Source organism: Bradyrhizobium sp. RT6a (assembly GCF_040547675.1).
In the GTDB taxonomy this organism is placed as follows: Bacteria; Pseudomonadota; Alphaproteobacteria; order Rhizobiales; family Xanthobacteraceae; genus Bradyrhizobium.
Map to the genome: position 1 here is coordinate 1 of NZ_JBEPQC010000001.1, position 57,671 is coordinate 57,671.

Sequence of the window (57,671 nt, forward strand, 5' to 3'; positions counted from 1 at the left end):
GGCTTGCGAGCGAAAACATGCAGCCTGTTGCCGGTCGTGTGCCCGGACACGTCGATCAGGATATCGACCTTGTCGGCCTGAATGCGATCGGCCAGTTCGTCATCTGAAAGCTGCCAGGCGTCGACCCAGACGTCCGCCATCGACTTGAACTCGTCCGTTATCTCATCTTGTAACGGCGAACACGAATAGCAGACGATCTCGAACCTGGCGTGATCATGATGGCGCAGCACCGGCAACAGAGCGAACGCTGCCGAGTGGTTCCTGAATTCGGAAGCGACATATCCGATCAAGATCCGCTTGTCCGGATCGAGCGTGCGGGGCGCCAACGCCCTTCGCGGCAATTTGGCGCCGACCGCGTCCCACCATTGTTTTCGCGCGGCCTGCTGGACCGCAAAATCGGCGTCGGGAAGATAGTCCAGAAAGAAGATCTTGCGCCCGATCAAGTCCGCATAATCCGGCGCAATTGCCAGCCCCGCATCGAGATGTTCGAGCGCCGTCACGATGTCACCCTGGCTCGCATAGCAGGAAGCCAGGAGCGCAATCCCGATGTCCGACCGTGGATTTTCCTCCAGCAAGGTCTTGACCGCAGCAATCGCCCCGGCCGTGTTGCCTTTGAGAATGTTGACTTGCGCCTTTCCTTGCAAGGCCACTTCGAGCCTCGGTGAAAGCGCCAGCGCCGCATCGAAATCCGCAAGCGCCTGCTCCAGCCGCGACAGATCGAGATTGAGCCGTCCGCGCTGCGCCAGAATCTTCGGCGAATCCGGCTTGATCGCGAGCCCCGCCGCGATAGCTGCGGCCGCCTCCTCATAATGCCGGAGCTCGATGCACACCATGCCCTTGCCCGCGATCGCTTCCGCGTGACGCGGCTGAAACGCGAGGGCGCGATCGAAACTCTCCTTGGCGCGCTGGAACTGGCCTTCGATCAGCTCCGCCATGCCACGATTGCAAAATGCATCGGCATAGTCCGGCTTTAGCCTGATAGCGCGATCGTGCAGCTCGATAGCCTGCCCGGCGAGGCCCATGTGCAGCAGCGTATTGCCAAGATTGGTCAAGGCAATTGGAGAATTCGGCTTCAGCGCAATGGCCTTCTCCTGGCATGCGCGAGCGTCCTGAAACTTCTGGAGATTGAAATACACGGCCCCGAGATTGCCATGGGCATCGGGCGAACGCGGATCGAGCACGGTCGCGCGCTCGAGCAGTTGTTGCGCCTCCTCGAGCCGCCCACAATCATACGCGCGCAAGCCGAGCAGGTGCGCGGCGTCGAAATGATCCGGAACCTCCGTCAGAATCCGACGGCAGAGTGTCTCGACCTCCGCATATCTGCCCTGCCCGAGTGCCTGAACCGCGGCGGACATGACCGCGTCCGCCTGCTTCTTCAACTTCTTTTGCAATCGCGCGTTCTGGAATGCGCGCGCGCCGGCGCTGCTCTGCAAAGTCTCTCTCCGGAGTATGGCCCGAAAAGAGGCTGGCCGATTCGCATGGTGCCAAGCTGGCGGGGCGGTTAGACCAGCGACGTCACCCGGATTGCAGGCGCTCAGCGCAGGATCTGGCTCAGGAACAGTTTTGTGCGGGCGTGCTGCGGGGCCGCGAAGAACTCTTTGGGCGTATTGGCTTCGATGATCTGGCCCGCGTCCATGAACACGACGCGGTTGGCGACCTCGCGGGCAAAGCCCATCTCGTGGGTGACCACCAGCATGGTCATGCCCTCCTCAGCGAGGTCGACCATCGTGTCCAGCACCTCCTTGACCATTTCGGGGTCAAGCGCCGAGGTCGGCTCGTCGAACAGCATCACCTTCGGGTTCATCGTCAGCGCGCGGGCGATCGCGACGCGCTGCTGCTGACCGCCGGACATCTGTCCCGGAAACTTGTTGGCCTGGTGCGGAATCTTGACCCGCTCCAGAAACTTCATTGCCGCGGCCTCGGCGTCCTTCTTGGGGATGTTGCGCACCCAGATCGGCGCCAGCGTGCAATTGTCCAGCACGGACAGGTGCGGAAACAGGTTGAAACTCTGGAACACCATGCCGACTTCGCGCCGCACCGCATCGACGTGCTTCAGGTTCGGCCCGAGCTCAATGCCGTCAACGACGATCTCGCCTTCCTGAAACTCCTCGAGCGCGTTGATACAGCGGATCAGCGTCGACTTGCCCGAGCCGGACGGGCCGCAGATCACGATGCGCTCGCCCTTCTCGACCGCAAGGTCGATGTCGCGCAGCACGTGAAACTCGCCGTACCATTTGTTCAGGCCGGAAATCTTGACGATGGGGTCGGACATGGTGACCTCGATCAGTTGCGCCGGTGAGCGTTGAGGCGATGCTCGACGAAGAGCGAGTAGCGCGACATTCCAAAGCAGAAGATGAAGTAGATGATCCCGGCGAAGGCGAACCCGGTGAACGCGGTCGACGGCGACGACCATTTCGGATCCGAGAACGACGCCCGCAGTGAGCCCAGGAGATCGAACAGCGCCACGATCGAGACCAGCGAAGTGTCCTTGAACAGCGAGATGAAGCTGTTGACGAGATTCGGAATGACGTGGCGCAGCGCCTGCGGCAGCACGATGAGCGAGGTCGTCTTCCACCAGGACAGCCCCAATGCCGCGGCCGCCTCGCCCTGCCCGCGCGGGATCGCAGCCAGCCCGCCGCGGACGTTCTCGGCCTGATAGGCGCCCGTAAACAGCGAAATTCCAATCAGCGCACGCACCAACCCGTCGACCGTGAAATTGCCCGGCAGAAACAGCGGCAGCATGTAGGTGGCGAAGAACAGCACGGTGATCAGCGGCACGCCGCGCCAGAACTCGATGAAGGCGATCGAGAAGATCCGGATCAGCGGAATGGTCGAGCGGCGGCCAAGCGCCAGCGCAATGCCGATCGGCAGCGAGGTGACGATGCCGGTGACGGAGACCACCAGCGTCACCAGAAGTCCGCCCCAAAGGTTCGTCTGCACGATCGGCAGTCCGCCGTGATCGAGCCCCATCAGCTTGATCACGGTTGCGATGGCGACAAAGGTGGCGATGCTGGATGTCAGGGCCCGCCCCCCGGTGCGGAGGCCACCGCCGAGAACGAAGGCGATCAGCGAGACGATCGCGGCGGTGATGGCGAAATCGGCCCAGACCGACTGGCCTGTCCCCTGCAGCTGATCTCGCAGCCAAGTCAGCGGAAAGATCAGCCAGTAGATCAGGTTGCCCACGAGCACGATGACATTGCCGACGACCCACAACAGCGGTGCGGCAGTGGACGTCTTGCCGAGACTGAGCAGAGCCTGCCCGGCGCCGATGATGCTGTCGTCGAACAATTGCAGCAGGTCAGCGGTCCAGCTCAGGCCAAATCCCTTGATGCCGCCGCCGTGGAGCAGAAAGAATGCGACCACCGGAAACGCAAAGAAGAACAGGCCTGCATTCAATCCTTTCGACGGCAGTCGCGGAATGAGCAACGGCACCAACAGGACCACTGACAGGACGAGCGTGAGGTTGACCCGCCAGCGTTCGGCTTCGGGGTAGAAGCCGTAGATCAGTTGCGGCAGCTTGGCCTGGATGTAGGGCCAGCAGGCGCCGACCGCAAAGCCGGCGTTCTCGGCGAGGCAGGCCGTGCGATCCTTGCCGGTCCAGACTGCATCGATCATCAGGAATCTGACGGAAGGGATGATGGTGAACCATAGCAGCAAGGCGCCGACGATCGTGAGCAGGATGTTGGTCGGCGAGTTGAACAGGCGCGTCCGCATCAGGCCGATGAAGCCCGTGGTCTTCACCGGCGCGGGACGCTCACCGAGAATATCCTGGCGAACGAAGCTGGACGAGGTGATATCGCTCATGCGCCGAGACTCCGGCTGACGCGCCAACCGTAGACGCTCATGACGGCGCTGGTGATCAGCGAGATCAGGAGATAGACGCCCATCGTCATGGCGATGATCTCGATGGCCTGCCCGGTCTGGCTCAGCGACGTGCCGGCGAACACGGAGACGAGGTCAGGATAGCCGATCGCGACGGCCAGCGACGAATTCTTGGTGAGATTGAGGTACTGGTTGGTCAGCGGCGGAACGATCACGCGCATCGCCTGTGGCACGACGACCAGGCGGAGCGTAGTGCCGCGGCTCAGTCCCAGCGACGATCCCGCCTCCATCTGTCCGCTGTGGACGGAGAGGATGCCCGCGCGCACGATCTCGGCGATAAAGGCAGCCGTATAGGTCGACAAGGCTAACGTGAGCGCCACAAACTCCGGGATGATCCGCGAGCCGCCGGCGAAATTGAAGCCCTTGAGCTGCGGCAGCTCGAAGCTGAAGGGCAGACCCGCTACCAGCATGGTGATGAGCGGCAGTCCGAACAACAGGCCCAGCACATAGGGCCAGATCCGGATCATCTGCCCCCGCTGGAACAGCGCCTGGCGCGCATGGATGCGCAGCGCCAGCGAAGCCACGATGCCGAGCGCCAGCACGGCAAGAAACGCCTCGAAGCCGCTCTCGCCGATCGGGCGGGGAATGACGAGACCGCGATTGCTGACGAAGGCGATGCCGAGCAGCGAAATGCTCTGTCGTGGATTGGGCAAGGCCGCGAGCACCGCCAGGTACCAGAACAGGATCTGGAACAGCAGCGGCAGGTTGCGGATGATCTCGACATAGATCTCGCCGACGCGCGCGAGCAGCCAGTTGGGAGACAGCCGGCACAGTGCGACGATAAAGCCGATCACGGTGGCAAACACGATGCCCACCACCGAGACCACGAGCGTATTGAGGAGCCCGACAAGGAACACGCGCAGGAACGTGTCCGAGCCGGTATACGAGATCAGCGTCTGATTGACGTCGAAACCGGCGTTGTTCGCGAGGAAACCGAAGCCGGCGGCAATGTGCTGGTTCTCGAGGTTGGCGCGGGCGTTGGAGACGATTTCATAGGCAATCCAGCCCAGGACCGCAGCGAAGGCAAACTGGACGGCGATGCCGTTCCAGCCTGTCTTGCCCCCCAGCACGCGCCTGATCTTCAGCGCGATCTGGGGCGGGGGTTTGCGAGCCTCGATGCTCATCGCCGCGAGCGCGGGTCAGGCGGGGTCAGCGGATCGGCGGCGCGTACTGGAGACCGCCCTTGTTCCAGAGATTGTTGAGACCCCGACTGATACCAAGCGGCGAGCCCGCGCCGACGTTGCGGTCGAACACTTCGCCGTAATTGCCGACGGCCTTCACGATGCGCACCACCCAGTCCTTGCTCAGGCCGAGCTGTTCACCAAAATTGCCGTCGGTGCCGAGGACGCGCTTCAGCTCCGGATTTTCCTGTTTCGTCTTCTCGTCGACGTTCTTCGCGGTCACCCCCAGCTCTTCGGTGGTGACCAGCGCAAACAGCGTCCATTTCACGATGTCAAACCACTGGTCGTCGCCGTGGCGCACCATTGGTCCGAGCGGCTCCTTCGAGATGATTTCCGGGAGCACCATGTGATCGCCGGGATTGGCAAGTTTGAGGCGGTTGGCGTACAGCCCCGACTGGTCGGTGGTGAAGACGTCGCAGCGTCCGGCCTCGTAGGCCTTGACCGTTTCGTCGTTGGTACCGAACGCGATCACCTCGTACTTCATGTTGTTGGCCTTGAAGTAGTCGGCGAGATTCTGCTCGGTCGTGGTGCCGGTCTGGACACAGACCGAGGCGCTGTTGAGCTCGAGCGCCGAGTTCACCTTGAGCGACTTCTTCACCATGAAGCCCTGCCCGTCATAATAGGTCACGCCGGTGAAGTTGGCGCCAAGCGACGTATCGCGCGAGATGGTCCAGGTGGTGTTGCGCGACAGCACGTCGACTTCGCCGGATTGCAGCGCCGTGAAGCGGTCCTTGGCGGACAGCGGCACGTATTTGACCTTGGTCGGATCGTTGAAGATCGCCCCGGCGATCGCGCGGCAGACGTCGACATCAAGCCCGGTCCAGTTGCCTTTGTCGTCCGGCGAGGAGAAGCCGGGCAGGCCCTGACTGACGCCGCAGGACAGCATGCCCCGGTCCTTGACGGTCTTGAGCGTTTGCGCATCGGCGGCTTGGGCAGTCAGGCCGGCGGCGAGTGCGAGAGTGAGAGCCAGGGTTACGCGTTTCATGGGCTTTGGGCCTTTCAAAGTCGTCTCAAGGTCAGGAACGTTGTCTTTGCGATCGTCTCTGCCGGGGCTAGCCGTATCAAGACTAGCCCTGCAAGAGTCATGCTGGAAAACCTTGCCGATCACCCGCCGATCCCGGGAGGCCCTACCTTAATCCCCGCCGAAAGCGCCCGCCGTTACGGCTGTGGCGCATGGTCCGGTCAAGCGATGGATCGAAGGTCGCGGCAGGCCCCTCAACATGCGGCGACTGAATAGCACTGCGATAACAGAACGACTGGCGTGCCGGGTCAAGGGGTTGACGGGACTCTTCTGTGTTCTGTTATTAACGACAGCGGCCTTTCGGCCAGCCCGCGGGCGCAGGGCGCCTACTGGAAACGCGCTTTTGAAAGCAGACGCATGGATTCCTCACACCCCTCCGAGCAGCACGCCGAAACCCGGCTGGTCACCTCCGGCCGCGACACCAAGGCGCAGAAGGGGTTCGTCAACCCGCCCGTCTTCCACGGCTCGACCGTGCTCTATCCGACCGCCGAGGACCTGCACGCCCATCGCGGCGAGTTCCAGTACGGCCGGCACGGCACGCCGACGACCCGTGCGTTCCAGGACACCCTGATGGCGCTGGAGGGGCCGCAATGCGCCGGCGTCGGCATCGTGCCGTCGGGTCTGTCGGCGATCTCGACCACCCTGCTCTCGGTGCTGAAGGCCGGCGACCACATCCTGGTCTGCGATAACGTTTATCGGCCCTCGCGCAATTTCTGCAACGGCATGCTCACCCGCTACGGTGTCGAGACCACCTACTTCGATCCGATGATCGGCGCCGGCATCGACAAGCTTTTCAAGCCCAACACAGGCGCGGTGCTGGTCGAAGCGCCCGGCTCCCAGTCGTTCGAGATGCCCGACATCCGCGCCATCGCCGAGGTCGCGCATGCGCGCGGCGCGCTCGTCATCGACGACAATACTTGGGCGACGCCGCTCTATCACCGTTCGCTCGAACAGGGCGTCGACATCAGCATGCAGGCCGCCACCAAATATATCGGCGGCCATTCCGACATCATGTTCGGCACCATCTCGGCCAATGCCAAGGCCTGGCCTCAGATCGCCGAAGGCATCCGCCTGCTCGGCGTCTGCGCCGGTCCCGATGACGTCTTCCTGGCGCTGCGTGGCCTGCGTACGCTGTCGGTGCGGCTGGCGCACCATCATCGCTCCGGGCTCGACATGGCGCGCTGGCTTGCGAGCCGTCCCGAGGTCGCGCGTGTGCTGCATCCGGCGCTAGAGACCGATCCAGGCCATGCGATCTGGAAGCGCGACTTCACGGGCGCGTCGGGCCTGTTCAGCATCGTCTTGAAGCCGGCGCCGCAGAAGGCGGTCGACACCATGCTCGATACGCTAAAACTGTTCGGCATGGGCTTCTCCTGGGGCGGCTTCGAGAGCCTGGTGATTCCGTTCGATTGCGACGCCTATCGCACCGCGACCAAGTGGGCACCGGGCGGGCCTACCTTGCGTCTGCACATCGGCCTCGAGAGCACCGACGATCTCAAGGCGGATCTTGATCGCGGCTTCGCTGCCCTCAAGGCAGCAATGTGAGCCTGCTCACAAGGCATCGCGCCTCGGGACGCGGCAATCACGCGCCGGCGGACGCGCCAACGCGCGCCGCGGGAACGTGCAGCTGCCGCAAACGTTAACGCCGATGCGCCAACAAATGGTTTGAACCTCAAGCAATTGGCGCTAGCCTCACCAATCGACTCTCATCCGGACACGGAGCATGGGAACGTTGGTACTGCTCGATCTGATGGGCGGCGTGGCGCTGTTGCTGTGGGGCCTGCACATGGTCCACAGCGGGATTCTGCGCGCCTTTGGCCCGGACCTGCGACGGCTGCTCGGCAAGGCGCTTGGTAACCGCTTCAACGCGTTTGCCGCCGGCCTCGGGCTGACCGCGCTGCTCCAGAGCAGCACGGCGACCGCGCTGCTCACGAGTTCGTTCGCAGCCGAGGGCCTGCTCAGCCTGGTCACCGCGCTTGCCATCATGCTCGGCGCCAATGTCGGCACGACGTTGATCGTGCAGGTGCTGTCGTTCAACATCGCCGCCGTTGCGCCGGTCCTGTTCGTGCTTGGACTGGTCGCCTTCCGCGCGGGTCCGCGCTCGCGGATCAAGGACGTCGGCCGTGTCTTGATCGGTCTCGGACTGATGCTGCTGTCGCTGCACATCCTGCTCGACACGCTGGCGCCAGCCGAGAACGCACCGGGCGTTCGCCTCGTGATGTCCTCCATCACGGGCGATCCCGTTCTGTGCATCGTGATTGCGGCGCTCGTCACCTGGGCGGTGCATTCGAGCGTCGCCAGCGTGCTGCTGATCATGTCACTCGCCTATTCGCAGTTCATCTCGCCTTACGCCGCGCTCGCACTGGTGCTTGGCGCCAATCTCGGCAGCGCCATCAATCCCGTATTCGAAGGCGCCAAGCGTGACGATCCCGCCAGCTATCGCCTGCCGGTAGGCAATCTCGTCAACCGCGTGATCGGGATCGCCCTGGTCCTGCCCTTCCTGGGCCCGATCGCCGAGCACATGCACGCCTGGCAGCCGGATCTCGCCAGGATGACGGCGGCGTTTCATATCGCCTTCAACGTCGGCACGGCCGTGGTCTTCATCGGCCTGCTCGACACCATGTCGCGCCTGTTGACCCGGCTCCTGCCCGATCGTGTTCAGGAGGCCGATCCGGCACGGCCGCGCTATCTCGACGAGACCGCGCTGGAATCGCCGTCGCTGGCGCTGGCCGATGCCGGCCGCGAAACCCTGCGCATGGGCGATCTCGTCGAGATCATGCTGCGCAAGGTGATGGCGGCGATGATGAGCGGCGACCGCGCGCTGGTCGACCAGGTCTCGAAGATGGACAACATCGTCGACGGCCTTGACGAAGCCATCAAGCTCTACGTGACGAAACTCATGCGGGGCAGCCTCGACGAGAGCGAGGGCCGGCGCGCCATGGAGATCATCTCCTTCGCCATCAATCTGGAACATATCGGCGACATCATCGACAAGAGCCTGAGCGAGCTTGCGACCAAGAAGATCAAGCGCCGCTTTCAGTTCTCGCCCGAGGGCGCCGAGGAGCTCGCTGCCTTCCACAAGCGCACGATGGATTCGCTGCGCATCGCCTTCGGCGTCTTCATGTCGGGCGACGCCAACGAGGCGCGCAAGCTGCTGGTGGAGAAGACGGCGCTGCGCAACACCGAGCTTGCCGCCGTCGAGCGCCACCTCGATCGCCTGCGCGAGGGCCGGCCCGAGACCATCGAAACCACGTCGCTGCATCTCGACGTGCTGCGGGACCTGCGCCGCATCCATTCGCATATCTGCTCGGTCGCCTATCCCGTGCTCGACGCGGCCGGCGAGCCCCATCGCAGGCGCGAGACGGAGACCGCCGCCCTGCCCGCGTCGGGCGCAGCGTCGGTGCTGCCGCGCTAACGTGGATCAGCGCTCCAGCGTCTTCGAGGCGCGGCCGCGGTTCTTCACGATCAGCATGATATTGCGGATATAGATGATGGTCGCGAGCGACTGACCGAGGATGATGACGGGCTCACGCTTGACGACCCCATAGACCAGCGTCATCAGCCCGCCGCCCATGGAGCAGAACCAGAACGCCATCGGCACCACGCTATTGCCGGCGCGCTCGCTCGCGATCCACTGCACCAAAAAGCGCGCTGTGAAGAACAGCTGCGCGACGAGGCCGAACGCCAGCCAAAAATCGAACTTGGCGACGAAGACGTCGTAGAAATAGTTGCTCAGCGCCTGACCGTATTGGATGATCATGCCTTCACCTCAGTCACATCCGGCGTCGGCTTCTTGCGGCGGATCAGCCACCACACGCCCACGAGATCCATGATGCCGATCCACAGCCGGTCGAAGAAACCGTAATTGGACACGCCGGAATGTCGCGGCCGGTCGATCACGTCGACATAGGCGATTTCAAAACCCTCGCGGCGCACCAGCGCCGGCAGGAAGCGATGCAGCCCGTCGAAATAGGGCATCATCAGGAACACCTCGCGCCGGAACGCCTTTAGGCCGCAGCCGGTGTCGCGCGTACCGTCCTTCAGGATTGCGTTGCGGACGCCGTTGGCGACGCGCGACTGGAACTTCTTGAAGCCGGTATCCTTGCGGCCGACGCGTTGTCCTGCGGCAAGTCCGACCTTGCTTCCGTTTTCGACCGCCGCGATCAGGTCCGGCAGGAAGGCCGGATTGTTCTGGCCGTCGCCGTCGAGCGTCGCCACGATCGCGCCGCGTGCGGCACGCACGCCGCTGCGCACGGCGGCAGATTGGCCGCCTGATTTGGCATGGCGCAGCTGGCGCAGATTGTCCCGCTGCTTCATGACCCCGCCGAGCCGTTCGCTGGTCGCGTCCGTCGAACCGTCATTGACGTAGATGATCTCATAGGCCCAGCGGCCGTCGAGCGCCGCGCCGATCTCCTCGATCAGCGGCACGATGTTGTCGGCTTCGTTGCGCACGGGAACGACGATGGAAACCGAGGGCTGGAAAACCGAAGGCTGGGGCGACGACAAATCGAAAGCTCGTGGTTGGAATTGGCTTGGCTCGGGAACCGAGGTCCCGGCAGGCAGCCGCTTTTATGGGGCGGATGCCCCGTGGGCAACCCTTTTGAGGCGGCCCGAGACCGCCCCCGCAAGAGGCACAATGGTGCCGTCCGCACGGATGGCAAAGCCGAGCCTGCGGGCCGCGAACCAGTAGCGCACCGCCATGGCGCCCACCATGCCCACCAGGGCGCCGGCCACGACGTCACTCGGGTGATGCGCGAGCAGCACCAGTCGCGTCAGCAGGATCACGATCGCGTAAGTGAACATGAACACGCGCAGGCGCGGCCACAACGCAGAGACCGCAAACGCGAGCGCGAACGCCGTCACCGCATGACCCGACGGCAGGCTGGCATAGGCCCCCGTCCCCTCGAACGGGATGAAGTTGAACGGATTGGCCTTGCCGCCGACGAACGGACGTCCGCGACCGATGAGATATTTCAGGATCTCAGCGACGAATATGGGCACGGCAACAGACAGAAACATGAACTGCAGCCGCGTGCCGAGGCCGAGCAGCAACGCGCGGCTTGTGCCGTGCAATCCCGCCGCAACGAGCACCAGCACCACCAGCACGCCCCCGAGCACCGAGAGCACATACTCGTCCTTGCCGAAATCGGTGAGGATGCGGATCGGCCACAGGCCCGGCGTGCCACGCGCCGGCATCAGCTGGATCTCGGTCAGGTCGAACGCGACCATCAGCGCGATGACCAGGGCTGCACCTGCCGCACTGAGCCACAGCGAATGCCGCGCCAGCTTTCGCGCTGCCTCGGCGCGGCGCGAATGCGAGGGCGAGCGCACGAGCTGCGCCAGGGCGCGCCCCGACAGCGTCAGCAACTGCGCGGGATAGCTCGCGCGCGGCGCGATGTCGGTTGGTGCCGACATCCTACTCGGTGCCTTCCGAGCGGAAGATCGAGATCGAGATCGCACGCCCTTGCGAGAAATTGTAGCCCTCGATGCGCGTGCCAACCTTGTAGCGCAGCCCGATCGCCTCGGCGCGCTGCACGAAGCCGCGCTCCGAACGCTGCTCGATCAGCGCGAAACGGCAGCTTCCCTGCCGCAGGAAATCCGCCGCGCCCGAACCGTCGGTGAGCAACGTCTGCGTACCCGTCAGGAAGACGAGGCTCGGCTCGTGATAACCGGCCGCGGCCGCCTTCGGGCCGACGCAGGTGACGTTGCGAAGCGCGCGTGCGATCTCGATGCTCGGAAACAGCGGCGTCAGCGACGGCAGCACGATGCCGTAGACCGTCACCGCGAGCATCAGGGCTGCGACCAGAGCATTGAGCAGCGAGCGCTCGGCGTGGTTGTTGTCGTGAAGCCACCAGGCGAACAGACCGAAGATCAGCGAGGCCGCGATGAACGGCCAGGCGACGAAAGCAGGCTGCCGCGTCAGCATCACCGCGCCGACGACCGCGATGATCGAGCCGCCCACGGGGATCGCGAACCACCAGGCCGAGCCGCGCATCAGCCAGGACCACGACAGCACCCGCCGCTCGAGCGCGCCCGCGGTGAGGATCGCGATCGCGGGGTACAGCGGCAGCACGTAATGCGGCAGCTTGGTCAGCACCACCTCGAACACGATCCAGGACGGGACCAGCCAGGCCAGCAGGAACTGCGCGCCGGGCTCGCGCCGCGCGCGCCAGACCGCGGGCGCCGCCATCGCCGCGAGCGGCGCGCCGGGCCAGAACGTGATCCAGAACAGGGCCAGGTACAATCCGGGCGGCGCGCCGTGGGATTCCTGCGCGCCCAACTTGCTCAGCATGTCGCCGCCGACGGAATCGGCGAAGAAGGCATCGCCCGCGCGCCAGAAGATCGCGACGAACCAGGGCAGCACCAGCACCAACATCCACATCAGGCCCCAGAGCGGGCGCAGCTTCCATAGCCAGGAGGCATCACGGTCCTGGATCGCGAGCGCGACGATGGTCAGGCCTGCGAACATCAGGATCAGCGGGCCCTTGATCAGGATGCCGACAGCGAGCGCCGTCCAGAAGATCGCAGGCCAGCTCCAGGGCGGATGCGTCTCGTCCTCGGCGCGCTGCCACGACAGATACGCCCGCGCCATCGCGCCCATTGCAGCGGTCACGCAGAACAGCAGCATCGCGTCGGTCTTGGCGAGCCGCGCCTCGACCCCGAGCAGCACGGAGGCACACATCAGAAGTGCCGCAAGCACCGCGGCGCGCCGCGTGACGAAGCCGAGCGCCGCCCAATAGGTCATGAGCACGGCACCGATAGCGCCGATCAGCGACGGCAGCCGGTAAACCCAAATCCGCAATTCGGCCCGCGGCAGACCGAGCGCCGATGCCGTCTCGACCGCGGCCGATTGCAGCCAATAGATGCCGACCGGCTTCTTGTAGCGGACGTCCTCCTGGAAGCGGATATCGACATAATCGCCACTCTCGACCATCTGCTTGGTGGCCTGCGCAAAGCGTGCCTCGTCGCGGTCAACCGGCGGAATCGTGAAGAAGCCCGGCAGGAATAACAGCAGCGCGCACAGCAGCAGGAAGGCGACCGCGCGGACGTGGCTGGCCGTGGCGATGTCGAACATGGACACGAGCCGGCTGCCCGGATTCACCGGGGATTTCGGCTCGCGAGGAGCTCCAAAACGGGGTGCTGGGTAGGTCTCGGCCATCGGTTCCGCTTACGCTGAAACCGCCATCGCCACAACCGCTTGCGGCAGGATCACTGAATTCGAATGACAACTGTGTCCGCGGCGCCCGTGGCATCGATGACCGTCAGCCGCGCAAAGCCCGGACCGGGCGGATCGATCAGCCGCTGGCGCCGTCCGTCGATCTCGCCCTGCGCCGTTCCGTTAACCATGACGGTCATGGGCAGAACGCCGCCGGCGACCTTGACCGGCATGGCTGCGCCACCTTCGCCACCTGAGCGATCGACATCGATCCGCGAGCCGTTCAGCGGAAACTGGATGTGCAGGGCCTGTTCGCCCCCGGTTCGCACTAGGTCTCCGACCGGGCGGAACCGCCTCAGCGGCAACGGCAGCTTGGCGTTACTGGCAACGAGAGTTCCTTTCGGCGGCTTCGGCAACGGGAGGAGCGTCTTTCCGGTCCGGGCGAAGGCGTCGAACAGAATGGGCGCGGCGGCGACGCGCCCAATCAGGCCCGGAACCGGCGCACCGTCGGGCCGACCGACCCAGACGCCGATGGTCATGCGCCCGTCGAAGCCCATCGACCAGGCGTCGCGATAGCCATAGGAGGTGCCGGTCTTGAAAGCGATGCGGTTGTGAGCCGCGTTCTCCGGCGGCGGAGTGCCGAGCAGCACATTACCCACTTGCCAGGCCGCGACCTGATCGAGCAGCCGCAGCGGCTCGCGGTCGTCCCTGTCGCTCATGATCTCGCGCAGCGGCTTGGTGGTGCCGAGCCGGGCGAAGCCCGCATAGAGCTGGGCGAGGTCCTGCAGCGTCACGCCGACGCCGCCAAGGCCCATGGCAAGTCCGGGCGCCTCGTCCTTGGGCAGCACCAGATTGCCACCGGCCTGGCGCAGCCGCGAGGCCAGCCGGCTTGCGCCGACGCGGTCCAGCAGCACGATCGCGGGCACGTTCAGCGACAGCTGCAGCGCCTTCTTCACCGGCACCGTGCCCTGGAACGTCATGTCGAAATTTTCCGGCGCGTAGGAGCCGAAGCGCACGGGCCGATCGTCGATCAGACTGTCGGGATGAACAAAACCGTCCTCGAAGGCGAGCCCGTAGATGAACGGTTTCAGCGTCGAGCCCGGCGAGCGGACTGCGCGGGTCATGTCGACCTGCCCTGCCCGGCGCTCGTCGAAATAATCCGCCGAGCCGACGCGGGCGAGCACGTCGCCGCTCTCATTGTCGACGACGATGATGCCGACCGAGATGTTCGGCCCCAACGCAAAGGCACGGTCGCGCGCCAGCGGCTCCAGCACCTTTTGCAGGTTGGCATCGAGCGTCAGCTTGATGACGGGCGCGTCCTTGACCGTCGCAAGCGCCGCATCGGAGGCATGCGGCGCCAGGATCGGCATCGGCTTGCGCAGTTTCGGCACGGGAACGGCCTTGGCCTGCTTCGCATCATCGAGGCTGATCTGTTGCTCCTCGACCATGCGGTCGAGTACGCGGTCACGCGCCTTGCGCGCCGCATCGGGATGGCGATCGAGCCTGCGGGTCTCCGGCGATTGCGGCAGCGCGACCACCAACGCCGCTTCAGCCAGCGACAATCGCTTCGGCTCCTTGCCGAGATAGGCGATCGAAGCGGCCCGAATGCCTTCGAGGTTGCCGCCGTAAGGCGCGAGCGCCAGATAGAGATCGAGGATCTCGCTCTTGCTCAAGCTGCGCTCGATCTCGATCGCTCGCACCATTTGCCGCAGCTTTGCATAGAGCGAGCGCTGCCGCCGCGGCTCCATCAGCCGCGCGAGCTGCATCGAGATGGTCGAGCCGCCCGAGACGATGTGGCCCCGCGTCCCAAGCTGAAACGCAGCGCGCCCCAGCGCCAGCGGGTCGATGCCGTCATGTGCGTAAAAGCGCTGGTCCTCATAGGCGAGCAGCAGCTTCAGATAGGTCGGATCGACGTTCGTTTTGGTCTCGACCGGCAGCCGCCAGCGCCCGTCCGCCATCGCATAGGCGCGCAGCAGCTTGCCGTTGCGATCGACGATGGTGGTGGAAACCTGGCGGGCTTCGTCGAAAGGCAGCGGACCGAGGGAGTAAACCCAGGCGACGAAGCCGACGGTGGTGAGGATGAGGACGAAGGCGGCTATCGACAGAACGCGACGGCCCCACCTCCGCACTCCGTCATGGCCGGGCTTGTCCCGGCCATCCACGTTCTTGACGGCACCACAGTCCGTGGATGCCCGGGACATCTGCGCGAAGACGCGCTTCGCGCTTTTGCCCGGGCATGACGACTGAGTATGTGGCTCGGCTTTCATCTTACTCACTTCGCCGCCCGCACCTCGACCGTGCCGGTCCCGGTGCGGCCGTAGCGCGAGGGATTGTACATGTCCTCGACATAGGCCTGCGGCAGCACGTATTTGCCGGGCGAGACCACACGCACGACATAGGCCACCGTGAAGACCGCCTTGGAATCGGAGGCCCGGTCGACGGCCGCCGTGAAGCGGTCGTCGCGGAACTCGGTATCCTCGGGCTCTTCGCCATCCTCGATCCAGCCCAGCGTGCCACTGTCACCCGACGACACCAATTTTGGATTGTCGATCTCCAGACCGGCCGGCAGATAGTCGGACACCATGATGTGACCGTACTCGGGCTTGGCCTCGGTGATCTTGAGCACCACGGCGAAGCGGTCGTTCTGCTTGACCTTGCTGATATCGGCGGGCTTGCCGTCGAGCGTGAAGAAACTGCGCTCGATCTTGAAGCCGTTCGATGCCGCGGGCTCCGGCGTCACCGGCGAACCCGACACCGAGACCACCGCCTGCACTGGGGCGTCTCCGGTGTTGGTGATCTTCAGCGGCTTGCCCTCCAGTGTCGCGGCCTTGTAGCTGCGGTACAGCGCGGTCTTGACCGGCTGGCCGTCCACCTCCATCGACAGGTTCTCCTTGGCGAGCGCGCGTGCCGCCAGCACCAGCCACGCATTCTCCTGCGTGGAGGTGTAGGGCGTCAGCCCGCGCGCGGTCTCGACCCGCGAGACCGCCTGCGTCAGCGTTGCCTTCGGCGCATTGCCTTCACTGGCAAGCGACACCAGCGCTGCGGCATCGCGGAGCTGCGAGCCGTAGTCGGTGCGTCCGAACTCCAGCACAGGTTTTGGCGCGAGACTGTCGAGCGCGGCGCCATAGACTCGCTCCGCGCGATTGCGGTCACCGACCAGCGCGAGCGCCGCGGCGAGCTGCGATTTCGCGATGGGAGTTGCGAGGTTGCTCAGCTTGGTGTCGGCGAGATAGCGGAGGTCACCGATCGGCGCCGCGCCGTTGCGCGCCAGCACATAGAGACCGTAGGCGAGATCGCGGCCGCCGTCCTTCTCCGGCTCGTTGCCGTTGACGACGGAGTTGCGGATACGATCCAGCGCGGTCTTGAACAGTACGTCCGGCACCACAAAGCCCTTTTCGCGGGCGCGGGTCAGGAAGTCCGTCACATACGCGTCGAGCCAGGCGTCGTCACCGCCTGCCGACCACAGCCCAAACGAGCCGTTCGAGCCCTGGCGCGCCAAGAGCCGCTCGATGGCGTCGCGGATGCGCTGGTCGACCTCGGTGTCCATGGCCAGATGCGCGCCGGCCGCGAGCTCGTTGACATAGAGCAACGGCATCGCGCGGCTGGTGATCTGCTCCGAACAGCCATAGGGATAGCGGTCGAGCGCTTTAAGGATCGTCGCCGCATCGAGCGCAGCCGACAGGCTGGCCGAGACCGAGACGCTGCCGGTACCCGGCACGAGATCGGCGAACATATCCGAGGTCAACGTCAGGCTCTCGCCCTTCGCCAGCGTCCGGATCGAGCGCCGCGCCAGGACTTGCGTCGCCGCCTTGACGTCGAGCGCATAGTGGCGCGCCAGCGCCAGGCCATTCGGCCCCTTGATGTCGACGTCGAGCGTCGCCTGCCCCGCCGCCGTCGCGTCGATGGCGAGCGTGAACGAATTCCGCTGCTTGGCGCCGAGCTTGACCGTGGTTGCGGGATTGCCGGTCATTTTCACCGGGCCGCCGGTCTTCACGTTGATGACGTAATCGCCGGCCTGCCCTTCGACATTGTCGATCTCGAGATTGACCGTGCCGTGGTCGCCGTTGAGCAGGAAGCGCGGCAGGGTCGTGGTCAGCACCACGGGATCGCGGATCACCACGTCGATGTTGGCGCGACCGAGCTTGGTCGCGGTCCACGCCACCGCCATCACGCGCGCGGTACCGGCGAACTCCGGAATGTCGAAGCTCACTTCCGCCGTGCCGTCGGCGGCGACGGTGACGATGCCCGAATAGAGCGCGAGCGGCTTTTGCGCGGGCGGCGAGCCCTGGAGCTCGGCGGCACCGGCGTCGCCGCCGGACTTGATCTGCCCGCGCGTGCCCGACATGCCGTCGATGAGTTGCCCATAGAGGTCGCGGATCTCCGCGCTCAGGCGGCGCTGGCCGAGATAGTAGTCGTCCGGCGCCGGCGGTTTGTAATTGGTGAGGTTGAGGATGCCGACATCGACCGCGGCGATCACGATCTTGGCGTCCTCGCCCGGATTGAGCCCGTCCAGCTTGACCGGGATCTTCAACATCGCATTCGGCCGGATCAGTGCCGGCGGCGCCAGCTTCACCTGCAATGTGCGGGTCTGCTTGTCGATGCCGAACCATTTCAGCCCGATCGCCCGGCCCGGCATGCGTTGCGCGGCCGCATCGAGCGGACGGCGCAGCGTCGCCACCACATAGGCGCCGGTGCCCCAGTCCTTGCCGACCGGGAGCTTCACCTGCGCGGTGCCTTCCTTGACGTCGATGGTCTGCGTCGTCAGCAGGCGATCGCCGAGCACGTTGACGGTCAGCTTGCCGGCGCTGCGGACGTTGACCGACACGGTCATCGTGTCGCCCGAGGCGTATTGCGGCTTGTCGATCGAGGTCTCCAGGAGGTCCGGCGTGTCGGCGCTGCCGTCGGAATACCAGCCGACGTCGAACTGCACCGAGGTCACGGGGCCGTCGGCGTCGTTCGACTTCACGTCCAACCGGTAGCGGCCGGGCTTTGGGGTCAGCGAAATTCGCGACGGCTTGTCCGCGGCGACGGTCACGTCGCCGTCAGAGACGCGCGAGGTCGATTTGACCGGCTCGTACTCCCAGTAATTGCTCTGGCGATACCATTGGTAGCGCGACTCCATCTTCAGGAGCTCGTAGCGCAGGCCGTCGCGGCGAAGCCTCTCACCCTCGGGCGAGACGAACACGACATCGAACTCGGCCTTGTCGCCCTCGGCGACGTTCTTGTCGCCGAAGAGCGGCTTGATGCCGATCATGGCGGCAGCAGGCGCGACCGGCAGCACGATCCTGCGTTCGACGGCGCGGCCGCCGGTCTCGACCATGCGGACGAAGATCTGCGCCTCCTGCGGCCGCGTCGAGGCCGGCTGCTTGTCGAGCGTGACCGGGAAGGTCGCAACGCCGTTGGCGCCAGCTTCCGGCAGGTTCTCCAGCGGCGTGCGCTCGTTCGAGGAGGTCTCCTCGTCGGCGACGCCGAACTGGTAACCGGCGAAGCCCGGCCGCTCGGACGCGGGCGCGACCAGCATGTCGCCTTCGAGCGCCAGCCCGGAGGCCGGCGCGCCATAGAGGAAATGACCGTCCGCCTTAAGCTCCACTGGAGCGTTAGCTTTGATCAGCTTGTCCTTGGCAGACAAGTCGAATTCGATCCGGTCAGGGACGTAGTCCTCGACCATGAAAGTGGTCTCGCCGACCGAAGACCCCTTCGGATCGGTGAAGGCGCGCACCCGCCAGGTCCCGGTTGGGACAGCCGGGTTGAGCGGCAGGGACAAGGTGCGCCCGCCGGCGCCCTGGTCGGCCAGCACGGCGCGACGGTATTCGACGCCGTCGGGGCGCTCGATCACCAGGGTCATCGGCCCGCCGGTGACGGCATTGCCCTGCCCGTCGCGCAAGAGCGCGGTGAGATAGACGGTCTCGCTGGAGCGGTAGACGCCGCGCTCGGCATAGACGAAGGCATCGGCGCCCGCAGGCACCACGCGACCCGCAACGCCACGGTCGGACAGGTCGAAGGCGGAGGATTTGAGGCTGAGGAAGGCATAGTCGGCCTTCTCGCCGGTCACGGTGAGCATCGCCGGCGACAGGCCGCCCTCGCCGCGCGCAAGCCCCGCCTCGAACCACAAATGGCCGCTGTCATCGGTCTTGCGGGTGGCCAATATCTCGTTGTTGCGCGCGACCAGCCGCACCTCGGCTTTGCCGACCGGATCGGTCGAGGCCAGCGAATTCACGAAGACATGGATGCCGTCATTGCCGGAATAGGCCGTGACGCCGAGATCGGAGACGATGAACCATTGGGTGGCGAGCTGGTAGTCGTCGTCCGAGCCCGGCCCCTTGGCCGCGGCCGTCATCACATAGACGCCGGGCTGGAGCTCGCCCAGCGCCTGGTCGACCGGGAACGCGGTGGTGACGTCCTGGTTCAGCGTCATCGCGGTCGCGAGTTCGCCGGTCCAGACTTTCACGCCGCGCTCGCCACCGAGATCGCTGAGCTGGTATTTCGACAGCGTCTTCTGGAAATCGCTGTCGACCACCGTGTTGATCAAATTGCGGTCGCCGATCCGGAACACGTTGATGTTGACGGCTGGCGTGTTGACGCTGACGACGGGAATGCCGCGCTGGCCGGTCCTCGGCAGCACATAGGCGCGACTGGTGAAGCGCACGAAGGGCTTGCGGTCGCGCACATAGACGTTGAACTCGGCCGATTTCGGCAGTCCCTCCTTCACGGTGGACGGCAGGCCGGCGCGCAAATTGATGTTGTAACGCTCGCCATGCTTCAGCCCGTCGACGCAGAGCTGCTTGCCCTCGGCCGCCAGCGCGGGTTTGTCCTGCCCCGCCAACGCGAGGTACGGCGCGAAATCGGTGCGTTTTGCCAGCTCCTCCGAGAACTGGAAGCAGGCGCGCGGACTGGCGGAGTCCGAGTCCACGGTGTAGTCGAGCAGCCGGAAACCGTGCTCGTCGCGCATCTTCTCATACTGGCCGCGGACATCGGCGACCTCGCGCATCTCGAGGGAGAGTCGCAGCGCATCCAGCGCCGGCCGCCACAACTTGCGTTCGGACAGGGACTTGCCGAGCACCGCGAGCGCATCGGTCTCCTCGCCCGCATTACCGGCGCGCTGGTAAGCGATGTAGGCGGCAGTGGAGGCTCGCTCCAGCAGGAACGTCTGCTCGCTCGAGCTCTTCGGCGATATCTGGAAGATGACCTTTGCCAGGCGCAGCCAGTTGCCTGCGTCCTCCGGCGTGGTCGCCGCGATCTGGCCGAGTACCGAGAGGCCGGTGCGATAGTCGTTGCGCCGGAAGGCAGCATCGGCGTCGGTGCGCAAGCTCGCGGCGGACTTGGCGACCGGCCCCGCTTCGCCCTTGATCTGCGCCTCCAGCTTGATCGCGGAATCGGCGAGGTCGTCCCGTTTGAAGGCTTTGTCGGCGGCCTGCGCTACGCTAAGGCCGAACGCCAGCGTGGCGCAGAGTGTGACGGCGCGAACAAGACCGATCATGGATGGACTCCCGGAAATCGCGGACGAACGCCGCTTGTCGCATGAAATGCGTGGAAAGGTGACGGACTCAAGGCGATGGAACCAAAGCTGCAAACCGTCGCATTCGCCATGACAAGGCACGCCCAGAGGAGACCGATCAAGCTACCGCCGCGCACGCCGTCCTGATGGCGCAGCAATACCCGACCAGTCGTCCGGCGGCCGTGTCCCGGAAGCTGGCCAGCGTTCCCGGCGATGTGATCCATCGTCCAGTCCGCTGCCGCTCAACCCGGCACCCTGACACCCCACCGTTCCGCTTTGTCGCGGCTTCGAGGAAAACGGTTCGGTTCAGGCTTGGCGAAAGACGATATTTTTCATAATGGCATGGTAGATGAACAGCCGGCCCCCAACCAGGGCGGCTCAAGACGGTCCCGTAGCTCAACTGGATAGAGCATCAGATTTCTACTCTGAGGGTTGCAGGTTCGATTCCTGCCGGGATCGCCAATCGGCTTTTGCCGTCAATGATTTCAATAAATTATCGTCACTTTTGCCTAACTCCTCGGGTGGGTTAGGCAATCGAATATCGAAACCCCCTTCAAGTTTCGCCATCGCAGCAACGGCAAGCTTCTTGCGCGCGGCCTCACGGCAATAGCGCTCGATTTCACGGATATCCGTATGGCCGGTGATGCTCATAATTTCGAGCGCTGTGCATCCTGTCTCGGCTAGACGACGACACGCCGCCTTTCGAACTCCATGCGGGCTGGAGCGAGGTGGAAGGTCTGCAGCTGCCGCCGCTTCGCTAATCCAACTTGAAAACGCCTTCTCGCTGCGCGCGTTTCCGTACATGGTTTCAATGAAGGCCGGGCCGTCCTTTGGGCAATCGGCGATGTAGCCCGCCAAGTCGCGATGCACCGGAATGCACAACTCGACATGCCCTTGGCTTTTTTTGGTGGTGATGACGAAACCTTGCTTAGTGAGATGCTTCCAGCCAAGGCGCACGGCATCGCTGCGACGCAGGCCAGTGTGCAGTAACACCTCAAAGGCAAGCCGTAGCGGTGTGCCGACTTTATGGCGCTTGCGGAATGCGGTGATGTCGGCCTCGGTCCAAGTCCTATGGCCTGTGGTTTTGAGCTTCACGCGCTTGGATACAACAACTGGGTTATCACTGCGCATCCCAGCCGATACTGCGTAATCCATCACGGCCTTCAGACGCTTCCTGAAATTGCTCGCGGCTGACGGCCTGTCGGCCATCTCGTCAATGAGGCTGTTGACGTGCTTGGCCTGAATGCCAGCAATCGGCCCGTCACCGTGCTTGTCGGCGAAACGATTCAGGACGTTGCGATAAATCGTTTGCGTGCTCTCAGCCAGGCCCTTGAATTCGGCGCTGCCGTAGTAGCCGCGCACAGCAGCAGCAATCGTCCCGGGCTTGATACGGCGCACCTCCGGCGTTGGCTCGTCTGCGCTCATAGCAGCGCGATAGGCCGTCCAGAATTCCGGTGTGTAGAGAGGCGCGGGCAAAGCGAGTTGCGGCCTGCCGGGCCTGCGCAAATAGACACGGGGTCGCCCGTGCCTATCGAGATATTCGTTTACGTATTTTGGCTTCCGCTGCCGCATTGCTTATTCCAATAGTCGTCGTTTTCGTTCCCGACTGAAACACCATCGAACAAGCGATCCAAGTCGTTGCGGTCCCATAGCACCACGCCGAGCATCTGCCTCGGCGCTGGAATGTTACCGGCCTTACGCTGGGTATCGAAATAGCTGGGAGAGATCCCGAGGTACCGTGCCGCATCGGCACGGCGTAGGCCGCGCGGTTGCACGCGATAGTTGTCATTGGCGGGAATGGGCAAGAGTGCGCCCTTGGGAAAAATTGCTCTGCTTACCTCGCCGGCCGAATCCGACGCACTCACTAAACTATACACGGTCGCCTCGCGACAAATGCGGCACAAGCCGGCATTGCAGTCGGATTGTAACAGTTCGTTACCGGCACCAGCGAAAAACCTGCCCGCCCCCCGGGCGCCTGGGAAGCCACTCCGCCGGTCCGGCATGACAGTCGCAAGCAGGGGCGACAGTCTAAGGCCGCCCGTCGGGCGACCTTCCACGCTCGGCGATAGTTATTAGACATACACGACGCCGGCCGTCGGAGCTGGCAATCGCGTTGCTGCACAGTGAGGTCGAAAGCAACACTGTAATGGTCGGAGGTGTTACGGCGGCGAACCTGCCGCAGGACCTTAAAAATTCGCGTCGATCGTCTTCTTCTGGAGAGGACATCGCGCCACCTATGATTTTGGAGATAATTAAGTGTTAGTCGATCAGGGAGTTAAGCGGTTCAATCACGGAATGTAGCCAAAAATCCCGCCTCAGTCGGCGGACTATTTTACGCGCTGCCGGAATAAATGAAAGAAGCGGTACCAACGTGCGGCTGTTGACACTGGGGTAGGATCTGCTGACCGCCGTAGGAACCTAGCATCACTGCCCGGCTTGCTGTCTCGCTAGCTTTCTCCTTTGGGCTAGCGGAGCGGCCCCGGCAGCAATCCCCCTTGTCCAGAGCCGGGGTCGTCCCTGGGCCGCGCACTGAGATCGCCTTACTGCATGAGAACCAACACTAGGCAGGCGACCATGATCGCCAGCCAGACCAGCGAAAGCCGGTAGTACAGGGTGTGCCGGTCCATGCGTTCATTGAATGTTCGGCGTGGACCAATTCCCTTGAGATAAATCAAGGATTGGCACCGAACGATTGAGCCAGCGACCCAGCCGTAAATTTCCCAGGTGGACCGGCGAGGAACGAACGCGCGGAGGAAGGCTTGGAAGTCTTGCTGGCTCGCTCGACCGGAAGCCAGCGGAGCGACCCCGGCCCATCCTTCCAGCCCCCATGAGCCGGGGCCGCCTCTAAGCCGCTACCGGGGGCCGCTGCGACAAAGCGAGGACAGCAGCCATGCTTCTTTGCACTTACAGCATAAGTAATCTGACCGAGTTCGAATCCGATCTCGCCCCAATCATCTTGGATCGGGATGAGGCGCAAGAGTTTGCGTCCGTCCTGGCGCAAGAGATCCTCGCGGAAATGCCCGAGCTAATTTGTAAGGGAATGTGCATCGTTGTTTACGACGAGGATGGCAATGCCATTGCGCATGCTCCGCTGGGCGCATGGCAATAGCGAGTTCGATTAACGGCGCGAACCGGCGATCGATCACCCTTCGGCGAGATGCGCGAGATGGGCTTACGGCACGTTCTGGTCCACTGCCATTGCGGTTATAATGTTGCTCTTAGCGCCGATCGCTGGCCAGACGATGTTCGCTTGTCTGACATCGAGCCGCGGTTTGTGTGCGCCGCATGCGGCAACCGAGGGGCTCAGGTCAGGCCGGATTTCAGCAGCGGCAAGCCTCCGCAATTTGCGACCTCGAACGGACGTTAGGAACCAACGCGCTGAGGGAGGCTTGCAAGTCTTGCTGGCTCGCGCCCAACGGAGCCGGCGGAGCGGCCCCGGCCCACCTTCCAGCCCCCATGAAGCCGGGGCCGTCTCTAAGCCGCCCAGTGAGGCGGACTTACTTTGCGGCCACAGGTTCAGCCGCCTCGCGCTTCGCCAGAGCCTCAGCGGTCACAGCCTGCTTTAGCCACTCGTCAGCGAAAAGAAGCCACTACGCCTTGGAGCACGGGTTTTGCGCTATGCCCGCTTGCTTGCGGCATTCCTCAGACTCTAGCCGGAACTTAGCAGCATCGTCGAACATGACGCCCAGCCGGAGATCGGTAGGGCTACAATCCCAGCGAGAGCGGGCCTGATCTCCTTAACGCAGGTTAAGTCGGCCGCTTGCCCAATGCACGTGAAAACAATCAGCTCTGTGAGACCGCCCGCAGCGTGGTTCCAGCCCCCACTGCGGCCATCCCGGATAAATGAAATTGCTTGGTACTTAAATCGCGCCGGTGTTCTCACAGTAGAACACCCCGTTCCGAAAATGGACTCCGTACAACTACCGGTGGCGCCTTGTCAGTTTGGAGCGAACATGGCATGGCTCGCCCTCCAGCCCCCAATGCTCCCGGCCTGCCGATCCAATTGCGGATTAGAGCGCCGGAGCCTCGAAAGTGAAGGTCGCAGGAACGGCTAAAGGGCTGCTCCTGCGACCGACGCCGCGACGTTCCGCACGATCGGCACGGCACCGGGGTGCTAGCACAGTGGCCCGTCAACCTGAACCGTGGCTTACAATGAGGCCGCCACATAAGACGGCATGCTCATCGAGTGGGGGCTTACGTTGGGGGGCGGAGGCCGGGGGAGCTTAGCCATTGCTGAATGTGCAAGGCGTTCTCACTCAGGCGCGCGGCTTTTAGCAAAGCTTCCCGCTTGGGCCCCGGAGGTGTTGCCTCTGCCCGGATGCGAGCGGCGCTCGCCATTTGGGTGAGGCGTTCTGTCAGGGATCTGGTGAGCATGGGCATAAATGGCTCCGCATATCTTGGCGGGAGCACCGGGCTCTCAGTCACCGATAGAGACCGTGATGGGCCGGTGATGGATCCACTAGGCGCTTGTTCCACGAGAATAGATACTGAATTCCGCTAGGGCCTTGGGGCATGGCATTCTGCTGCACAATGGCAGGCCGGCCGGCGTGAACCGGCGGGCCCTCGAATCCAATGCACGGAGAGCTGCACTGAAACTTCGCGCGCTTCTGTCCGTAGTATCAGTATCCGGGATTTTGTTGATCCCTCTCGGGGCTGGACTAAACCCATCGCCGCCGGGACATGTGTTTTGAGCCCGGCGGCGCATTTGGTTGGAGTACGCTAAGGGGGGTGTGAGCTTGATGGGTGGCAGGCCACGACTGGCCGCCGATTAACCGTTACTCCGCCGCCTGCAGCACCGCCGCCGACCGTCCGGCGGCTTACATCGGCACGCTGGTCCATCACATAGCTCCTCCGCATGCGCAGAACAAACAAACCCGCCTCGGGGCGCTGCCGCCTTTTCATCCACAAGGCTTGCATATTTTTCCCAAGTTGCGGCATTTTGCGCGCGCAACCTATTGATCTCGCGCGTTGGTTGAGGTTCAGTGCGCCCCTGTTGTTTTTAGGCCGGGGGGCTTTTTACATGCGTAACATAGGCATCGTGGCGCTTTGCGTCGCGCTGGGCAGCTGCGTATCTACTGGCGAGACCGTTTCTTTTCGAGCGTCAAATCCGCAGCAGCAGGCGCTTATGCGAGATGGGCAGCCAGCCCTGGTGTCTCGACAAAAGAACTCACTCGTTCTCGTTAAACCAGCTTCGCGCCAGCTCCAGGCGAACGGGAGACCTGTGTTCATCGTCGGCATCAACAATCTAAGCAAGCAGCCGGTCGACTTCCGCGTCGCGCAAGTAGAGGCTGTCCAGCACGCCGCGGGCTCTGACTTCGAAATGAAAGTCGTGACCTACGAGATGTTGGTGCAAGAGGAGCGAAATCGGCAGGTCGCAGCCGCCCTCCTCACAGGCTTGGCAGCAGGCGCCAATGCCTACAGCGCATCGCACGCGGGACATGGGAGCTACACCACTCCGAGCGGGCGCACTGGCACCTTCTACAGCCCGACCGCTGCAGCAATCGCGCAAAACAACGCAGCAGTGCAGAACGAGACCATGATTGCTGCAACGGTGGAAACTGGGCAGCGCAATATGGCCGTGCTCGAGCAGTCGGTCATCAAAGACAACACGCTAATGCCAGGTGAATGGTACGGAGGTCAACTTCACGTGGCGCCGCCAACCGATCAGGCCGGCGCACAGAAGAGCTACACCATCGTCATCACAGTAGGTACGGAACGACATGTCATCGACGTAGCGCAAGGGCCGCCAGGGGTTTGACCGCATCGCTGGAAACATCGTTTAGAACGGAGGATCAACTAACATGGCCGATGCTCAGGTCACGTGTATCAGCAAGCAGCCTAGAGATAATAATCCCCATGAGGGCATCACTCACCTTGGCGGGTCTAACTGGAAATGGCCTAGATCGGAGGTCATTCGATCCATCGAGTCGGGATCAAACACTTTTTTCGCGATGGTTGATGGCAGGCGGGCTGACATCGGCGTAGTCGATGGCCCCAACGGCAAATACGTTCGAACGCACGCCGACGGCGATTATAACGACAACCTGCTGGCGCTCCGCGAGTGCCCGTAGCACTCAGGATTTCCCGGAACTAGAATCTCAGAAACTTGCGGGGCGACAATGAAGAACGCGATCATAGCCACTATGGGATTACTGGTGGTTTTAGCTCTGACCCAAGATGCGAGTGCACGCGGCGGGTCACACGGAGGTCGCGTTAGCTACGGCGGCGGACATCATACAAGCAGCCACGGGGGCAGCTTCGTTGGGAGCGGCTCTGGCTCATCTCATCGCGGCGGCACTTACGTGAACTCGAAAACCGGCAATCGCTACGGCACCCATCAATAGGAGCAATGCAATATGGCGAAGTCGACCCGTAACAGCGGCAAACCATGGCCCCAGGCGAAGTGAGCCAACTCAGACAGCTCGTGAAAGGCAACACGCCGACGCGAGTGATCGGCCTGAAGTTAGGGCGGACCGAAAACGCGATCTACAACAAAGCTTCCGAAGGAGAGATTTCGTTAGCGCCAACCAACCAGAGTCCCTACGGCACAAAGAAGTAGGATCTAAGCGCTATCCCCCTATCGTGACGTGCTTACCGACTACAAGGTCTCTCTGAGGTAGTGTGATCGGCCAATAACCCATACGGTCGTCCGAACAGTCGAGCAGCCAAATGTCACGAGACGATTTTCTTCGGCCCACTATCGAAAGACTGGCAAAGCGCGTCGGAATGCGCTGTTCAAATCCTGATTGTCGTGCTCCGACCTCTGGGCCGGGCTCTGACGGGTCCGGCGTAACAAACACGGGGGTCGCCGCTCATATTTGCGCAGCATCTCCTGGAGGGGCACGGTTCAACGATGCCATGACGTCAGAACAACGAGCGGACATCGCGAACGGCATATGGCTTTGTCAAAACCACGCGAAGCTAATAGACGATGATGAAATTGCGTTTCCCACCAGCCTCCTTCGAGAGTGGAAGGATACCGCAGAGCGGATGGCTTATCTTGAAGCCCGGGGCTTTGCGGTCAATAGGGCTCACCCGTTCAAGGACTTGGAAAAGAAGGCTCCAGAGCTAATCGCAAAGATGCGAGAGAACCTTCAGAAGGAGCCGTTAGTTCGCGAGTTCGTGCTTCTTCCGAACAACAGGGTTTCTTACGGCGCAAGCTATCCGCAGTTTATCTATTTTGAAGATTCAATTCCTTACATTTCATCGATCATGACGATCATGATTCATGTAGGCGCGATATATGATGCTCGGTACAACAGGGTACCTCGCTACAAATTCACCGAGGCTTTTGTCAGCTTCCTGATCGGGGAGGGATAGCGTCAAGAACTGTGAACCCGGCAGCCTGGGCCACCCTCAATGCGATCAGAGAGCATGATATTAATCGACACAGCGAGCGTTTCGTTCGATGAACGAGACGAACTCGAGTTACTAAATGCAGAACTGAGTTCGCTCGCGGCGCGGCGACGTGAGCAAATCGACCTTCTCGTTGAGCCATATCGACGATCGAAGATCGCTTGGAAAGTCGCGGTGCTAGCAAACGCGGTTGTGTATCGACAGATAGCCTTGGCAGAAGGAGCCGCATCATCTTGGAATAATGCAAACTATTTGAGCGCGATCCTAAATGGAAGAGCCATGGTCGAGACCGCGGCCTTTTATTGGGATTTCTCAAAAAGATTTCGGGAATTGGCATCCATCCCAGATTTTGGAGCAGTCGACGCGCTGGCGATGAATTCTCTTTTCGGGACCAAAGATAAAGAGCTCCTTCGCGATCACCCCGAACATGAGGCCCGGCAGATACTTAGATCTATCGATTTAATCGACCGCACCGTCATCCCACATTTCCGCAGTCACTATGATGCTCTCTCGGAATTCTGCCATCCAAAGTCGTATGGGCACCGCGGGCTCTTTTCTAAGATCGACCACGACACCGGCATTGCCACCTTCGAAGCAAGGGGCAGCGACCGCTTTGTCATCCCAATGAAGTGCGCGTTAGGAACGGCAGCCATCCTGGCGGTGTCCCTCAATGCTGCGGAAGCAATCCTACCTCACTTCGCCGATGCGCATCACGGGGCACATCCCTCACCTGTTGTGGAGGATCCCCGATAACCAATACGCTGAACAAGCTCAATGCTGCGCGCCATCAGCTTGGCACCGCACTTGATCTCTTCATCAAGGATCGCGATCCCGTGGCCGTGCAATGTCTGGCTTGTGGCGGCAGCGAATTGATTGAGGCGATAGCAGCTTCGGAGAACGTTCGCACCTTCTCCACTCACATACTGGAGACCTACCCGCAGCTAGACATGGGAAAAATCCGCCGTCTTCAACGACAATATTGGAACGCCTTCAAACATATGAGCACGAAGGAGGGCCTGCGCAGAGAGGATGACGACCTCTTGGCAGCATTCAACGATACCGTAAACGACGCAGCGCTATTCATCGGGTGGTGGGACTATTTTTCTGTTACGGGTCGCTTGCCGCTCCCTGTGCAGGTATTTCAACTTTGGTGGTTCTCGCTCAATGAGGAGAAGCTAGCGGCTGGTGCTGATCTGGATACCATCCGCAAGCTGTTTCCTGACATGATGTCGCAAACGCGGACAGAACAGAAGCGCAGGTTGCGCCGAGCAGTTGAGAAATATCGTCATGACGAGGCGGTCCTTCAAGATGGCCGTACAGAGAACAATCCGCTTTGCTTCCCGGCTGCCGTCTTCCAGCGAACGTGACGCATCGTTCAGCACCCTGCGATTTTGGCTGGCCTTAGCAGATCAGGAACGTGAGATAATGACGAAGACCAAGTTCGGTGCAATCACGGTTCTGCTGTTACTGCTCTACCCGAGCGTTGAATCAGCCTAGTTTCGGACGAACTTCGTCCGAAACTGCTTTCAGTAGCCCCCTCACCTCCACCGCTTCCGCCTGCCCTAGACCCTATGCCGCGCGATCTCAGCACCGGAGCCGTCAACTACGAGCACGATCGTGCCCGCATCATGGTCGCAATCGGGATCGCTTGCGATATCCCGAGCGACACGAGCGCCGTACTGGACGGCTAGCTCAGCAGAGCGAAATAGCTCTCCCACATCGTCCGCCTGTGTCTCGCCATTGTGTAAAATCGGGAAGTAGTAACGCATAGCCGCGGCTCTCGTCCTTTAGTCGCGATCATGCCCACATGTCTGGACGGCCCGCACCTGTCAAAAACGACAGGGTCTTGCGAAGCGGATCACCGGGCGCCCTCCTCACAGCCCCAGGCGTGTGGCGTCATTGACCCGCAGCAACAACGCTCGACGCATCCCGCTAGGCAGCGTGGCGACACCCCGACCCTTGTCCCCCCGGGGCACTTGGCTGGCACCGACAACCTAGCAGAGCCGACTCAATTCTTTTCGAACACAACGCCGATGCGAGTATCACTGCACCACACAAGACGACAATCTCTGATGATACGGTCTCTTTCCAACATCATCTTGAATGTGGCACGCATGTGCAGCTTCGTCTTTAACTCGATCCCCGCCCCGTCCTCCGAAATGTTGAACACGCGGCAACGTTGGCTGCCGCCATCTCCAAAAATATAGGCGGCTAAGTCGACGTCCGACCGATCGATCTTCCGGCGATCCGACATGGTTATCCTTGAGTTGACGCGGCTGTCTCGTGTCCTTCACCGGTCGATGCTATTTCGATAAGCCGAAACTGCCTCGCGATCCGGGTTGCCAAATTCGACCGCTCCTTGGCTAGCTCTCTCTGATAGTGAGACACGTCGTGTCCGTCTCGCTCAAGGACGTCGATCAGGATTGTTTGGCTCTGAACATAGGTCACCTTGTCAGCGATCTCTCGCGTCAAAATAGCCAGCTCGTCATCATTATCTGATGTCACGGCGATCTCCTTGGTCGGACTGATCACGCGCAGAAAGGCGCTATTTTGCATGCCCAGTACTTACAGATCGTTACGCGGGCACCCTGGAACTCCCGTACATGGTCGACCTTATACGTGCCCTGGGTTTGCAAGCGCAAGTCAGCCGACGTTCACGGCTCGTCTTGAACTTATCATTTACGATGTTGACGTACGATGACGCTCCGCAGCGCTCATCCGTGGCACGATGTCCAACGATCGACAAGAGACCCGCCCGTGGTCGGCCGACGAAGAAGCGCAACTACTTGCGCTACTCGATGAGGGCATGACTGCAGCCGAGTTGGCCGAGCGGTTGGGTCGCAGTCGCCAGGCCGTGTACGGTCGGTTACAACGCTTCCGCAAGCAGCGAGGGCGAACAAGCCGAAGGAGCGGACACGCTTTCGCGCAATGGGGTAGTTAACCCTGGGCCCGCCCCGCGAGGGCCGTCGGATTTCCATCATTCACCGCGCGGCAATAACCTTCATCGGCAGTGCGGCGCCGTGCTGCGCGCGGGCCAGCTGGACGATCGCAACCGTCGAGGCAGGTTGTGGATTTGCGCTGACCCTAAGAGATTGGACGGCATAACGGAGAATGGCCTAAACTGACGCGATGCACCGCGAAATCAAAGAGATGCTGATCGGCTCAGGCTGCATAATCCTATCGGCATCGGCATCATCGCGTGGCCACCCCTCAGTCTATTTGTTGATCGCTACTTCTTCTCGTACCTGAGACTGGCGCTGCAGTGGCTCATCTCCTGAACCAAATCGGCACCTACCCTGAGACAGTTTTCAGACTCCCCTCCCGCATCCAAGGTAGTCGATGCCACAAAATCCACTGAGTAATGAGAACGTAGCGGAAAGGCTCAAGCTCGTGCGAAAAGCCGTTGCCGGGACGCAAACGGCGTTTTGTAGGCGGATCGGGATTGAAATCCCCCGTTGGAACAATTTCGAACGTGGCTTTCCGTTGTCAAAAAGCATCGGCATTCTGCTAGTGCAAAAGATTCCTGGCCTGACACTGGATTGGTTGTTCTTGGGAAAAGCGGATGGATTGCCGCTCCAACTTCGGGAGGAGTTAGAGTCCGCCAAGCCGCAGCGAACAGCGTGAACATTCCCGCCCCCGTCCAACGAGGTCGTTTGCTACACGCGCTTGAATATCGTCGCGCGGTAGTTGGATAAGTGCGCGGCTTGAGAATTGCGCGCTGACCAAGCGCACCGCTGGCGCGCTCCGTCACAAGGCTCTCGTTTTGAGGTTTGGCTTAGGCCTTCAGCCCTGATGAAGGCAGTTGTCGGAAAATCGGGACAACCGGATCGCCAAACTTCCATGTTAGTTTGGACATTAATCTGACGCGTTCTAGCGCAGACTATTGGTCTTGCGATGAGGCAGCCGGGGGGCGGCCTCGCACACGAGGTTGAGGGCTCGCTTTAGCCAGCCCCGGCGAGCCCTCCCTCAGTCAGCAAGACTGACATTTAAGTTTTCCATAAGTGTGACATCGCCGACATTGCGGACTTGAGCCGTCGCTGTAGGCTTGTGTTGCCGGGGCTGGAATCAATATTTCACGTCTTCATTTTGACCGGCTGGCCGCAGTGGTTTGCCGCTGCGGCCTTTTCCGTGGAGCGCTCCTAGCGGTGAGGCCGTCCTGCTGGGACACAGTGATAACACTGCCGATCCGGCGTGCGCCTGTACGACTGCCCAACTTGTAAGCGGTTGTTTTTGGGATGCCAGCCGCCATAATTTGCCTGATCGCGGTCCTGCTTTTGTCTGATCGCAAAAAGTCGGCAGCAGGGTGGAAATGGTCCGATCCGGGGCTCCTAAAAGTTCGGCGATTTGGTCCGCGGAGGACGACGAAATGCTTTTTCAGATGCGCGCGAGCGGAGCGTCATTCAGCGACATTGCAGCAGAGCTCGGCCGGAGTCAGGCCTCGGTCGAGGCTCGCTATTCCAAGCTAAAGAAGCAGATCAAACTGCGTGGTCGTTCCTAAACGCCTTAAGCCCTGCCTCCGGCAGGATACGACCCGGTAAACACGCCTTGTTGCTCAATGCGGTTGTAACGAAACGTGCAGCCATGAGCGCGGGCGAAGACTTCGGCCTCTGCAAGCGCGAGCGCGTCATTCCCGCCGAACGCGTACTCGATGTACCGGTCCCGAATTATCACCTGCTGGTCCGCGCCGACATTATCTAAAACGCTTGCCAGCCGGAGCAGGTAGTCTTCGCGTCTCGATGAAGGCTGGCCATCCTGAAGTTTGTCTTGCCGCGATCCTGCCGAAAGCCAGCCAGCGTGAACCGGCGGGTTGTACCGAAGCGCTGCCAGCTAGCCAACTCTAGGTTTTTGCCTCGGTTTTCCCTTTCCGGTGTCCTGACGGCGCAGCCCGTCAGTTATGGGAAGCAACCAGCTGCGCACACCGAGGACACACGCCGTCGGCCGCATCCGTGAGTTGGCGCACAATCTCTTCCATGAGATCTTCACGCTCCCAGCACGTGCCATCACTCTTGGTGATGCTTCTGGCGCGGTAATAAGCATGCGTTTCGGCGTCGCCGTCTCCGACGCGGATCATGACCTCTGGATGGAAAGGACAGACGACTATAGCCCGCGTTGTCAGCAATGCATAGCGCATGGTCGATTCGAGATTGTCGGTGTGGAGCGGCATGATAGCCTCCTGCTTCGGGCCGCAGGCGCATGTGAGCGCGGAAGGAAAGGCGCAGCCCAATTCTGACTCCCCCTTGCGCCGTGGACCTCAGCGTCGCGTGGCACAATGCAATGCGCGACGCCGTAGCGATTACTTACGCTCCGCGTCAGCCTCCTGCTCAAGCCGCAAAATATGTGCGCGCAAGGTATCAAACCGCTCTTCGGCAACGTCGCTGAAAAGCGGGTCATTCTGACTCGTCGCGGCTGAAGCGATCTCAGTCCAATCTTGAGGCTCGAGAAGCTTAACTGCCAGGGGAAAAAAATCGCGATCTTCCATCCTCATGTGGCGGCGCTCGTGCGCGATAAAATCCCGAATGATAAGATCTACCTCTTCGGGCAGAATGCCACGTTCCGCGAGAACGCTTTCGACCGCCTGAGCGACGCGGCGTAAAAGTTGGGCCCCTTTTTGGTGTTCGCGAGCTAGATCGCCGACCTTCGCAGCAGCGGCTGGATCTCGTGCCCTCAGCTTGGCAAATACCAGGTCTTCCTGGGGATGATGATAAACCTCTGGGTAGACTTCGAAGTAACTGATAACCGCGTGAATGACCTCGTAGTCAGCACGGTCGCCGCGGTCGAATACCTCGAGCTCCCGCTCGAGGATGGCCAGCAGCTTCTCAATGTTGAGATGCTCTTGGGATAAGCGCTCTATGATCATGGCAGAGCTCCATAAACGGATCTCAATATCGTCTTTGGTCGAGTGTCAGCATTTGCGACAGATCAATCCGAGACAATGCGATTTTAAGATCGCGCAACTCGTGCGGACCATGCTCGCGATTGCCTAGCCGCAATTTAGACCCATATTCTGAATTGCAGATGCGTGTGAAACGGGAAAGCCGCGGTCGCTAAGAAACGATTGGTTCTGAAGCTGCGGACACCCCTACCCCTTGCACCGTGCTCTAACCCGCATAGACCTTCGCGACATTCTTGTTCAGGTTTCCTGGTGTTGATGAGGTTCAGCTTCACCGAGCCGAGCCATGGCGCATTGGCTGATCTCCACGTTCTGAACGTTTTAGCAGCGCCGGTAAACCGATCACAGTGGTCTCCTTGATAATTAAACGGCCGCCCTCATAGGCCCGTGGCTGGGTTGAAATGGGGCGCCCCCATGCCCGCCGGCACCTATCCGCGAAACTGTACACGGGATAGAGACAGCGAGAACGATGTTACTCAGCTCACTTGCCTCCCACACAGGCGCACTTCATGGTTCTACCGGCAGCCTTCTTCAGCTATCACAACGCTGGCGTGGCTGTACATTATCACCAAGACGGTGATTGCAGTCGGCGGCTAGCTGCTGTTCTAAAATAATTCGACGAGTTGCAGAAACTCGCAGGCGACACAAACAATCAATCCCCACAGCGCAAAGTTTATCTGCAGAGCTGCTACCATGCATCCCTCCCCGTCGGCCGAGCTTGGTGCTACGGTTGATGGTGCACTTGCATTTTCACCATTTCCCCGAACCTACACCGATTCGAACGTGTCAACTGCGCGCAAGAATACTGGGACGGGCTCTCGATGAAACACGGCAGAACTTCGGGTTATGCACCCGCCCTCTTCCGCATCAGGACAACACGTTGCGCAGGCGCAACAGCCTTCCATGTTCCGCTTCGGAACACATGTTTTGGACTCACCCCGCAAACCAGGTTCTGCAATCATCGCCAACAGCCGGGGCTGGAAGTGTCCATTACGTAAGCACTCAATTTTCCCGGGAAAATAAAGGCCGCGGGAGATGAGCTGATCCTGCGGCCTTTTTCATCTCAGCGGCGGATGTGGCAATCTCAGGAGCGGAGGGCGGAGAGTGTTGCTTGCTCGAAAGGAAAGCTCCCCGAGCAACTTGGAGGTACCAAAGACGCCGATCAGCGAAGCGATATCAATCAGCTTGGCCGATGTTTCGCCTTGGAGTTCTCCCAGGCGACCTTGAAGCGGCGCGCTTGGCTTCATCGAGCGAGCCAGCTTCCCGGAACGGCGGACCGGGAAGCGTCGCGATGCACGTCCACAACCAGAACCCCCGGGAGCGTTCGTTGGCGTAGCGGATGCGCCCGACTAGCTGCCGGTCCTCGTGCACCGTGTAATCATCCAGGCCGATCATCCGCAGTGTCAGAGGCATTGTGGCTTGCCGCAGGGTAGAAACGAAAATAAGGCGGCGGATTATTGTGCCAATTAAACCTCGCCTGACCTGCGCGGCGAGGAACCCGTGTCCTCACGGCGCCGTTGCTGTCTCGCTAGCTTGCCCAAGCTGGCGGAGCGGCCCCGGCGTACCTCAAAAGCCAACCCTGAAGCCGGGGCCGTCTCTCCGCCATCGGTCTTTTCGGAGCATATGTTGTTGCGCGGCGCACAACGCAAGTCCTGCCGCCATAACCCCAGCTTGCGTGACGATCGCGTGCACGAAACCGTTTCGAGCCTCACACAATGACGCTGAAACAAATCCCTCCAAGACTGAACGGCATTGACGTCCTCTCGAGGAGATTAAGATGCGGAAACTATTTTTCGGTGCGGCCTTACTCGCGATCGCATTCGTGGGGTGTTCAACGATTATCTCGGCCGCCCTTTCCGCAGCCCGGGATGCCAAGGCCGCAACATTCTCCGAACGCTTTGCGCCCGCGCTGAAGTCCGCCTCGAGCGGCTAAATGCACTCATAGCCGTTATGAACCTGATCTGGCGGCGCCTTGCTTAGATGATACTGGCCGGCATGCGGGCTAAGCTCGTGAGAGCAATGACGAAAAAGACCGGTGTGACCGGCGGGTCATTTTTCCACTTTGACAAGATAAATCGACCCCCCGATGCGGCGAGCTGGCTGAGACGATCATGCGTGATCGCGCGCCGCTTCTCATCAGCTGGTAGTTTCTCGCGTCAGTCAAATCATGACGAGAACAATAAAAATTGCGATTTCAACCAGTAACACCGCTGCTGTCATAGTGGAGACGACAAACAAGTCAGCCACGCGTAGCATGATCCGCCTCACCATCGGCCAAGAAACGGCCCCTCACATCTCATGGCGTAAGCAGGGGGGATGCGGGAGCCGTTTCTCGGTGGCCAGACGCGTTCGTCCGGCGCCAGGCACCCTCAAATTAATTCGATTTTAAATATTTAGCAATATTCAAGTTACTTAGCTTATTTAATATGACCAATGGTTTAAAATCGCCAGCTTGCCTTGGACGAGCGCATCCGCCGTTCCCCATCCTTTGCTACCTAGCAAGAGAGCAGGATATCAGCGGACAAACGCGTGCCGGCTGCTAACGCGCACGGCACGGTGGGACCGAGCGTATTGCCGCGGCCGCTCTGAAGAACCCCCAGAAGCACTTCGTCGTCGAGGGTGAGAAGGTGGTGCTTGGCCTCGACGACGTTTCCGATTTCAACGCCCTGCACTCTCGCAAGCACAATAGCGAGGCTCAGCTTTACGCCTGCGTGTTGGCGATAGACGGGGACGGCCCACGCGACCGGCCACTGTATCTGCGAAAAACAAATTTACAGCGGCTGCTAGCGCGCCTGCCGGGCGCCCTTTGAGCGTGGCGAAATCGGTCCCGACTTATATCGAGAAGCATTGGGTCAAGGTGAAGAGTCGGATGCATCGCGCAACGGAGCGCGAGCTTTGATCGGGGCGAGCATTTGCGGCGCTTGGGGTTTAGAGGGCCTACTCGAACGCGATGCCGATCTCCATGTCTTTGCGCCAGATGATCCGAGCTGAACGGCGCTGACCTTCCAACGTCAAAACCAGCGTGAAAAAATCCGGAATGCCGAATGCGCTGGTCACGTTGAGAGACGCCCCAGTTTCCGAGACGTTGCGGACCATGCACGGTACTGCATTAATCCCGAATTCGATCATTCCGGGCTTTAGAACCTTCTCTCGTGACGCAGTCCGTTGATTGTCCATAAGCTCCAGTTTTGCTCATTAGAGCTAAATCTTCTGGAAACAGAATAGTTCGAACTGTCACAGTTTACCGCGGCGAGCCCATTCGAATTCCGGCCATGTCTCAGGAGTTTTGACCAGCCACAACTGCTTTAATAGGAAGTGGCGCTCATCCACCTTTCCGACCGATGCCTATTCTCGTGTGGCCAAGGCCGCCGCGATGATGCCGGGCCGCTACGCTCATGCCAAGGAATTCAAGCGGCATCAGCGGCAGTTGCGCATTCTGCGCAGCCGGCTGGGCCGGATCATCCGCGAGATCCGCCGCAGGAGCGAGGGCCAGCCGGTACTGGAGGACGCATTCGCCCTCCCGCTTGGCCAGGCCGCGCAAATCCGCTCGCAGCAGCAGCGCCAGCGCAGCCGGAAGCTTTACTCCTTCCATGCCCCGGCATTGGGGCTTAACCCAGTTTGGAGTTTGGCGATCTGGTCTTCGGTCTGTCCGTTGGACCAGGACGTCGGTAATCGCTGCGCTGACCAACGATGGTTCAAGCTCTCCGTGAGCCTTCTTGCGGATCATCGCATGGAAACCGGCTATGATTTCTCGAGCTTCCACCAGGAGAGGAATGCCTTGTTCAATTGCCGCAATAGTGACGGTCTCTGACTTTGATAGCGTATCGCTGCCATTGGTCATCAGCGCGCGATAGTTCTCGCGGACGGTACGCGCTGCAGGCTCTGAGCATTGGGCATTTCGGCACGCCAACGGCGTGTCGCCCATTCGGCAACGACTCGCACCGAGCTAAATCCCTGCGCCTTGAGGCAACCCCACAGGTCGGCCCCATTATAGTGACCAGCGGCCCACTGAACATCGAGCCATCGCAGGCAACGTACGTGGCGTCTTAGGTGGCTCGCGGCCTCTCGCCCCACCAAACTGTGACGGTCCGTTCAATGTCCTCCTCGTGTCTATAATCAGGGCGAAGACATTCACGCCACTGATTGGATCCCTGCACGTACAGGCGGTGTTGACGCTCGCTTCGCCAGAAAGCTCTGATGCCGTTAACGTGGTGCGTTGCAGTGAGCTATCTGCTTGCTGCGCTGCGTCTACGTTCCGCATGGGTAGTACATCTTCTTTCTACATATGAATCGGGGATGTGCCGGAACGTGGGTTACGAGTTTGCATTATTTCTCTGCTTTGTGATTTGTAGCGAGGTCGATCATGCGTCCGCTTTCTGGAATGATAATGATTGCAGCGGTCTCAACTTGGACGGGGCTTCACGCGACCCCTGCCGTCGGGCAAACATTCAATGACAGATGGTCCATCGTTCCAAAGGCTCACGCGGAGCCCGCTCCTGAAGGACTCGATCAGACAAAGACGGAGGAGCCGCAAGCGCAGTCTCCGAACGGACAAGAGCCCTTGAACGATCGTTCAGGCGCTCAATCCTTCAATCGATTCATTTCCGGAAAAGCCTCCTACTATTCGTATTCCAAAGGCAAGACAGCGAGCGGTTCATCGTTTGATCGGAATCTACTAACCGCGGCGCACCGCCGTCTGCCGTTCGGCACGAGAGTCCGCGTCACTGATCTTGAGACGAATAAGTCGGTGGTCGTTCGTATCACCGACCGCGGACCATGGGTCCGTGGCCGCGTCCTCGACCTCTCGCTGGCGGCCGCGCGCAGCTTGGGGATTACAAATCGTGGCGTTGCTCAGGTCCGCGCTGAGGTGTTGTAGCAGACGTCCATTGCCCTGCGAAAGCACGCAACCGCCGCCCACGCGCCCGTACGTCAACCGTCCGGCTTTTGGCCTGAAACGAATCTGCCGTGTCTCTAAAGAATCCTGACGCTATCGCGGCCCTCGTATCGGCCATTAAGGTCGTCCACGGACGAAGTCGCGCGAACCATGCTCCAGGAAGGTATGAGCCTCGCCACGCTGATCGACACGATGTTCTCCGCGCCGATAGCACATCGCGATGCCGTTCGATACGTCGCGAGTGCCTTAGATGACTTCGCCATTACACCAGAACTTGGCCCGGTCTGGCATCTTCGTTACCTGTATGATGATCAGCCCGGCTCATTTCGCGTCGTCGATTTGGAGATAGCCACGCCGGCCGGTACGCTGTCCAGCAACGACCTTTGGATTCGGCTGCCCGTCTAACTAGTTCCCAAGCTCTGCAATGCCGGGACCGTGCTTCGACGATCAGCCGGTGCCCCTGCACGTGCCGGCCTTGTAGGTCTTGATCGTGCAGGCCGGTATGTCACAGCATGAGAGGGCGCCGCGGCAGCTCATCGACGCCCGTTCTCCGCAGAGCTGCGTCGTTACATGCCATGGCCTGAGCCGAGCACGTTGAGAGAATTAGGCTGATTGTCACGTTTGCTAAGCCTTGGGACCTGCTAGCTCTGGCCGCGTTGGGGATTCAGCGGGCCTAAAGGCCGCGCTGAAGAACTGCCAGAAGCACTTCGTCGTCGATGGCGAGGCGGTGATCCTGGGCATCGATGGCATCTCCGACATTAAGCATAGGCTTCAGGTTTGGATTCCCTCAATGAAACTCGTCACCGAACGCCCTTTTGCCGATCCGGACGTCGCCGCCCGTAAGCTCGTTGAGCTGGCTTCGAGCATCGAGGCGGTACAAGACGGCAGAATCCATATCGAGAAGATCAACTACCCGTTCCTCTACACGCTCGAGGCAAGCGGCCACGGAATTCGGCGCGGGCAGCAGCTGCGCTGTCGAGAAGGGCTGGCTCGATCTGCATGAGAGCGGCACCTATGTTCGGCTGCTGCCCTGGCGAGGACCTGCTCGGTCGTCAAGAGATCAGCGTGGAAGACAGCCAGACCGTCAGGTACCCGCAGAGAATAATTCATACCAGGCGCATCGGGCTTCTCCCTCCGCAACGCGAATATCAAACGACGCCTCGCATGCCAGAGGGCGCGTGACTAAGAATCGGCGGTTGTAATCCATGAAGAGGATGATTTTGGTGGTTCCGATGTTGGAAGGTCATTCTCGGAATGATCCTGATCACTCTGGCCTAGCGATGCTCATGGAGGGGTCCATCCTCAGCCTGTTCTAGGACGTGTACTCATAAAGGTCGGCTTACCAACGCAAAGCGGAAGTCTCCCACCTTCGGCGTGATCGGCGGCGTGCGACCCGGAACGGACATCGGGAATCCTGCGAGTGCTGCTCCTGTCGCCTTCCGAGTATACCTTGGAGGTTACAATGACTCATTATGGTGCTTGGGAGCGGACATGAAAGTGCGCCCTTTCATGGCTCTTGATGGCCGTACAACTGATGGCGGTGCGGGTCCTTGAATGTGATCGGCGCAACCATGGGAGCGCCTCCGGAAACCGTCAATCCGCCCGGACGCGACGAAGGCGTCGGCGGCTCTCAGAGGATCAGATCGTGTTGGAAAGGTAGGTGTCCGCCTTGGCCAGCAGCCTCCTGCTCGTCGAAACGCCAACCCTCCGGCGTTGCATCGGCCCGATAGGACCATGCGGCCGCGGCGGAATCGTGCTCCGGACCGAGGGCGGCGACGGGGACCGAGGAAGCAACCGCCGGGGACGTCGGGTTCGCATGCTGTTGTTCAAAACCCGCCTCGAAATGGAACGCGGGCTCGGCCCGGTTGCGAAAGCCTTGGTCGTCGGCGCCCTGGATGACCACGGTCACGATCTGCGGCGTGCCGTCGATCGTGGTCACGGTGAAGGTGTCGGTCAGCGCGTCGCAAGGCCTCAGGGCCTGGACCTCCGGGTCGTCGGGGTCGAGCACGTATGTCCACGTGCCGCAGGTCGTCATCGTGAAACTGCCGTAGCCGTGGTCGCTCGCCTGCGGGCATGTCGTGGCCGTGAAGGTGTCGTCGGGATTGTCGACGTCCCTGTCGGACAAGGTGCCGCTGGCGCGTGGCGGGGGCTCGCAGGAGTTGCTTGGCTCGGTCACGCGTCCGCAAATATCGCCGCAGACGACTGCGGCGTCGTTGCTGCCCTCGATGGTGACCGCCACCGTCTGCGCCGTACCGTCCGCGGCCCTCACGGTGAAATCGTCAATCAGCGACTGACCTGCGTTCAGCGCCTGCACCGCGCAATTGCCGTTGTCGAGCGCGAAGGTCCAGTGCCCGTCCGCGGTCATGGTGAAGCTGCCGTAACCGTGGTCGCTCGGCTCTGGACATTTGACGGGATCGAACGCGTTCGACGGGCCGTCGACGTCGGTGGCGGTCAGAAGGCCGCACGCGGTTGGGACGCCCTGCGCGGAATCGTGGACGCCGCCTGCTTCGACCACACGACCATGCGTGTCCCCGGAGATGACGGCCGGATCGTCGGCGCCTTGGATGGTCACCATGACAATCTGCGGCGTGCCGCCGATCGTGGTGACGGTGAAGGTGTCGGTCAGGGTCTGGTACGCCGTAAGCGCCAGCACCGCGGCGCTGGCGGGATCCAGCGCGTACGTCCAGTGCCCGTCGGACGTCATCGTGAAGCTGCCGTAGCCTTTGTCGCTAGCATGCGGAGAGCTCACCGCCGTGAACGTGTTGGCCGGATCGTCGACGTCGGTGTCGGCGAGCTTGCCGGTCGCGGTCGGGACGTCGTGCGCCATGAACGCCGCCGCAATCGCGGCGGCGTCCATTGTAACCGCGGCGACGGATCCACCGGTCCCGCCGCTTATCGCTGCCGCGTCGTCGGTGCCGGCGATGTCGATCGTGAAGGTTTGGCTTGCCGAGGCAAAGCCGTCGGACGCCGTGATCGTGAAGCTGTCGGCGTTCGGCGCCTTCAGCGCGTTGATAGCGTCGTTGTTCGGTACGTAGGCGTAGGCGCCGGTCGCGCTGTTCAAGTACAGGATTCCGAAGGAGCCGGCCTTCTCGATGTCGTAGCTTGCGCCCGCGACGGTGAAAGCGCCGATCGCGGCGCCCGCGATGCCGAAGGTCGGGGTCGTGCCGGAGCCGAAGCTCGTGGTCGAGAAGCTGCCGCTGCTCGCCGAGAACTCATCGAACGCGACTGTGTCGATCTCGACCGGGCCCGACCCGAGCGTCAGTGTCGGTGGCGAATGGATCAACGGCCCATCCGGCACGAAGCTGGCCGGCACCACCAGCCCGGGAAGGGCATGTTGGGGACTGGGCCCCTCCGGTGCCTGGAAATCGATCGGCTGCGGCGCCTGATCGACCGCTTCGCCCGGAGGCGTACCGGATCCGGCCGGCCCATGGTCCTTCGAGTAGTTGGCAAGCACGTCCTGCTGCTGGCTCTGCAGGTCCTCCATCCGTGACGCGTTGTTGCCGACCTGCGCGAAGCCGACGGACGATCCGGTCTTGCTCAGGATGACCGTCTGTCCGGGATCGTCCACGATGATGTGGCGCGGCACCGGCTCCTTCGTGATGAGTTCGAAGGTGCCATGCTCGAAGCCCTTGTAGGTGATGGAGGCGTCGTCAAACAGGGCGAGATCGGGATCGGCGGCCCACGCTTCTTTCAGAGCCGAAAGGATCAACGCGACGAAGGACAGCCCTCCGGCCCATCCGAGTCTCGCGACAACCGCCGACTCTACAGCGCGCCCGCCGCGGACGGACGACGGACTGCGTTGGTTCTGCGCCGGCCAAAGACCGGTGAAGACACGTGCGAGCGACATCTTGAACGCCTCGCATGCTGCCCGCTTCCGCCGAAGCGGCCGGACCCATGGATCGCGTGTGAGTCAACCCGCCGAGGTGTCCGGTTCTGCGCACCAGACTACGCTTTGTCGTCCCGAGACCCCTTCACGAAATGTTGACTGGGTGCGCGCAAATGCGCTCTTTTGTTGGCGCTGAGCGGTCGGGACCATCGTCCGTTGCGACTAAAGAGTGGCGGTCACAACATGCGGTATGGTGCGCCGGGCGCGCTCTGCCATCATTCCGCCGAAGCGGGCTCTTCACGGACGGGAGCGGACGCATGCACGGACTAAGGACGGTCGCAGGACTTCTCTGCCTTTTGCTCGTTGCAGTCGCGTATCCGCCTGCGCCGCTTCGGGCGCAGGACGTCAAGCCAATCGGCAAGGTCGTGACCGTCGCTGGCAAGGCAGTGATCGAGCATATCGATGCCGCGGTTGTGCAGGCGAGACTGTCCGAGGACGGGGTCAGCGCGAAGGTCGGCGATCCAGTCTATCGGGGCGACGTCGTCAGGACGGGCGCCGACGGGCGCCTCGGCATCAATTTCGCCGACGGCAGCTCCTTCAGCCTGTCGAGTAACGCCAGCATGGAAATGAGCGAGTTCGTCTACGATCCGGACGGCAAGGACAATTCAACCCTGATCAGCCTGACCAGAGGCACCTTCACCTTCGTCGCCGGCAGCGTCGCCAAGACCGGGAGCATGAAGGTGGACACGCCGGTGGCGACGTTGGGGATCCGGGGCACCACGCCCCACATCGAGATTTCGGACGACGGCACGGTCAAGTTCGCCACCCTGATCGAGGAGGGCAAGGATGCCGTCATGAAGCGGAAGGCCGGCCCGACCGTTGCGCCTCCCCGGCAGCGGAGGGCCGACCGCGCTCTCGGCATCTGCCGGGGATGCTGAAGGTCTTTGGGACGGCGCCAGTTATGATCCTGCTGCTGGCCGCCCCCGCGTCGGCGCAGAAGCCGGAAGGTCAATTCCGGAACGTCGAGCTCTGCAACGCCGCCTCGTCCCCCGACCGGAGGATCGAGGCCTGCTCGGCCTTCATCGCAGCCGGCCGTGGCGGGCCACAGGCCCTGGCCATGGCCCACAACAACCGCGGCATCGCCTACGCGGCGAAGGTCGACTACGACCGCGCTGTCGCCGACTTCGACGCGGCCATAGGCATCGATCCGACCTTCGCCAAGCCCGTCAACAACCGCGGCGCGGCGAGACTGAGGATGGGCGACTACGACGCCGCGATGGAGGATTTCGACCGAGCCATCGCCCTCCAGCCGGCATACCCCGGCGCCTTGGTCAACCGCGCCGAGGCCTGGCTGAAGAAGGGCGATCTCGTACGCGCCGAAAGCGACTACACCACCGCGACTCGTCTGAACGCCGACATGGAAGTGGCTTGGAGCGGCCTTTGCTGGATCCGGGCGAGCACGGGCGACCCGCAAGGCGCGGTGGAAGCCTGCAACAAGGCGATCGGGTCGGGCGCGCATACGGCTGCGACCTACGATTCCCGCGCGCTCGCCCACCTCAAGGCTGGACGGACCGATGCGGCCATCGCCGACTACGACGCCGCGCTGCGCATCGACCCCACGCTCGCCGCCGCGCTGTACGGTCGCGGCCGGGCAAAGATCCGCCGCGGCGAGACGGCTTCGGGAGAAGCCGATGTCGCGGCCGCGAAAGCTGTCCGGGGCGACATCGTCGAGGAATTCGCGCGCTACGGCGTACGGTAGTCCGTGCTCAAGGCATGCGCGTCGGAGAAGACCATCGCCGCCGCGACGCTCGCGCTGGTGGTAGCTCATAGCCACACGCGATGCACAACGCGCTGGACTTGAACTGCGGCCATTTACCATTTCGTGGAGTTGGAATGCCGTAAAGAGCTGCCGCAAGCTCCCTCAGCGTCTTTTTTGTAGCTCCGCTGATCGGTGCTACGTCGATTACCATGGCCTTAGCGCAATTTTGCAGGACTTTTCTCGCCAATTCCAGCGTCTTGCTCCCAGCACAGCGACTCGATCACCACCCAGTTTTATGCCCCATCCTTGGGTGCGTTTGCTGATCATCTCGCCCTCAAGAAATAGTTTAGGGATCGCAAAACTTCGCCACAAGGAACGATCCATCTCGAACGACCAAGTGCACAACATGCGCTTGCGGCCCGTCGGCGGCCTTGCGCTTACACGAAGTGTCTGCTTCGCGCCGAGAGTGGCCCAAGCCTTTAATCGAACGCCATCGCAAGTGTTCAGGCTGCTAGTGCGAGTTCAGGTTTGTTAGGCGTCCTGCCCCACTCTTCGTGCCGTCCGTTGTCCAAAGCATGGCGCGTCTATTTGTAGCTAGTGACCATAGCTACGCTATGGGCTTCAAGCGGCCTGTCGGAAAATTGCTGATACGCAAGCGTCTTGGCTATCGCGGTTTGGAGGAGCGGTGATCAGGCACAACCACAAGACGCGGTTGACCGCTAAGAGGTGGATCCGCATGGGTGTCCAGAGAAGGACGCTTGGTAGGCCGATCGAGTTTAGGCCCATGATGCTCACGAAATGAGTACCAACTATCTCTGACCGCAGCGACTTGGAGGGACTGCCTCATCGACAAGCCATGTGCCCGATGAGCACGATCCCGACCATTCCGAGCAGAGAGGTCCTCAAGAGCAGAACACGGGACTGCGACCACATTCTGAACATTCGACTGCCCGCGCTGTATAGCACCACAGTGCGAGCTGATAGCTGGCGTTCGAGGTTCAGCTATCAGCAACCCCTGGTAGCGGGAAATAACTAATTGCAGCACTCCATCTCAATAATTCGGTTGCGACGGCAGTTCAAAGGTGGTGCCATCAAGTTACGAGTTGATGGCCCGGCGGCGGTCTGGCGCAAGAGTTCAAAGGTGCGATTTCCTCCTGGTCCGTGGATAGCTCATCAGAGGGCTACATGCTTTGTGAGCGGTGCGGCGGTCACAATCCGGCAACGAACCGTTTCTGTCATGGCTGCGGTGCGCCCTTGCCGCTGACATGCCCTACTTGCAGCCATATCAGCCCGTCTGGTTCGGCCTTTTGCGGGGGATGCGGAGCATCGCTCGCACAGGCGGTCAGGCGGCCCCATTCCCTCCCGGGGGCAAACAGGGCTGCTCTCGGTGAGCTGAAGCAGGTGACTGTACTGTTTGCCGATCTTGTTAGTTCGACCGAAATGGTCGCTAGCCTCACCGCTGAAGGTGCGATGCAGCGTCTCAAACCTGCACTCGATACCATGTGCGAGTCAATCGAGCGTTTCGACGGCACCGTTGTTCGAACGCTAGGAGACGGCATTCTTGCCTTCTTTGGCGCCCCTCGTGCTCAGGAGGGCCACGCATTGCTCGCCTGCGAAGCTGCGTTGGCCATGCGCGACGCATTCCGAATTCGAGAAGACGCAATGTCAATTCGCATTGGTCTGCATTCCGGCGAGATCGTAGCCGACGCTCCCCTGCTTGAGACCCTAACGGAACCTAGCGCCTACGGCCTCACCATACATCTCGCGAGCCGCCTACCGGCAAATGCCGAGTCAGGCGAAATTTGTTTGACCGATGACACCTATCGCTTGGTTCGTTCGTTCTGTGATGTTGGCTCGCTAGGCCGTCGACGGCTGCGCGGTATTCCCGAGCCAATTGAGCTCTACGTGTTGAAGAACCTCAAGCCGGCCGTGGCGAGCCAGCAATTCCGCGGCGTCACACTGGCGACATTTCGGGGCCGCGATCGGGAAATGATTCTGCTGCAGCGGACCCTGGCAGCCGTGGAAACTGAAGGACCGCGTGTGACTGGAATAGTCGGAGCTCCCGGAACTGGAAAAAGCCGACTTTGCTTTGAATTTGCAGAATGGTGTCGGGCACGCCTCATTCCCGTGTTCGAGGCACGGGCTCAGCCTTATGGCCCAGCGACCCCTCTGCAGCCTGTGCTCGAATTTCTGCGCTCCACTTACTTCAATATATCGCCCGAAGACGATCCGGACCTCGCGGTGAAACAAATTGCCACACGTCTCGCCGAACTTGGATCGACGTTCGATGCGGACCTTGGCTTGGTCTGCGACTTCCTTGGCGTTAAGCACGGTCAGGGGCACCCCTCTTGGCTCAACCCGAAGGCCCGCAATGCCCGTCTGCTCGACATCATACGACACATGGTGCGTCAGCGCGGCGCGCTGGCGTCTGTCATTATCATCGAAGATTTGCACTGGCTGGATCAGGTGAGCGAAGAATTCGTCGCGACCCTTGTTGACGCTGTCATCGGGACAAAGACAGTGCTGATCGTGAATTTCCGCCCGGCATATTTTACTTCTTGGATGCAGGGCCCACAATATCGACAGATCGAGCTTGCCGAGCTAAGTCCAATGAACACACATGAGCTTGTTGACGAGCTTGTGGGACAGCGAGAAGAGCTAAGCGACGTCCGGCGGCGTATCGCTGAGCGCAGTGGAGGCAATCCCTTCTTTGCGGAAGAACTCATTCGCTCTTTGTTAGAGCATGTTGCTATAGTCGGAAGGCCCGGCGACTACCAACGCGGTATTCCCAGCAGCTTCGACGGTTTACCGGCGACTGTCCAAGCCGTAATCCAAGCTCGGATCGATCGGCTCGCCACAACTGAGCGCGATCTTCTGCACATGGCGGCGATTATCGGTAAAGAATTTCAATTGGCGGTTCTGCAAACCGTCGCAAATCTACCGGCCGTGGAGATGGAAGCTACCTTGGTCCGGCTCTGCACTGCAGAAATGCTGCAGCCACGCGGGGGGCAGGATGGCCAAAGCTACAGTTTTCGCCACCCGCTAATTCAGGAAGTCGCCTATTCGACCCAGCTGCGAGCAAGGCGCAGTACACTACATTCTCGGGTAGCCAGAGCTGTCGAGCAATTTTATCCTGAGCGGCTTGATGAATTCTCTGCCTTACTATCCCATCATTTCGAAGAAGCGGGAGAAACAACTGGCGCCGCCGAGTATGCCGCACGTGCCGCGCGCTGGATCGGTTCGACCAGTCCGGCACAGGCCATCAAGCATTGGCAGAAGGTGCGCGCGCTAGTGGCGGGAGAGCCGCGTAGCCCAAAACGCGACAAACTTGTTATCGTCGCTAATAGCCAGATCGCCTGGTTAGGTTGGCGAGAGGGCATGACTTCGGAGCAGGCAAGACCGTTCATCCGGGAAGCGCTCGAGTGGGCCCGAGACATCGACGACTCGATGATTCCCATGCTGCTTTTTGTTGAGGGGCGTATTGCCGGCGCGAGCGGCGGGCAGGCAGATGCATATGTCAGTGCGGTCAAGGAGGCGCTGACGCTTTCGGCGTCGCGTCAGGATTCGGGTAGAATTGCAACGCTAAACGCGTCGCTCAGCCAAGCCTATGGGTGGGCCGGATTGCTCAGAGAGGCGCTGGCGGCAAGCGATGATGCGTTGGCGGGTGTTTCTAGCGTGGCTGATTTCGATCACCAATTTCTCGGGTACAAAGTGGAGCACTGGATCATGGGCCTCCGCGGCCGAATTCTCGTACGGCTTGGCCGTTTTGACGAGGCGCGCCGTTGCTTTGATCGCATTCTTGTCATCGAACCGGCGATGATCGATCCCACCGTGCAGTTCATCGCCAATCAAGGCTACGTTGATCTGGCTTGGTGTGTCGGAGATGCGGGAATGGCTATCGCACACGCACAGCGGATCGTTGATTTGGCAACACGTCAAGCGAGCCCGTACTTGCGAGCATACTCACTGGCATGTATGGGCGTTGCGCACGGGGTTGCTGGCAATTACCGCGCAGCGATTCAGTCACTTTCGGAAGGCATCGATTTTGTGCGCGCGGCGAGAGTCGCGATGGAGATCGAGCCAGAGATGCTTGCCGGTATTGCCGAATATCAATTGCGCTCTGGTGCCCGGGAGGTTTCGATCGAGAAAGCAAAAGAAGCAATTGACCTTGCGAAGGATCGCCATACTCGATTGCCCGAATGTCGAGCAACGATCATACTAGCGGTTGCTTACGCCGCGAGTGAAGATTCAGATAGATCAGACGAAGCCGCCAAGCTCGTGGGCCGCGCTGAAGCCGCAATCGAGACGACGGGGGCGAGCATCTATCGACGGCTATTGGAAGAGGCACGGCGGCAATTGTCACTTGGAGCTTGATTTCGCTTTCTGACAATTAACGTAAACTCCCTCATTCCGTAGTCTTCGCACAGCTCCGTTGCCGCACCGAATCTGTTGGCGCAGTAGCGTGCCCACTCCGCGGGTTCAGCGTAATAAAGCCCCTCGCGGCCGGGTATTCCGCCCAGCCGCTTCATAAAGTTGACGGCAAAGCCACGCCGGCTGGTCTCGTGCAAGTTGTCAAGGCTTTCTCGAATGAACTTCTCCCATTCTTCCCGAGGTTGGCCTAGTTCGACATTGAAGATGCCACTGGCAAGGGCATAGTCCGCCGTACGTGGGACGATATGGCCGTGCACGAACGTCACCCTTGCCCGACCATCCCAGAGCTGCCTCGCCTGCCGAACCATGCTGGCCGAAACATCTATGCCGAGATAGTCAATTGGAGGGTGGAGATGGCGTCGGCCCAAATAGCTTACTAGCGCTCCATAACCGCAACCCAGATCGTTCAACGAAAATGCCGAGGAGAAATCGCACAGTTTCAGAAGCTGGACGAAACGCATCTCCTGCGTGGCCTGGCAGGTCCAGTCCACGCCGAGGGGCGTGGGCCCGAACTTCTTCGCGCTCGCTGAATAGTAAGCAGCGATCCCCGAATAGATAGCGTCTAGGTTTCCGCCCCGGTCGGACCCAAACTGCCTAGCGCAAAAGACGGTCCCCACGGCTGTTCTTCTACGGGGGCACATTTGGTGCCATCGGCAACGAAATTGTCAGGTAAGGCCGGGTTATGTAGAAAATTGGGGTGTCGCCCACCAAGACGACAACTTTCAGGCCATATCCCTTCGGGTCACGTGAGTCATGAGCCCTCATAAAGCATGGTAGCTTGGCTCCTTTAGGTCCAAGGTTGTCTATCAGCGCGTTGACGATGCGCTTATCGCCACTTTCGCCAGCGTTGTCCGATGGTATCTTCTGCAGCCATTTCAGGAGCTCAAACCAACGATTCTTCGCGCGGTTGTTCTGCAGGCCGCCAAGTCCCAGCAGCTTCGCACTTTCAACGAAGGGCCGCTCCGCCTTGAAGATTTCGAATTCTTTTTGTAGGGCTGCCATCTCGGTAACGCCACCGAAGGCAAACTCTTTGTCTTTCTGCTCAATTCCAAATCTCAGATTAAACAACTCTAGAAACGAGCCGATATATAAGTCGTCGTCACCAACGAATGAGCCCATACCGATCTCTCCCTAAGCAACAGAATTGGATCGATGGTTCGATACCTACATTGAACCTCAATTTCCGATAAATCGCAAGGCAAAGAGCGGTCTACCCCGCGGTTTTGCCACCGCCAGCGCGCGAGAGTGCGCCTTCCAGATCGAAATCTCCCTCACCAAAATCCAATGGCTCTAGCCAGAAGGCGTATGAGAGGAGTGTGTCTCCGAGGGCAATATTGATCTACATCAAGCGCAACGATTTCCAACTTCGGGACTTAGTCGTGCAAAAACGGCCCTAAAGAGAGGCCGGCTTTGAGAGTAACTGCAGGAGGTTCAGGCCGTTGTCGCGACCATCGGTCGAAGCTCACTATTCCAAACTAAAGAAGTAGATCAAACTGCAAAGCTGAGCGGCGCGGGCAATTGGCGCCTCGCCTGCTTGGCAAGTTTAGAGGCTATTTGACACTTCCGGCCTCAGTTCGATTACCGCCAGCCTTCAACGATTCTGCAGTGTCCAGATGCTTTTGCAATGTATCTATCTGGCCGGAAGCATATTCACCTGCAGCGTCCTTACTTTGTAATGCCTTTTTGTACTCGGCGACGTCCTTTTGGTGGTCTGCCACCATGTGAGCCGCAAACATCTTATCGAAGCCAGCGCCGGACATTTTTGACATCTTGTCGTGGTCGGCTTTTTGCTTCGCATTCGGCCCGGTTGGTGAGCTGATTCCCAATCCTCGGGCAGCATCTAAAGCCTTTTGATTGGCGGCGGCGTGGTCTGTGGAAAGCATTCTGCCAAATGGCTTACGGCATCGCTCTGGCCGTTCTGCTGCGCCAGCTCTCCCATGCTCATTTCAGCGAAGTTGCCCTCGATTGTCTTCTTGAGGAACGTTCCACTTTGTTTATCCTTCGCAGATGCGCTGGCAATCGAGATCACCATCAAGGTTGCTGTACCGAGCGACACAAGCATTCTGTTCATCGCCAACTCCTGCGGGTTGTTCGGCGATGAACTATCCAGCTGCGGAAGTTGGTGTCCTTCCGGCAGTAACGGTCTGCTCGGTGCACCAGTCCGCGCGCCGGTCCTATCCGCTCATCCGCTCCGAATTGCAGACCCGCCTCATTGGCCGCGATGTTCTCCTCGGCCTAATCGCCTGCCCCCTCCTCGCATTCAGGTAGATGATAAGGCGCCGACGCAACTTTGGATGTCCTTCGATTGAGAGAAGGAGCAGTCAGCAGCAACTGGAAGATGGCCCGAGCAGCCATGTATTACAAATCGGACAGACCAACTTTCGGCTATCGTCAGAGCTCGAGCCCCGGTCGAAAATAGTTGGAGCTTAAAGCATCCATCTGTACTCTAAGATCTTCGCTAGCGATCTATCTAGAATGCGACCGACTTGGTGTCGCGGTCCCAATCTTTTCAGCTCAATCTGCGCTGTTTCACGGAAAGCGTGAACTGAATGTCACCTTCCTCTACCGACAAGATCGCGCTCTTCATCGACGGAGCCAATCTCTACGCGACGGCGAAAACTCTGGGCTTCGACATCGATTACAAGCGCCTGCTGAAGGAGTTTCAGAGCCGCGGGACGCTGCTTCGGGCGTTCTACTACACCGCGATCATCGAGGATCAGGAGTACTCCTCGATCCGCCCGCTGATCGACTGGCTCGACTACAACGGCTACACCGTGGTCACCAAGGCGACCAAGGAGTTCATCGACGCCTCCGGCCGCCGCAAGGTCAAGGGCAACATGGACATCGAGCTCGCCGTGAACGCGATGGAGCTCGCCGAGCACATCGACCAGATGGTGCTGTTCTCGGGTGACGGCGACTTCCGCTCCCTGGTCGAAGCCGTTCAGCGCCGCGGCGTGCGGGTCACCGTGATTTCCACGATCGCGAGTCAGCCGCCGATGATCGCCGACGAGCTGCGCCGCCAGGCCGACGTCTTCACCGACCTCGTCGAGCTGCAGTCCAAGCTCGGCCGCGACCCGTCCGAACGCCCCGCCCCTCGTGACCGCGATGCGCGTGGACACATGCCAAAATTCTTGCAGGAGCCGAAGGGAAACGATCCACGCAACTAGACTGTTGAGACCCACTTTTATGCAGCCCATTTCAGAACGTGAAGGCTGGTCGCGGGATGCCACTCCGATCTCGCCGATGCACGCGCCCAGCCCACTAAAACCAGATTGGAACGCTTCGCCAATTACCAAGCTTTCCGACGCCCAGCCCCAAGTGGGAAACGCAGTCGGCCCAGCTCATCCCCGCCCTACGGGGTCATTTTCTTTTGGCACCTCCACCAAGGGCGGAGTCCTGAAGTAGAGAAGTGAATGAACGGGCCGAATGGTCGCACTTCGTGAGCGTACCTATTAATTTTAATTGATTTAAGCCTGTATTAAAGGTATTTAATCTTTCGCCGGCTCCGGAGAGAACCCATGCCTGTCCCCGAGTGGGTAATGCAGTCGGGGCCCCTCGCCCCCGGAACCGAGCCGTTTCTCTTTTTACCGCATTCAAGAAGGCCTGATACCGAGCCTGAAATATTGAACTTCTACTTTTACTCTCGCGCTAATTGCTCTGACGCCGTCCTGATAGTGCTTTTTTGCTGGGGAGGACATTATGCGAGGCTCTCGCGCAAACCTTTACGAACGACTTAGCGAACTCGCTTCTCAGCTCTCAGAGTTGGCAGATCTTCGAGATCTGGTCGAAGAAGCTGAGCGAAGCGCCCGCGGTGTGCCTCCATTTCGCTTGACATATCGACCGTCGCGCCGCGTTCGACGTCGCGAACGGGGCGGTTTGTCTGTTCGCCTCCGTCGCCACGCGCCACTAACCGGGAATGCAGGAGCTACCAGCCCCCCTGACAACGACAATCAAGTCGATTGGACTTTGCTGGAGCCATTCCCCGACCAATGGTGGGCTTCCTCCTAAACCTCTCCAAGCGCTGACTCGACGAAGAGAGCGATCCAATGCTGGCGGCCCATCCACCCTGAGGAGCAGACAGCTAGCCACCCTTGCAGCCCGCGGGTGCCGGGGCTGGTCCGGCCGCACCTGTCAATTCTGGATCACCCTTCGCCAAACTCCGGCAACCTGCAACGGCGAGTGAGACAGGGAAGACGGTCAGCACGACCTATGCGGGCTTAAAGTGAGCAACTGCAAAAGCGAATGTCACTTGTCGGCGAGAACACCGGCGGCAAGCTGAGGTCATTTCGTAAAGATTGGTTTCAACACCTCTGGAATTGCGATGACTAAGAACGACACCGCCGTGTTCGACGCGATGCGACCTGATCCAAACGGACGGAGACAATGGGCCGGCCGACTGGGGACGCGCGAGGCAATAAAACCGGATGGCCTGGAGCTCGACCCTGGCTCGCTCGTTTACTGTCCCCACGAGTGGATCAATGCCGCCGGCTATGTTGACCTCGAACTGGTCCGCAAATACCCGCTGATGTTCGCGGTCTAAAGTCGTGACGAACCAGAGCCGACGCGCAAGCGATCCGGACGAACCAGCGATTCGACGGCTGCTAACCCGAGCGGTAAAACGCAGCCGTACAAAGCCGCCTGTGCCACCTGTGCCGTTCGGCACGGAAACAGATCCGAACCGTGAATTTTCCCGGGACGAACCGGAGGCCGTTTGGTTCTTCGTCTTCTTGCCGATCTTCGTGCTGCTCTATGCGATCGTCGAGAAAATGCACGTGAGATAGCACAGGGTTGACGTGTTGCAGGTGGCGCCAGCCGCCCAAATTCTAGTCCTCCGGCAGTGCCTTCCTTCAGCCCAGAACGATAGTTTCAACTCTCAGGCAGGGCATGCACCTGTAGGCATAGGCGGCGGGCAGGTTTGCAATTGCCGGCAGCGACGCGAGAAACTCCATTGGACGCTGACATCTGTTGCAGATGAGGGTTGGTGCCTTGTCCTTGCCACCGCCTTGCGCCATTGCTGGTCCGCCAAAAGGTGAGAATGGTAATTCCAATGGCCGGCGGTTACACCTCCGGACGACTACCGGGCGGCTGTATCGAAATAGGCCCCGCCAGCGTGAGCCGCTATTGCTCCTGAACCGAGACTCAGTTCTGATTTCGATCATTGCGGCCAAATTGCTTGCGGGAGGCGATCGTGAATGGCGAAGCCGGATGCACCGTTTGTAGCCAAGCTCGACTGCTCAAAGCTGTTTTCCCCGTGACCAAAGGCTACGAACTGAAGCGTTATGAATGCGCCAGCTGCCGCAGCGATCTGTGGCTAGTTACGAGAGTGTCCCGATCATCCGCGCCTAAGCAGCAAAGCGGAAGATCCCGCCGAGGTACGCGGCCTAAGACCATCGAAGCGGCCTTGAAAGGCGCCGCTCGTGCCGCAGCTAATCAAAAACCGAAAGCCCCGCCAGCGTGACTGGCCCCCGCAGCTATTCCATTTCTGTACGATCAGACGCGGCGTTCCGATTGCCATTGGAGAATGAGATTTCCGCCCACCCGCAGGGCGGCCGCGACAGCGTACCATTATTGATACCGATCGCTCAGACCTCCCCTGGCGGTGTCAATTAACTCGCCGCCATCCCGACCTGCACCGGGGACGCGACCCCGACCTCGCGCGAAGCCATTTCCCGGCCCCGCGAAATCTTGCTGAAACAGAGGGGGTCGAAAGTGGCGGAATCGAACACGGGGATACCACATGCTAGTCCTGATGAACCTGATCTGGCGGCGTCTTGCCTACACGATGCTGACCGGTATGCGGTCCAAGCTTGTGCGCCAATGACGAGAAGGGCGGCCGCGTAAGAAGGCATCCGTGCCGCGTCAAGGACGGTCCGCCGGCCCGCCCCGGAGCCACCCTTGGCGCCAGGATTCAAGGAGCCGGCGGGCTCCGTACCAAGGGTATCCGTTAGACTGGCAGCATCGAATCCGGACATTCGGGGCGATGCCACCCCTTCATGGGTGCGCATTTCAGTGTGTGACTCAGCTTTCGGTAAGGTTTGCCAAAAAACGGCCCCGGGACGGGAAAGACCTGAAGCTAATACCATTCCTCGCCGCGCCAGGCCGATTGACGCTCGCCGCCGCGACACTTGGATACCGGCATGCGGCCTCAGAAGGCAGCTTCGGTGAGATGCGCGAGATGAGCTTACGGCGGCTCCTGGTCCACTGCCATTGCGGTCATAACGTTGCACTAAGGGCCGATCGTTGGGCCGGACCACGTTCGCTTCTCTGATGTCGAGCCGCGGTTGGTGTGCGCCGGATGCGGCAACCGAGGGGCTGAGGTCAGACCGATTTCAGCAGCCTCAAGCCGCAGCCTCAAGCGCTCGCTAGCCAACCTGAATTTTTCCCAAGACAAGGCGCTGCCAGCTTGCGTAATGCGCGTTTACGCACTCGCGGCCCGACGCGTCCTTGTCCGGTAAGACGCGCCGGGCCTAACCATTCCCTGCTTTCCCCGTAAGGTTTGGCTGAGCCAGCATAGAGCGATTCTACAAGCGACTTATACGTCTACGTCTCTGTGCAGCGCTCCTCTCGCTTCGGAGCAAAAATCCCATGTCTCGGGCCACACGTTTGACGGACGCGATATACCTCCCAAGCTCGGTCGCGATCTCAGCCGCGGTCGAACCTCCGTTGATCATTTTGATCAGCGTCTGTACCTCGCCCCTGGTCCACTGCTTAGCTTGTGGTTTCGCACGCGCCAAGCTCCGGTTCGGGAGAATAACAGGATCGTTCCGTTCTAGGAACATAGTGCACCCCAAGTGGATTTCGGTTCCGCAGAATTTATATTTGCATTCGAGACAAAGCTGCGGCAGAATTTTGGCACCGGGGCTGGCTGCATATTTCACTTGGTCTTTTTAACCCGGCTTCATTTGACCACGCGCGGGCCGCAGCGATTTAACCTCCCGCTGCGGCCTTCGCCGTGGCCGCCAACGTGAACCGGCGAGCACCGATGACCCTAAAAAATACCCCGTCCTAGCGGCCTCACAGTGGGAGGTGAGAGCGGCTAAAGCGGTGTCCAGCCCGGCCGTTCGGCTCAGGAAAGTCATCAATACTGCCGATCGAAGCTTCGCGAGGGCGGCTCAACCTGGGCATTTGTGTCTTGGGACAGTTTGGCGGTGAATCGATCCCGCTTGCACGAAAGGGGTGGCATCCGGCATCATGTTTTTGCTGGCGAAGCGAACCTGCTGTGGCTCTGAAGAACCCCGACGCTATTGCCGTCATCGTGACCGCCCTCCGGCTTTCTCACGGCGACGAAGCTGCACGAGCCATGCTGGTCGGCGGCATGAGCCTGGCCGTGCTGATAGAGACGATGTTCTCCGCACCAATCGGGCGACGCGATGCCGTTCACAACATCACACGCGCGTTGGACGACTTCGCCATTTCGCCGGAACTCGGTCCGGTCTGGCACCTTCGCTACGTTTACGAAAGTCATGGCTCGTTTCGTGTCGTCGACATGGAGATCGCGACGCCAACCGCAGGCTGTCCAGTAAAGACGTCTGGCTTCGTCTGCCCGTCTGGCTATCTCGCCACCTCTGCGATTTGGCCGGTGGTGTCGACGATTAGCGGGGGCGCGGTGCCTTCCTTAACGGCCTTATAGGTCGTTATCTTTCCGGCTGGTAGTTCCTGGATGTGCGAATAGCCGGCGGCGCGAAGCTTAGCGATGACCTCCTCCGACCTCAGGCAGAGCGCGGACGAGGATCCCCAGGCGAGGGCAGCCATGATGAAAGATCGCAGCACTTGGCTCTTTGCGCACTCGCCGCCATCGGATTGGCCGGTTAGTCAAATTGGCCTCAGACCCAAAAGCGCCTCCAGCCCCGTGTCTATCGCAGCGATGTCCTGCTCTATCTAGGCAATCGTCTGAAACTTGAACTCTACTTCCGTATCATCGGGCGATTTTCGATCTGGCGTGTACAATTGCTTATCAGCCACCGCAATTCTCTCTCTTAATTCCACGTTCAATTCCATTTAAAAATTAATGCAGTGGTCCATTTAATATGGTATTTATTCGAGCCGGCTGGATCGGCTCCCGAGATTCAAGCGAACGGGTGCGACGACAATCGACTTGCGCTCTGCGGAGCGAACCCTTTTCTCGGAGAAAAACTATGGAGCAGAACAGTTCTCATTCGACACGCATCCCAAAGTCCGGCTCGATCAGCTTCGGCCGTTCAAAAGCAAATTGCTTGATCCGCAGCATCTCTGTTTACGGTGCCGCCCTTGATATTGCAGGAAATGAAAAGATTCCCGACGAATTCGCGCTGACTGTCATGCCGGACGGTGACCCACGTCGCTGTTCAGTCGTCTGGCGCAAAGAAAAACGTATCGCTGTCGCATTCTATTGATACTCCGCCCACTCGTGCGGATGATGGAATATCTTAGGGCAAAGGGATGCTGCAGCGGAGCCTTGTTGTCCTTGGAGAAGTCGAGCGAAATGCTGCGGCGCCTAGATCGCCAAACACGGCGACCCGCCCAGCCCTGAGCGCAGTGATGCGCTGCAAAAAAACGGCAGCATTGTTGGCTGTTATTTCGAGCGACACCGCAGCTGTATGGTCCCGTTCCGTTTTTCTCCACAGCGGATTGATCACCATGCACCCCATTCAAGGTACGCATATTGCCGCAATCTTCAAACTGGCCACCCGGCAGCTCGAAGCACTTCGCATCGCCCCAGAGATCCAAAAGGAATATTCAGAAATTCTCGTTTTGAGAGAGAAGATAAAACTGGCGACCGATCTGAAGCAGGCTCGCCGGCAACT

At 60.7% G+C, this 57,671-nt stretch carries 46 protein-coding genes, 1 tRNA gene and 2 pseudogenes (1 of these 49 running past the window's edge); 24 read left to right on the forward strand and 25 right to left on the reverse strand.

Going from position 1 to position 57,671, the window contains the following annotated elements; genetic code table 11:
• From ABIC03_RS00005 to ABIC03_RS00025, 5 genes are all read right to left on the reverse strand, one after another.
• A partial coding sequence (locus ABIC03_RS00005) for a tetratricopeptide repeat protein (RefSeq protein WP_354054476.1) occupies positions 1-1,433 on the reverse strand: 1,433 nt, incomplete at its 3' end.
• A 101-nt stretch (positions 1,434-1,534) separates the two neighbouring features.
• Positions 1,535-2,272 carry an amino acid ABC transporter ATP-binding protein gene (locus ABIC03_RS00010; protein ID WP_247286117.1) on the reverse strand — a complete coding sequence of 246 codons (738 nt, stop codon included), beginning with the start codon at positions 2,270-2,272 and terminating at the stop codon, positions 1,535-1,537.
• Between the two features lie 11 nt (positions 2,273-2,283).
• Positions 2,284-3,804, reverse strand: coding sequence for an amino acid ABC transporter permease (locus ABIC03_RS00015; RefSeq protein ID WP_354054479.1), 1,521 nt, complete (start codon positions 3,802-3,804; stop codon positions 2,284-2,286).
• The gene (locus ABIC03_RS00020) at positions 3,801-5,006 is read right to left on the reverse strand and encodes an amino acid ABC transporter permease (RefSeq protein WP_275172615.1); all 1,206 of its coding nucleotides are present in this window, start codon (positions 5,004-5,006) and stop codon (positions 3,801-3,803) included. Before ABIC03_RS00020 ends, ABIC03_RS00015 begins: the two co-directional genes overlap by 4 nt.
• 25 nt (positions 5,007-5,031) lie before the next feature.
• Positions 5,032-6,048: an amino acid ABC transporter substrate-binding protein gene (locus ABIC03_RS00025; protein ID WP_354054481.1), complete on the reverse strand. Its 1,017-nt coding sequence runs from the start codon at positions 6,046-6,048 to the stop codon at positions 5,032-5,034.
• Positions 6,049-6,441: 393 nt separating this feature from the next.
• On the opposite strand from ABIC03_RS00025, the gene metC reads away from it, so the two are divergent.
• On the forward strand, positions 6,442-7,626 hold the full coding sequence (gene metC, locus ABIC03_RS00030) for a cystathionine beta-lyase (protein ID WP_354054483.1): 1,185 nt from the start codon (positions 6,442-6,444) through the stop codon (positions 7,624-7,626).
• A 178-nt stretch (positions 7,627-7,804) separates the two neighbouring features.
• Positions 7,805-9,496, forward strand: a complete 1,692-nt coding sequence (locus ABIC03_RS00035) for a Na/Pi cotransporter family protein (RefSeq protein ID WP_354054485.1) — start codon at positions 7,805-7,807, stop codon at positions 9,494-9,496.
• Between the two features lie 6 nt (positions 9,497-9,502).
• Here ABIC03_RS00035 and ABIC03_RS00040 read toward each other — a convergent pair whose 3' ends face one another.
• The 6 genes from ABIC03_RS00040 to ABIC03_RS00065 form a co-directional block, all read right to left on the reverse strand.
• Positions 9,503-9,841, reverse strand: a complete 339-nt coding sequence (locus ABIC03_RS00040) for a lipid-A-disaccharide synthase N-terminal domain-containing protein (RefSeq protein WP_275172619.1) — start codon at positions 9,839-9,841, stop codon at positions 9,503-9,505.
• On the reverse strand, positions 9,838-10,587 hold the full coding sequence (locus tag ABIC03_RS00045; RefSeq protein WP_354054487.1) for a glycosyltransferase family 2 protein: 750 nt from the start codon (positions 10,585-10,587) through the stop codon (positions 9,838-9,840). Before ABIC03_RS00045 ends, ABIC03_RS00040 begins: the two co-directional genes overlap by 4 nt.
• A 63-nt stretch (positions 10,588-10,650) precedes the next feature.
• Positions 10,651-11,496 carry a phosphatase PAP2 family protein gene (locus tag ABIC03_RS00050; protein ID WP_275172621.1) on the reverse strand — a complete coding sequence of 282 codons (846 nt, stop codon included), beginning with the start codon at positions 11,494-11,496 and terminating at the stop codon, positions 10,651-10,653.
• 1 nt (position 11,497) lies between these two features.
• Positions 11,498-13,240: an ArnT family glycosyltransferase gene (locus ABIC03_RS00055; RefSeq protein WP_354054490.1), complete on the reverse strand. Its 1,743-nt coding sequence runs from the start codon at positions 13,238-13,240 to the stop codon at positions 11,498-11,500.
• Between the two features lie 50 nt (positions 13,241-13,290).
• Positions 13,291-15,399, reverse strand: a complete 2,109-nt coding sequence (gene pbpC, locus ABIC03_RS00060) for a penicillin-binding protein 1C (protein WP_502916926.1) — start codon at positions 15,397-15,399, stop codon at positions 13,291-13,293.
• A 110-nt stretch (positions 15,400-15,509) separates the two neighbouring features.
• Positions 15,510-20,714 (reverse strand): alpha-2-macroglobulin family protein, encoded by a 5,205-nt coding sequence (locus tag ABIC03_RS00065; protein ID WP_354054494.1) that lies wholly within the window; start codon positions 20,712-20,714, stop codon positions 15,510-15,512.
• A 403-nt stretch (positions 20,715-21,117) separates the two neighbouring features.
• On the opposite strand from ABIC03_RS00065, the gene ABIC03_RS00070 reads away from it, so the two are divergent.
• Positions 21,118-21,194: transfer RNA gene (locus tag ABIC03_RS00070), tRNA-Arg, on the forward strand.
• Here the strand turns inward: ABIC03_RS00070 and ABIC03_RS00075 are convergent.
• Both ABIC03_RS00075 and ABIC03_RS00080 read right to left on the reverse strand, forming a co-directional pair.
• The gene (locus ABIC03_RS00075; protein WP_354057451.1) at positions 21,153-22,304 is read right to left on the reverse strand and encodes a tyrosine-type recombinase/integrase; all 1,152 of its coding nucleotides are present in this window, start codon (positions 22,302-22,304) and stop codon (positions 21,153-21,155) included. The two genes, ABIC03_RS00070 and ABIC03_RS00075, sit on opposite strands and share 42 nt — an antisense overlap.
• Positions 22,277-22,609 carry a helix-turn-helix transcriptional regulator gene (locus tag ABIC03_RS00080; protein ID WP_354054496.1) on the reverse strand — a complete coding sequence of 111 codons (333 nt, stop codon included), beginning with the start codon at positions 22,607-22,609 and terminating at the stop codon, positions 22,277-22,279. The genes ABIC03_RS00075 and ABIC03_RS00080 overlap by 28 nt, the downstream gene beginning before the upstream one ends.
• A 1,013-nt stretch (positions 22,610-23,622) precedes the next feature.
• On the opposite strand from ABIC03_RS00080, the gene ABIC03_RS00085 reads away from it, so the two are divergent.
• The 7 genes from ABIC03_RS00085 to ABIC03_RS00120 all read left to right on the forward strand — a co-directional run bounded on the left by ABIC03_RS00085 (position 23,623) and on the right by ABIC03_RS00120 (position 29,455).
• On the forward strand, positions 23,623-23,841 hold the full coding sequence (locus ABIC03_RS00085) for a DUF6894 family protein (protein ID WP_354054498.1): 219 nt from the start codon (positions 23,623-23,625) through the stop codon (positions 23,839-23,841).
• 1,634 nt (positions 23,842-25,475) lie between these two features.
• Positions 25,476-25,691 carry a hypothetical protein gene (locus tag ABIC03_RS00095; protein WP_354054500.1) on the forward strand — a complete coding sequence of 72 codons (216 nt, stop codon included), beginning with the start codon at positions 25,476-25,478 and terminating at the stop codon, positions 25,689-25,691.
• A gap of 61 nt (positions 25,692-25,752) precedes the next feature.
• Positions 25,753-26,490, forward strand: a complete 738-nt coding sequence (locus tag ABIC03_RS00100; protein ID WP_354054502.1) for a hypothetical protein — start codon at positions 25,753-25,755, stop codon at positions 26,488-26,490.
• Positions 26,491-26,533: 43 nt separating this feature from the next.
• Positions 26,534-26,803: a DUF3892 domain-containing protein gene (locus tag ABIC03_RS00105; protein ID WP_354054504.1), complete on the forward strand. Its 270-nt coding sequence runs from the start codon at positions 26,534-26,536 to the stop codon at positions 26,801-26,803.
• Positions 26,804-27,590: 787 nt separating this feature from the next.
• Positions 27,591-28,052, forward strand: coding sequence for a hypothetical protein (locus ABIC03_RS00110; protein ID WP_354054507.1), 462 nt, complete (start codon positions 27,591-27,593; stop codon positions 28,050-28,052).
• A gap of 54 nt (positions 28,053-28,106) precedes the next feature.
• Positions 28,107-28,841, forward strand: a complete 735-nt coding sequence (locus tag ABIC03_RS00115; protein ID WP_354054509.1) for a hypothetical protein — start codon at positions 28,107-28,109, stop codon at positions 28,839-28,841.
• Positions 28,842-28,921: 80 nt separating this feature from the next.
• A complete protein-coding gene (locus ABIC03_RS00120) occupies positions 28,922-29,455 on the forward strand; it encodes a hypothetical protein (RefSeq protein WP_354054511.1) in 534 nt (177 codons plus the stop codon).
• 195 nt (positions 29,456-29,650) lie between these two features.
• On the opposite strand, the gene ABIC03_RS39235 is transcribed toward ABIC03_RS00120, so the two are convergent.
• The 3 genes from ABIC03_RS39235 to ABIC03_RS00130 all read right to left on the reverse strand — a co-directional run bounded on the left by ABIC03_RS39235 (position 29,651) and on the right by ABIC03_RS00130 (position 30,644).
• Positions 29,651-29,857, reverse strand: a complete 207-nt coding sequence (locus ABIC03_RS39235; protein WP_502916894.1) for a DUF6894 family protein — start codon at positions 29,855-29,857, stop codon at positions 29,651-29,653.
• Between the two features lie 239 nt (positions 29,858-30,096).
• Positions 30,097-30,342: a PilZ domain-containing protein gene (locus tag ABIC03_RS00125; RefSeq protein WP_354054513.1), complete on the reverse strand. Its 246-nt coding sequence runs from the start codon at positions 30,340-30,342 to the stop codon at positions 30,097-30,099.
• 2 nt (positions 30,343-30,344) lie between these two features.
• On the reverse strand, positions 30,345-30,644 hold the full coding sequence (locus ABIC03_RS00130) for a hypothetical protein (protein ID WP_354054515.1): 300 nt from the start codon (positions 30,642-30,644) through the stop codon (positions 30,345-30,347).
• Positions 30,645-30,816: 172 nt separating this feature from the next.
• On the opposite strand from ABIC03_RS00130, the gene ABIC03_RS00135 reads away from it, so the two are divergent.
• Positions 30,817-31,029 carry a helix-turn-helix domain-containing protein gene (locus ABIC03_RS00135; RefSeq protein WP_354054517.1) on the forward strand — a complete coding sequence of 71 codons (213 nt, stop codon included), beginning with the start codon at positions 30,817-30,819 and terminating at the stop codon, positions 31,027-31,029.
• 1,947 nt (positions 31,030-32,976) lie between these two features.
• Here ABIC03_RS00135 and ABIC03_RS00140 read toward each other — a convergent pair.
• The 3 genes from ABIC03_RS00140 to ABIC03_RS00150 form a co-directional block, all read right to left on the reverse strand.
• Entirely contained in the window at positions 32,977-33,252 is a 276-nt protein-coding gene (locus ABIC03_RS00140; protein ID WP_354054519.1) for a hypothetical protein, read from the reverse strand.
• A gap of 129 nt (positions 33,253-33,381) precedes the next feature.
• Positions 33,382-33,945: a hemerythrin domain-containing protein gene (locus ABIC03_RS00145; RefSeq protein ID WP_354054521.1), complete on the reverse strand. Its 564-nt coding sequence runs from the start codon at positions 33,943-33,945 to the stop codon at positions 33,382-33,384.
• A 2,970-nt stretch (positions 33,946-36,915) separates the two neighbouring features.
• Entirely contained in the window at positions 36,916-37,155 is a 240-nt protein-coding gene (locus ABIC03_RS00150; RefSeq protein WP_354054523.1) for a PilZ domain-containing protein, read from the reverse strand.
• A gap of 166 nt (positions 37,156-37,321) precedes the next feature.
• Here ABIC03_RS00150 and ABIC03_RS00155 point away from each other — a divergent pair.
• A pseudogene (locus ABIC03_RS00155) lies at positions 37,322-37,576 on the forward strand (IS5/IS1182 family transposase); the annotation flags it as partial.
• A gap of 20 nt (positions 37,577-37,596) precedes the next feature.
• Here ABIC03_RS00155 and ABIC03_RS39240 read toward each other — a convergent pair.
• Positions 37,597-38,007, reverse strand: a pseudogene (locus ABIC03_RS39240) (ISL3 family transposase); the annotation flags it as partial.
• A gap of 532 nt (positions 38,008-38,539) precedes the next feature.
• Between ABIC03_RS39240 and ABIC03_RS00160 the strand changes: the two are divergent.
• From ABIC03_RS00160 to ABIC03_RS00170, 3 genes are all read left to right on the forward strand, one after another.
• The gene (locus ABIC03_RS00160; RefSeq protein ID WP_354054525.1) at positions 38,540-38,854 is read left to right on the forward strand and encodes a septal ring lytic transglycosylase RlpA family protein; all 315 of its coding nucleotides are present in this window, start codon (positions 38,540-38,542) and stop codon (positions 38,852-38,854) included.
• Between the two features lie 183 nt (positions 38,855-39,037).
• Positions 39,038-39,277: a hypothetical protein gene (locus ABIC03_RS00165; RefSeq protein WP_354054527.1), complete on the forward strand. Its 240-nt coding sequence runs from the start codon at positions 39,038-39,040 to the stop codon at positions 39,275-39,277.
• Positions 39,278-39,662: 385 nt separating this feature from the next.
• On the forward strand, positions 39,663-39,875 hold the full coding sequence (locus ABIC03_RS00170) for a hypothetical protein (RefSeq protein ID WP_502916895.1): 213 nt from the start codon (positions 39,663-39,665) through the stop codon (positions 39,873-39,875).
• 627 nt (positions 39,876-40,502) lie between these two features.
• On the opposite strand, the gene ABIC03_RS00175 is transcribed toward ABIC03_RS00170, so the two are convergent.
• A complete protein-coding gene (locus ABIC03_RS00175; RefSeq protein WP_354054529.1) occupies positions 40,503-42,719 on the reverse strand; it encodes a VCBS domain-containing protein in 2,217 nt (738 codons plus the stop codon).
• Between the two features lie 296 nt (positions 42,720-43,015).
• Here ABIC03_RS00175 and ABIC03_RS00180 point away from each other — a divergent pair, with 296 nt between their 5' ends.
• From ABIC03_RS00180 to ABIC03_RS00190, 3 genes are all read left to right on the forward strand, one after another.
• Positions 43,016-43,636, forward strand: coding sequence for a FecR family protein (locus ABIC03_RS00180; protein WP_354054531.1), 621 nt, complete (start codon positions 43,016-43,018; stop codon positions 43,634-43,636).
• A 23-nt stretch (positions 43,637-43,659) separates the two neighbouring features.
• Positions 43,660-44,457, forward strand: a complete 798-nt coding sequence (locus tag ABIC03_RS00185) for a tetratricopeptide repeat protein (protein WP_354054532.1) — start codon at positions 43,660-43,662, stop codon at positions 44,455-44,457.
• A 1,185-nt stretch (positions 44,458-45,642) separates the two neighbouring features.
• A complete protein-coding gene (locus ABIC03_RS00190; RefSeq protein WP_354054534.1) occupies positions 45,643-48,831 on the forward strand; it encodes an adenylate/guanylate cyclase domain-containing protein in 3,189 nt (1,062 codons plus the stop codon).
• Here the strand turns inward: ABIC03_RS00190 and ABIC03_RS00195 are convergent.
• The 4 genes from ABIC03_RS00195 to ABIC03_RS00210 form a co-directional block, all read right to left on the reverse strand.
• Positions 48,780-49,349, reverse strand: a complete 570-nt coding sequence (locus tag ABIC03_RS00195) for a class I SAM-dependent methyltransferase (RefSeq protein ID WP_354054535.1) — start codon at positions 49,347-49,349, stop codon at positions 48,780-48,782. The genes ABIC03_RS00190 and ABIC03_RS00195 overlap by 52 nt on opposite strands.
• A 166-nt stretch (positions 49,350-49,515) precedes the next feature.
• Positions 49,516-50,007, reverse strand: coding sequence for a hypothetical protein (locus tag ABIC03_RS00200; protein ID WP_354054537.1), 492 nt, complete (start codon positions 50,005-50,007; stop codon positions 49,516-49,518).
• A 431-nt stretch (positions 50,008-50,438) separates the two neighbouring features.
• On the reverse strand, positions 50,439-50,771 hold the full coding sequence (locus ABIC03_RS00205) for a DUF4142 domain-containing protein (RefSeq protein WP_354054539.1): 333 nt from the start codon (positions 50,769-50,771) through the stop codon (positions 50,439-50,441).
• Complete coding sequence (locus ABIC03_RS00210) at positions 50,729-50,959, reverse strand: DUF305 domain-containing protein (protein WP_354054541.1); 231 nt, start codon at positions 50,957-50,959, stop codon at positions 50,729-50,731. Before ABIC03_RS00210 ends, ABIC03_RS00205 begins: the two co-directional genes overlap by 43 nt.
• Before the next feature lie 478 nt (positions 50,960-51,437).
• On the opposite strand from ABIC03_RS00210, the gene ABIC03_RS00215 reads away from it, so the two are divergent.
• The 6 genes from ABIC03_RS00215 to ABIC03_RS00240 all read left to right on the forward strand — a co-directional run.
• Positions 51,438-52,055: a LabA-like NYN domain-containing protein gene (locus ABIC03_RS00215; RefSeq protein WP_354054543.1), complete on the forward strand. Its 618-nt coding sequence runs from the start codon at positions 51,438-51,440 to the stop codon at positions 52,053-52,055.
• 1,154 nt (positions 52,056-53,209) lie between these two features.
• Complete coding sequence (locus ABIC03_RS00220; RefSeq protein ID WP_354054545.1) at positions 53,210-53,428, forward strand: hypothetical protein; 219 nt, start codon at positions 53,210-53,212, stop codon at positions 53,426-53,428.
• A 4-nt stretch (positions 53,429-53,432) separates the two neighbouring features.
• The gene (locus ABIC03_RS00225; protein WP_085353430.1) at positions 53,433-53,669 is read left to right on the forward strand and encodes a hypothetical protein; all 237 of its coding nucleotides are present in this window, start codon (positions 53,433-53,435) and stop codon (positions 53,667-53,669) included.
• Between the two features lie 2,438 nt (positions 53,670-56,107).
• Positions 56,108-56,518, forward strand: coding sequence for a hypothetical protein (locus ABIC03_RS00230; protein ID WP_354054547.1), 411 nt, complete (start codon positions 56,108-56,110; stop codon positions 56,516-56,518).
• A 505-nt stretch (positions 56,519-57,023) separates the two neighbouring features.
• Positions 57,024-57,260, forward strand: a complete 237-nt coding sequence (locus tag ABIC03_RS00235; RefSeq protein ID WP_247489174.1) for a PilZ domain-containing protein — start codon at positions 57,024-57,026, stop codon at positions 57,258-57,260.
• Positions 57,261-57,405: 145 nt separating this feature from the next.
• A protein-coding gene (locus ABIC03_RS00240; RefSeq protein ID WP_354054549.1) for a hypothetical protein crosses the window boundary here: on the forward strand, positions 57,406-57,671 show its 5' portion. The gene runs 28 nt beyond the window's last position; the window shows 266 of its 294 coding nt (coding positions 1-266); the start codon lies at positions 57,406-57,408; its stop codon lies beyond the right edge, outside the window.

What these genes read in the sequence shown, in the direction of transcription:
- ABIC03_RS00175 (WP_354054529.1), bottom strand. Translation starts at nt 42,719, where the DNA reads ATGTCGCTCGCACGTGTCTTCACCGGTCTTTGGCCGGCGCAGAACCAA.
- ABIC03_RS00205 (WP_354054539.1), bottom strand. Translation starts at nt 50,771, where the DNA reads ATGCTTTCCACAGACCACGCCGCCGCCAATCAAAAGGCTTTAGATGCT.
- ABIC03_RS39235 (WP_502916894.1), bottom strand. Translation starts at nt 29,857, where the DNA reads ATGCGTTACTACTTCCCGATTTTACACAATGGCGAGACACAGGCGGAC.
- ABIC03_RS00170 (WP_502916895.1), top strand. Translation starts at nt 39,663, where the DNA reads ATGAAACTCGTCACCGAACGCCCTTTTGCCGATCCGGACGTCGCCGCC.
- ABIC03_RS00075 (WP_354057451.1), bottom strand. Translation starts at nt 22,304, where the DNA reads ATGCGGCAGCGGAAGCCAAAATACGTAAACGAATATCTCGATAGGCAC.
- ABIC03_RS00220 (WP_354054545.1), top strand. Translation starts at nt 53,210, where the DNA reads ATGACTAAGAACGACACCGCCGTGTTCGACGCGATGCGACCTGATCCA.
- ABIC03_RS00020 (WP_275172615.1), bottom strand. Translation starts at nt 5,006, where the DNA reads ATGAGCATCGAGGCTCGCAAACCCCCGCCCCAGATCGCGCTGAAGATC.
- ABIC03_RS00200 (WP_354054537.1), bottom strand. Translation starts at nt 50,007, where the DNA reads ATGGGCTCATTCGTTGGTGACGACGACTTATATATCGGCTCGTTTCTA.
- ABIC03_RS00055 (WP_354054490.1), bottom strand. Translation starts at nt 13,240, where the DNA reads ATGGCCGAGACCTACCCAGCACCCCGTTTTGGAGCTCCTCGCGAGCCG.
- ABIC03_RS00100 (WP_354054502.1), top strand. Translation starts at nt 25,753, where the DNA reads ATGCGTAACATAGGCATCGTGGCGCTTTGCGTCGCGCTGGGCAGCTGC.
- ABIC03_RS00180 (WP_354054531.1), top strand. Translation starts at nt 43,016, where the DNA reads ATGCACGGACTAAGGACGGTCGCAGGACTTCTCTGCCTTTTGCTCGTT.
- ABIC03_RS00035 (WP_354054485.1), top strand. Translation starts at nt 7,805, where the DNA reads ATGGGAACGTTGGTACTGCTCGATCTGATGGGCGGCGTGGCGCTGTTG.
- ABIC03_RS00210 (WP_354054541.1), bottom strand. Translation starts at nt 50,959, where the DNA reads ATGAACAGAATGCTTGTGTCGCTCGGTACAGCAACCTTGATGGTGATC.
- ABIC03_RS00190 (WP_354054534.1), top strand. Translation starts at nt 45,643, where the DNA reads ATGCTTTGTGAGCGGTGCGGCGGTCACAATCCGGCAACGAACCGTTTC.
- ABIC03_RS00130 (WP_354054515.1), bottom strand. Translation starts at nt 30,644, where the DNA reads ATGCAAAATAGCGCCTTTCTGCGCGTGATCAGTCCGACCAAGGAGATC.
- ABIC03_RS00110 (WP_354054507.1), top strand. Translation starts at nt 27,591, where the DNA reads ATGACGTCAGAACAACGAGCGGACATCGCGAACGGCATATGGCTTTGT.
- ABIC03_RS00125 (WP_354054513.1), bottom strand. Translation starts at nt 30,342, where the DNA reads ATGTCGGATCGCCGGAAGATCGATCGGTCGGACGTCGACTTAGCCGCC.
- ABIC03_RS00085 (WP_354054498.1), top strand. Translation starts at nt 23,623, where the DNA reads ATGCTTCTTTGCACTTACAGCATAAGTAATCTGACCGAGTTCGAATCC.
- ABIC03_RS00115 (WP_354054509.1), top strand. Translation starts at nt 28,107, where the DNA reads ATGATATTAATCGACACAGCGAGCGTTTCGTTCGATGAACGAGACGAA.
- ABIC03_RS00010 (WP_247286117.1), bottom strand. Translation starts at nt 2,272, where the DNA reads ATGTCCGACCCCATCGTCAAGATTTCCGGCCTGAACAAATGGTACGGC.
- ABIC03_RS00235 (WP_247489174.1), top strand. Translation starts at nt 57,024, where the DNA reads ATGGAGCAGAACAGTTCTCATTCGACACGCATCCCAAAGTCCGGCTCG.
- ABIC03_RS00050 (WP_275172621.1), bottom strand. Translation starts at nt 11,496, where the DNA reads ATGTCGGCACCAACCGACATCGCGCCGCGCGCGAGCTATCCCGCGCAG.
- ABIC03_RS00195 (WP_354054535.1), bottom strand. Translation starts at nt 49,349, where the DNA reads ATGCGTTTCGTCCAGCTTCTGAAACTGTGCGATTTCTCCTCGGCATTT.
- ABIC03_RS00135 (WP_354054517.1), top strand. Translation starts at nt 30,817, where the DNA reads ATGTCCAACGATCGACAAGAGACCCGCCCGTGGTCGGCCGACGAAGAA.
- ABIC03_RS00040 (WP_275172619.1), bottom strand. Translation starts at nt 9,841, where the DNA reads ATGATCATCCAATACGGTCAGGCGCTGAGCAACTATTTCTACGACGTC.
- ABIC03_RS00065 (WP_354054494.1), bottom strand. Translation starts at nt 20,714, where the DNA reads ATGATCGGTCTTGTTCGCGCCGTCACACTCTGCGCCACGCTGGCGTTC.
- ABIC03_RS00015 (WP_354054479.1), bottom strand. Translation starts at nt 3,804, where the DNA reads ATGAGCGATATCACCTCGTCCAGCTTCGTTCGCCAGGATATTCTCGGT.
- metC (WP_354054483.1), top strand. Translation starts at nt 6,442, where the DNA reads ATGGATTCCTCACACCCCTCCGAGCAGCACGCCGAAACCCGGCTGGTC.
- ABIC03_RS00185 (WP_354054532.1), top strand. Translation starts at nt 43,660, where the DNA reads ATGATCCTGCTGCTGGCCGCCCCCGCGTCGGCGCAGAAGCCGGAAGGT.
- ABIC03_RS00145 (WP_354054521.1), bottom strand. Translation starts at nt 33,945, where the DNA reads ATGATCATAGAGCGCTTATCCCAAGAGCATCTCAACATTGAGAAGCTG.
- ABIC03_RS00105 (WP_354054504.1), top strand. Translation starts at nt 26,534, where the DNA reads ATGGCCGATGCTCAGGTCACGTGTATCAGCAAGCAGCCTAGAGATAAT.
- ABIC03_RS00140 (WP_354054519.1), bottom strand. Translation starts at nt 33,252, where the DNA reads ATGCCGCTCCACACCGACAATCTCGAATCGACCATGCGCTATGCATTG.
- ABIC03_RS00165 (WP_354054527.1), top strand. Translation starts at nt 39,038, where the DNA reads ATGAGCCTCGCCACGCTGATCGACACGATGTTCTCCGCGCCGATAGCA.
- ABIC03_RS00025 (WP_354054481.1), bottom strand. Translation starts at nt 6,048, where the DNA reads ATGAAACGCGTAACCCTGGCTCTCACTCTCGCACTCGCCGCCGGCCTG.
- ABIC03_RS00215 (WP_354054543.1), top strand. Translation starts at nt 51,438, where the DNA reads ATGTCACCTTCCTCTACCGACAAGATCGCGCTCTTCATCGACGGAGCC.
- ABIC03_RS00150 (WP_354054523.1), bottom strand. Translation starts at nt 37,155, where the DNA reads ATGGACAATCAACGGACTGCGTCACGAGAGAAGGTTCTAAAGCCCGGA.